Annotated in this window: 45 protein-coding genes and 1 pseudogene (1 of these 46 only partly in view); 38 read left to right on the plus strand and 8 right to left on the minus strand. The window is 65.5% G+C overall.

Features of this window, described 5'->3' with window-relative positions; all coding sequences use genetic code 11:
* The 4 genes from narJ to U5A65_RS17235 all read left to right on the plus strand — a co-directional run.
* A protein-coding gene (gene narJ / locus U5A65_RS17220; protein WP_321946853.1) for a nitrate reductase molybdenum cofactor assembly chaperone crosses the window boundary here: on the plus strand, positions 1 to 360 show its 3' end. The gene continues 366 nt to the left of window position 1, outside the view; 360 of the gene's 726 nt are visible here — the last part of the coding sequence; its start codon lies off the left edge, out of view; it ends in the stop codon at positions 358 to 360.
* Positions 357 to 1,040: a respiratory nitrate reductase subunit gamma gene (gene narI, locus U5A65_RS17225; protein ID WP_321907709.1), complete on the plus strand. Its 684-nt coding sequence runs from the start codon at positions 357 to 359 to the stop codon at positions 1,038 to 1,040. The genes narJ and narI overlap by 4 nt, the downstream gene beginning before the upstream one ends.
* Before the next feature lie 286 nt (positions 1,041 to 1,326).
* Entirely contained in the window at positions 1,327 to 3,336 is a 2,010-nt protein-coding gene (locus U5A65_RS17230) for a type IV pili methyl-accepting chemotaxis transducer N-terminal domain-containing protein (RefSeq protein ID WP_321946854.1), read from the plus strand.
* A 37-nt stretch (positions 3,337 to 3,373) separates the two neighbouring features.
* Complete coding sequence (locus U5A65_RS17235) at positions 3,374 to 4,078, plus strand: response regulator transcription factor (protein WP_321907713.1); 705 nt, start codon at positions 3,374 to 3,376, stop codon at positions 4,076 to 4,078.
* A gap of 28 nt (positions 4,079 to 4,106) precedes the next feature.
* Here the strand turns inward: U5A65_RS17235 and U5A65_RS17240 are convergent, their stop codons facing one another.
* The gene (locus U5A65_RS17240; RefSeq protein WP_158756884.1) at positions 4,107 to 5,192 is read right to left on the minus strand and encodes an AI-2E family transporter; all 1,086 of its coding nucleotides are present in this window, start codon (positions 5,190 to 5,192) and stop codon (positions 4,107 to 4,109) included.
* Between the two features lie 100 nt (positions 5,193 to 5,292).
* Entirely contained in the window at positions 5,293 to 8,184 is a 2,892-nt protein-coding gene (gene uvrA, locus U5A65_RS17245) for an excinuclease ABC subunit UvrA (RefSeq protein ID WP_321946855.1), read from the minus strand.
* A 187-nt stretch (positions 8,185 to 8,371) separates the two neighbouring features.
* On the opposite strand from uvrA, the gene U5A65_RS17250 reads away from it, so the two are divergent.
* From U5A65_RS17250 to U5A65_RS17275, 6 genes are all read left to right on the plus strand, one after another.
* Positions 8,372 to 9,580 carry an MFS transporter gene (locus tag U5A65_RS17250; RefSeq protein WP_415765044.1) on the plus strand — a complete coding sequence of 403 codons (1,209 nt, stop codon included), beginning with the start codon at positions 8,372 to 8,374 and terminating at the stop codon, positions 9,578 to 9,580.
* A 152-nt stretch (positions 9,581 to 9,732) separates the two neighbouring features.
* Positions 9,733 to 10,272: a single-stranded DNA-binding protein gene (locus U5A65_RS17255; protein ID WP_158756887.1), complete on the plus strand. Its 540-nt coding sequence runs from the start codon at positions 9,733 to 9,735 to the stop codon at positions 10,270 to 10,272.
* Between the two features lie 258 nt (positions 10,273 to 10,530).
* Positions 10,531 to 12,198 carry a hydroxylamine reductase gene (hcp, locus tag U5A65_RS17260; RefSeq protein ID WP_321946856.1) on the plus strand — a complete coding sequence of 556 codons (1,668 nt, stop codon included), beginning with the start codon at positions 10,531 to 10,533 and terminating at the stop codon, positions 12,196 to 12,198.
* Positions 12,199 to 12,215: 17 nt separating this feature from the next.
* Complete coding sequence (locus tag U5A65_RS17265) at positions 12,216 to 13,238, plus strand: 2Fe-2S iron-sulfur cluster binding domain-containing protein (RefSeq protein ID WP_321907722.1); 1,023 nt, start codon at positions 12,216 to 12,218, stop codon at positions 13,236 to 13,238.
* A 154-nt stretch (positions 13,239 to 13,392) separates the two neighbouring features.
* The gene (locus U5A65_RS17270; protein ID WP_321907724.1) at positions 13,393 to 14,061 is read left to right on the plus strand and encodes a transcriptional regulator; all 669 of its coding nucleotides are present in this window, start codon (positions 13,393 to 13,395) and stop codon (positions 14,059 to 14,061) included.
* Positions 14,058 to 15,029, plus strand: a complete 972-nt coding sequence (locus tag U5A65_RS17275; RefSeq protein WP_321907726.1) for a threo-3-hydroxy-L-aspartate ammonia-lyase — start codon at positions 14,058 to 14,060, stop codon at positions 15,027 to 15,029. The genes U5A65_RS17270 and U5A65_RS17275 overlap by 4 nt, the downstream gene beginning before the upstream one ends.
* Positions 15,030 to 15,063: 34 nt before the next feature.
* Here the strand turns inward: U5A65_RS17275 and U5A65_RS17280 are convergent, their stop codons facing one another.
* Complete coding sequence (locus tag U5A65_RS17280; protein ID WP_321946857.1) at positions 15,064 to 15,939, minus strand: LysR family transcriptional regulator; 876 nt, start codon at positions 15,937 to 15,939, stop codon at positions 15,064 to 15,066.
* 136 nt (positions 15,940 to 16,075) lie between these two features.
* On the opposite strand from U5A65_RS17280, the gene U5A65_RS17285 reads away from it, so the two are divergent.
* The 6 genes from U5A65_RS17285 to U5A65_RS17310 all read left to right on the plus strand — a co-directional run bounded on the left by U5A65_RS17285 (position 16,076) and on the right by U5A65_RS17310 (position 25,357).
* Positions 16,076 to 17,395, plus strand: coding sequence for an MFS transporter (locus tag U5A65_RS17285; protein WP_321907730.1), 1,320 nt, complete (start codon positions 16,076 to 16,078; stop codon positions 17,393 to 17,395).
* A gap of 245 nt (positions 17,396 to 17,640) precedes the next feature.
* Positions 17,641 to 18,282 (plus strand): response regulator transcription factor, encoded by a 642-nt coding sequence (locus U5A65_RS17290; protein WP_321907732.1) that lies wholly within the window; start codon positions 17,641 to 17,643, stop codon positions 18,280 to 18,282.
* Positions 18,279 to 19,064, plus strand: coding sequence for a response regulator transcription factor (locus U5A65_RS17295; protein ID WP_321946858.1), 786 nt, complete (start codon positions 18,279 to 18,281; stop codon positions 19,062 to 19,064). The genes U5A65_RS17290 and U5A65_RS17295 overlap by 4 nt, the downstream gene beginning before the upstream one ends.
* Positions 19,065 to 19,090: 26 nt before the next feature.
* The gene (locus U5A65_RS17300; RefSeq protein ID WP_321946859.1) at positions 19,091 to 19,774 is read left to right on the plus strand and encodes a response regulator transcription factor; all 684 of its coding nucleotides are present in this window, start codon (positions 19,091 to 19,093) and stop codon (positions 19,772 to 19,774) included.
* Between the two features lie 237 nt (positions 19,775 to 20,011).
* Positions 20,012 to 20,740: an aquaporin gene (locus U5A65_RS17305; RefSeq protein ID WP_321907736.1), complete on the plus strand. Its 729-nt coding sequence runs from the start codon at positions 20,012 to 20,014 to the stop codon at positions 20,738 to 20,740.
* 132 nt (positions 20,741 to 20,872) lie between these two features.
* A complete protein-coding gene (locus U5A65_RS17310) occupies positions 20,873 to 25,357 on the plus strand; it encodes an ATP-binding protein (protein ID WP_321946860.1) in 4,485 nt (1,494 codons plus the stop codon).
* Between the two features lie 190 nt (positions 25,358 to 25,547).
* On the opposite strand, the gene U5A65_RS17315 is transcribed toward U5A65_RS17310, so the two are convergent.
* A complete protein-coding gene (locus tag U5A65_RS17315; protein ID WP_321907739.1) occupies positions 25,548 to 26,492 on the minus strand; it encodes a LysR family transcriptional regulator in 945 nt (314 codons plus the stop codon).
* Between the two features lie 454 nt (positions 26,493 to 26,946).
* Between U5A65_RS17315 and U5A65_RS17320 the strand changes: the two genes are divergently transcribed.
* The 3 genes from U5A65_RS17320 (at position 26,947) to U5A65_RS17330 (ending at position 29,883) form a co-directional block, all read left to right on the plus strand.
* Positions 26,947 to 28,077, plus strand: a complete 1,131-nt coding sequence (locus tag U5A65_RS17320; protein WP_321934316.1) for a porin — start codon at positions 26,947 to 26,949, stop codon at positions 28,075 to 28,077.
* 247 nt (positions 28,078 to 28,324) lie between these two features.
* Positions 28,325 to 28,759, plus strand: coding sequence for a CHRD domain-containing protein (locus tag U5A65_RS17325; RefSeq protein WP_321907741.1), 435 nt, complete (start codon positions 28,325 to 28,327; stop codon positions 28,757 to 28,759).
* A gap of 155 nt (positions 28,760 to 28,914) precedes the next feature.
* The gene (locus tag U5A65_RS17330) at positions 28,915 to 29,883 is read left to right on the plus strand and encodes an alpha/beta hydrolase (protein WP_321934314.1); all 969 of its coding nucleotides are present in this window, start codon (positions 28,915 to 28,917) and stop codon (positions 29,881 to 29,883) included.
* Here the strand turns inward: U5A65_RS17330 and U5A65_RS17335 are convergent.
* Positions 29,853 to 30,740, minus strand: coding sequence for an EcsC family protein (locus tag U5A65_RS17335; protein ID WP_321946861.1), 888 nt, complete (start codon positions 30,738 to 30,740; stop codon positions 29,853 to 29,855). The two genes, U5A65_RS17330 and U5A65_RS17335, sit on opposite strands and share 31 nt — an antisense overlap.
* Positions 30,741 to 30,862: 122 nt before the next feature.
* Between U5A65_RS17335 and U5A65_RS17340 the strand changes: the two genes are divergently transcribed.
* A complete protein-coding gene (locus U5A65_RS17340; protein ID WP_321946862.1) occupies positions 30,863 to 32,458 on the plus strand; it encodes an MDR family MFS transporter in 1,596 nt (531 codons plus the stop codon).
* A gap of 85 nt (positions 32,459 to 32,543) precedes the next feature.
* Positions 32,544 to 33,020, plus strand: coding sequence for a MarR family transcriptional regulator (locus U5A65_RS17345; RefSeq protein WP_321907746.1), 477 nt, complete (start codon positions 32,544 to 32,546; stop codon positions 33,018 to 33,020).
* A 35-nt stretch (positions 33,021 to 33,055) separates the two neighbouring features.
* Here U5A65_RS17345 and U5A65_RS17350 read toward each other — a convergent pair whose 3' ends face one another.
* A complete protein-coding gene (locus tag U5A65_RS17350; protein ID WP_321946863.1) occupies positions 33,056 to 34,336 on the minus strand; it encodes an amino acid deaminase in 1,281 nt (426 codons plus the stop codon).
* Between the two features lie 127 nt (positions 34,337 to 34,463).
* Here U5A65_RS17350 and U5A65_RS17355 point away from each other — a divergent pair, with 127 nt between their 5' ends.
* From U5A65_RS17355 to U5A65_RS17365, 3 genes are all read left to right on the plus strand, one after another.
* Entirely contained in the window at positions 34,464 to 35,390 is a 927-nt protein-coding gene (locus tag U5A65_RS17355; protein WP_321946864.1) for a MurR/RpiR family transcriptional regulator, read from the plus strand.
* 34 nt (positions 35,391 to 35,424) lie between these two features.
* Positions 35,425 to 36,906 carry a D-aminoacylase gene (locus U5A65_RS17360; protein WP_321946865.1) on the plus strand — a complete coding sequence of 494 codons (1,482 nt, stop codon included), beginning with the start codon at positions 35,425 to 35,427 and terminating at the stop codon, positions 36,904 to 36,906.
* 84 nt (positions 36,907 to 36,990) lie between these two features.
* The gene (locus U5A65_RS17365) at positions 36,991 to 37,380 is read left to right on the plus strand and encodes a RidA family protein (protein ID WP_028201897.1); all 390 of its coding nucleotides are present in this window, start codon (positions 36,991 to 36,993) and stop codon (positions 37,378 to 37,380) included.
* Positions 37,381 to 37,426: 46 nt separating this feature from the next.
* On the opposite strand, the gene U5A65_RS17370 is transcribed toward U5A65_RS17365, so the two are convergent.
* Complete coding sequence (locus U5A65_RS17370; protein ID WP_321946866.1) at positions 37,427 to 37,771, minus strand: helix-turn-helix domain-containing protein; 345 nt, start codon at positions 37,769 to 37,771, stop codon at positions 37,427 to 37,429.
* A complete protein-coding gene (locus U5A65_RS17375) occupies positions 37,768 to 38,142 on the minus strand; it encodes a type II toxin-antitoxin system RelE/ParE family toxin (protein WP_321934308.1) in 375 nt (124 codons plus the stop codon). Before U5A65_RS17375 ends, U5A65_RS17370 begins: the two co-directional genes overlap by 4 nt.
* Before the next feature lie 472 nt (positions 38,143 to 38,614).
* Here U5A65_RS17375 and U5A65_RS17380 point away from each other — a divergent pair, with 472 nt between their 5' ends.
* The 14 genes and pseudogenes from U5A65_RS17380 to U5A65_RS17440 all read left to right on the plus strand — a co-directional run.
* Complete coding sequence (locus U5A65_RS17380; protein WP_415765053.1) at positions 38,615 to 39,574, plus strand: IclR family transcriptional regulator; 960 nt, start codon at positions 38,615 to 38,617, stop codon at positions 39,572 to 39,574.
* Positions 39,571 to 40,596, plus strand: a complete 1,026-nt coding sequence (locus U5A65_RS17385; RefSeq protein WP_321907760.1) for a 2-dehydro-3-deoxygalactonokinase — start codon at positions 39,571 to 39,573, stop codon at positions 40,594 to 40,596. Before U5A65_RS17380 ends, U5A65_RS17385 begins: the two co-directional genes overlap by 4 nt.
* Before the next feature lie 66 nt (positions 40,597 to 40,662).
* Positions 40,663 to 41,352: a 2-dehydro-3-deoxy-6-phosphogalactonate aldolase gene (locus tag U5A65_RS17390; RefSeq protein WP_321907762.1), complete on the plus strand. Its 690-nt coding sequence runs from the start codon at positions 40,663 to 40,665 to the stop codon at positions 41,350 to 41,352.
* A complete protein-coding gene (locus tag U5A65_RS17395) occupies positions 41,349 to 42,128 on the plus strand; it encodes an SDR family oxidoreductase (RefSeq protein ID WP_321946867.1) in 780 nt (259 codons plus the stop codon). The genes U5A65_RS17390 and U5A65_RS17395 overlap by 4 nt, the downstream gene beginning before the upstream one ends.
* A gap of 144 nt (positions 42,129 to 42,272) precedes the next feature.
* A complete protein-coding gene (locus U5A65_RS17400) occupies positions 42,273 to 43,280 on the plus strand; it encodes an arabinose ABC transporter substrate-binding protein (protein ID WP_321934304.1) in 1,008 nt (335 codons plus the stop codon).
* A gap of 77 nt (positions 43,281 to 43,357) precedes the next feature.
* Complete coding sequence (gene araG / locus U5A65_RS17405; protein ID WP_321907768.1) at positions 43,358 to 44,869, plus strand: L-arabinose ABC transporter ATP-binding protein AraG; 1,512 nt, start codon at positions 43,358 to 43,360, stop codon at positions 44,867 to 44,869.
* Between the two features lie 21 nt (positions 44,870 to 44,890).
* On the plus strand, positions 44,891 to 45,907 hold the full coding sequence (araH, locus tag U5A65_RS17410; RefSeq protein ID WP_321907770.1) for an L-arabinose ABC transporter permease AraH: 1,017 nt from the start codon (positions 44,891 to 44,893) through the stop codon (positions 45,905 to 45,907).
* A 49-nt stretch (positions 45,908 to 45,956) separates the two neighbouring features.
* On the plus strand, positions 45,957 to 46,757 hold the full coding sequence (locus U5A65_RS17415) for an SDR family oxidoreductase (RefSeq protein WP_321946868.1): 801 nt from the start codon (positions 45,957 to 45,959) through the stop codon (positions 46,755 to 46,757).
* On the plus strand, positions 46,754 to 47,668 hold the full coding sequence (locus tag U5A65_RS17420) for an SMP-30/gluconolactonase/LRE family protein (protein WP_321946869.1): 915 nt from the start codon (positions 46,754 to 46,756) through the stop codon (positions 47,666 to 47,668). The genes U5A65_RS17415 and U5A65_RS17420 overlap by 4 nt, the downstream gene beginning before the upstream one ends.
* Positions 47,669 to 47,987: 319 nt before the next feature.
* The gene (locus U5A65_RS17425) at positions 47,988 to 49,154 is read left to right on the plus strand and encodes an aldose 1-epimerase (protein ID WP_321907776.1); all 1,167 of its coding nucleotides are present in this window, start codon (positions 47,988 to 47,990) and stop codon (positions 49,152 to 49,154) included.
* A gap of 140 nt (positions 49,155 to 49,294) precedes the next feature.
* Positions 49,295 to 50,110 (plus strand): orotidine-5'-phosphate decarboxylase, encoded by an 816-nt coding sequence (gene pyrF, locus U5A65_RS17430; protein WP_321934300.1) that lies wholly within the window; start codon positions 49,295 to 49,297, stop codon positions 50,108 to 50,110.
* A gap of 183 nt (positions 50,111 to 50,293) precedes the next feature.
* Positions 50,294 to 50,722: a nuclear transport factor 2 family protein gene (locus U5A65_RS17435; RefSeq protein WP_321907780.1), complete on the plus strand. Its 429-nt coding sequence runs from the start codon at positions 50,294 to 50,296 to the stop codon at positions 50,720 to 50,722.
* Between the two features lie 815 nt (positions 50,723 to 51,537).
* Positions 51,538 to 51,978, plus strand: a pseudogene (locus tag U5A65_RS40960) (ESPR domain-containing protein); the annotation flags it as partial.
* Positions 51,979 to 52,017: 39 nt separating this feature from the next.
* Positions 52,018 to 54,066 (plus strand): beta strand repeat-containing protein (locus U5A65_RS17440; protein ID WP_415765076.1); only part of this gene is annotated, 2,049 nt, incomplete at its 3' end.

Below are 54,066 nucleotides of genomic sequence, written 5' to 3' on the forward strand. Positions count from 1 at the left end.
ATCGACGAGGACGAGGCGAGCGCGCTGCTTGGCGAGGCGATCCACGTGCTCGCGGCGCTCGGCAATCAGCTCGAAACGAGCGCAAGCCCCTATGCGGGCATTTTTGCGGTGCTGTGCGAGCTGAGCGATGTCGAGCCGCTGCCGCTCGTGGGCGCGCCCGTGCGCGACATGGACGAGGCGCTCGAACGCTTCGGCACCGGCGCGGACGGCGTCGAGCCGCTCATGCACGCGTTCGGCGCGAGCCATTCGCCGCAGGTCGTTCAATTCCACCCGCGAGCGGAGTATGCAGCGGCCACCGCGAGCATTTCGACTGACTGCGCGGCGGCTTGCGCGCCTGACTGCGCAAAGGAATCGCCATGAACACGTTCAATCAGTTTTTGTTCGGCATCTATCCGTATATTGCCGCCGCCATCTTCCTGTTCGGCAGCCTCGCGCGCTTCGAGCGCGAGCAGTACACGTGGAAGGCGGACAGCTCGCAAATGCTCTATCGCGGGCATCTGCGCCTGGGCAATATTCTCTTTCACGTCGGCGTGCTCGGGCTCTTCTTCGGGCATCTGTTCGGTCTCCTCACGCCCGTTGCGGTGTGGGACTGGCTCGGCGTGCCGCATGCAGTCAAGCAGCTCGTGGCGATGGTCGCGGGCGGCGTGATGGGCTCGATGTGTCTGGTGGGCCTCTCGATCCTGCTGCACAGGCGGCTTTCGAACGCGCGCGTTTCGGCCGTCACTCGCGTGGGCGACAAGGTGCTGCTGTTGTGGCTGCTCGTCACGCTGCTGCTCGGGCTCTCCACCATCGGCGAATCGGCGAGTCATATGGACGGCGCGATGATGGTGCGGCTCATGACCTGGGCGCAGCACATCGTCACGTTCCGCGGCGACGCCGCGAGCTACGTAGCCAGCGCGCCGCTCATCTTCCGCCTGCACCTGTTCATGGGCATGACGCTGTTCGTGATCTTTCCGTTCACGCGGCTCGTGCACGTGTGGAGCGGCTTCGCCTCCATCACCTATCTCTCTCGCGCGTGGCAACTCGTGCGCAGCCGCTAGCGCCGACGCTAGCGGCCGGCGTTTGCCTCTGGACGGCCGTGGGGATCGGTCGTTCTTCGCGGGGAGCGAGCCACACTCGCATTCCCCGCTTTTTTCCCGATACGGGCAGGCCCGGGGACGGCGCATCTCGCGAGGCCGGGACTCGCCCGGGAAGGCCGGCGATCTGACGCATAGTGTCGCAGTTGCCCGCCTGGACCGCGACTTAGCGCAAGATCGGCCTCGCTCCGTCAGATAATGCAGGGTATAGGCACCGCCGTTTCGGCGCGGCCGATCCCCGGTACCGGCCATGACTCCGTCTTCCGATTCCGCCACCGCTTGCGCCTCGTCTGCCGGCTTTTCCGGCCCGCAGGCCGCGCCGTTCCCGAAGCGGCTCTCGACGCGCATCGTCGTGCTTTCCACGGTTGCGCTCGCGCTCGTGCTCGCGATGATCAGCGGCACGCTCTGGCTGTCCTGGCAGCTCGAAGGCGGCGGCGCGGCCATCAACGATGCGGGCAGCCTGCGCATGCGCGCGAACGCGGTGGCGATCGCGCTGTGGGAAGCCCGCACGGGCAAGTCTGCGCAAGTCGACGCCCAGTTGCATCAGCTCGACGAGACGCTGCGTGAACTGCGCGACGGCGATCCGGCGCGGCCGCTCTTTCTTCCCGCGGATGCGGGCATCCACGCGCAGTTCGAACGCGTCGCGACAGCGTGGGACGAGGCGCTCAAACCCGCTGCGCTGCGCGAGCTCTCGGCCAGCGGAGGCGAGCCCTCGACGTACATCGGCCTGCTGCCCGGCTTCGTCGACGAGGCGAACCGGCTCGTCAGCCTGATCGAGCGCGAGAACGCGCGCAAGACCGCGTGGCTGCGCATTTCGCAGGTCGTGCTCGCGGCGCTTTCTTGCGTGGGCACGCTGGCGATCGTCTATCTGCTCTACCAGTGGTTCGTGGCGCCCGTGCAGCGCTTGCAGGACGGGCTCGCGCGCATCGAGGCGCGCGAGTTCGACACGCGGCTGCCGGTCGAAACGTACGACGAGTTCGGCCATCTCGCGCAAGGCTTCAACCGCATGGTTGCGGAGCTGCAAGCGCTGTACCGGGACCTTGCCGCGCGCGTGGACGCCAAGACCGCGCAACTGGCGGCGCAAAACCGCGAACTCGCCACGCTCTACGAGATGGCGGCGTTCCTCAACACGCCGGGCGCGGCGGAAAGCGTATGCCACGATTTCCTTACGCGCGTGATGCGCGAATTCGACGCCGACGGCGGCACGGTGCGCGTCGTTTCGCCTGACGACGGCAATCTGCATCTGCTTGTTTCGGAGGGCATGCCCGAATCGATTACACGTGCGGAGCAGTGCATGCCGGCGGCGGACTGCACGTGCGGCGGCGCGACGGCCGAGGTGCCGGTCGTATTCGGCCTGATGGGGCAGCCTGGCGCGCCGGCGGGCAGCAAAGAAAGCGGCGAGAGCGGCGCAAGCAGCGCCTTCACGCAGCGCTGCCTGAAGGCGGGCTTCGTGAGCGTCGCGGTGTCGGCCATCGTCGCGCAGAACGAGACGCTCGGCACGTTCTCGCTGCACTTCCGGCGCGAGCGGGAGATTCCGCCATCGGGGGTGCAGTTGCTTCAGACGCTCGGCCGTCACCTCGGCGTCGCGCTCATGAACCGGCGGCTCGTGGCGCTCGGGCGTCAGCTCGCCGTATCCGAGGAGCGCAATCTCGTCGCCCAGGGGCTGCACGACAGCATCGCGCAAGGCCTGAGCTTCCTGAAGATGCAGGTGCATCTGCTCGACGACGCGGCGCAGCGGGGCGACCTCGGCGAGATTCGCGAGATCGTGCCGCTGCTCGCAGGCGGCGTGGAAGAAAGCTACGACGACGTGCGCGAATTGCTGCTCAATTTCCGCACGAAACTCGCGCCAGGCAAGCTGCGCCTCGCGGTGGAGGACACCGTAGCGCGCTTTCGCCGCCAGTCGGACGCCGAACTGACGCTCGACTATCGCGACGAAGACGGCCCGCCGCTGCCGCCCGACCAGCAATTGCAGGTGCTGTTCGTGCTGCAGGAGGCGCTCTCGAATGCGCGCAAGCACTCAGAGGCGCTGCACGTGCGGGTGAGCGTCGTGAACGCTCGCGACTTCCGCCTCACGATCGTGGACGACGGCGTGGGCTATGATCCCGCCGAAATCGCCTCGCGCGGCGAATCGCACGTGGGCTTTCACATCATGCGTGAGCGCGCGAGGCGTCTTGCCGCCGTGCTCGCGCTGGAAAGCGCGCCGGGGCGCGGCACGCGCGTCGAACTGGTCCTGCCCGCCGCAAGCCGCATGGCCGCGTGAAGGTGGCCGAAGACATCGCGACACGACAACGAACCTCATGACCATACGTATCCTGCTCATCGACGATCACACGCTCTTTCGCTCGGGCGTGAGCGCGCTCCTGCAGCGCCAGCCGGACCTGGAAGTGGTGGGCGAGGCGTCGGACGGCGTGGAAGGCGTCAAGCGCGCGAAGCAGCACTTGCCCGACGTCGTCCTGCTCGACCTGAACATGCCGGGCCTCTCGGGGCTCGAAACGCTGCAACTGCTCGTGGAAGACCTGCCGGACACGGCGGTCGTCATGCTCACCGTCTCCGAGGAAGCCGACGAACTCACGGCGGCGATGCGCGCGGGCGCGCGCGGCTTCCTGCTCAAGAGCATCGACGCCGACGCGCTGGTGGCGGCGATCCGCAAGGCCGCGAGCGGCCAGCCGGTCATTACCGAGCACATGACGGCGAAGCTCGTGGAGCAGATGCGCAAGCCGGCACAATCGGCCGGTGCGACTGGCGCACAGGGTTCACCCGGCGGCGCGCGCGCAAGTGCGGAGACACTCACGGCGCGCGAGCGCGACATCGTGCGCGAGCTGGCGCGCGGGGCGAGCAACAAGGAGATTGCGCGCACGCTCGACCTGGCGGAGAGCACGGTGAAGATTCACGTGCGCAACATTCTGCGCAAGCTGGGTCTCGCGAGCCGCGTGCAGGTGGCGATCTACGCAATCGAGCACGACGGCATGACCGACGTGCCCGCCGAGCCGCGCGGGCGCTGAAGGCCGCGCGCGCTTGGGACAAGGCGGCTCAGACGAGCCGCAGATAGATGAGTTCGCGCTTGATATACGCGTAAAAAATAGGCGCGGCAATCACGCCCTGAATGCCGAACGCGGCTTCCATCACGAGCATCGCGACGAGCAGTTCCCACGTGCGCGCCTCGATCTGGCCGCCCACGATGCGCGCATTCAGGAAGTACTCGAGCTTGTGGATCAGGATGAGGAACACGAGCGCCGTGACCGCCGCGGGCAGGCTCACGGTGAGCGCGATGGCGACGATCAGCGTGTTCGAGATCAGGTTGCCGATTACGGGCAGGAGGCCGACCACGAAGGTCACCACGACCAGCATCTTCGCGAGCGGCAGCGGCGCGTGAAACACCGGCAGCGCGAGCAGGAGGAAAAGGCCGGTGAACACCGTGTTGATGGCCGAAATTTTCACCTGCGCGAACACGATGCGGCGGAAGGCGTCGGCGAAACGCGCCACGCGTGTAACGAACGCCGTGGAAAGCGGCAGCCGCGTGGCGTTCTTTTGCGCGCCAATGGCGATGATCGCGCCGATGATCATGCCGATCACGATATGCCCGAAGATACGCGCGGCATTCTTGCCGCCCTGGCCGAGCTGGGTGGCGTGCTCGTGCATGAGCGCAAGGGCCTTGAGCTTCATCTGCGCGACGTCCACGGGCAGATAGGCGGCAATGGATTCGGGAATGCGTCCGCGCGCCTGGTCGACGAACGTCATCATCTGCGCCATGACCTTCTGCACGCTCGGCACGTCGCTTTCGAACTGCTCGATCACGCCCACGGTGAGCCCCGTGAGGATGCCGACGATCACGATGGAAACCAGCACCACCGAGAGCCAGCGTGCGCGGCTGCTCGACATGCGCCGCTCGATGAGCGGCGAAATGGTATGGACGAGCTGGAAGACGAGCATGCCCGCTAGCAGCGCGCCGAGCAGGTTCAGGTGCAGCACCGCCAGCATGCCGGCGAGCGCGGCCACATAGCTGCCGATCTCCACTGCCGAAAGTTTCGGCAGGCTCATGTCGCTCGTGAGCCTGACCGGCCTTGGCCGCAGGTCGCGCACCTGTTTATCTTCTGTCGCTTCGTTGCGCTTGACCATGTTGGGTGTATTCCGTCTCCAAACTTCGGGGGCGCACGCGCCCCCGACCCGTTGTTGCTGCAGCTATTTCTACTGCTAAATTTCCGGTCCGCTTAGCGGGTCATTGCCCCGACGCCGTGTCCAGCGCGGCAATCTGGCGCTTGAGCAGCGGCGCGAGATAGCGGCCCGTGAAGCTTGCCTTCGATTTCGCCACCTGTTCGGGCGTCCCCTGGGCCACGATCTGCCCACCGCCCGCGCCGCCTTCCGGTCCCATGTCCACGATCCAGTCGGCGGTTTTGATTACATCGAGATTATGCTCGATGATGACCACCGTGTTGCCCTGATCGCGAAGCCGATGAATCACTTCGAGCAAAAGCGCGATGTCGTGGAAGTGCAGGCCGGTGGTCGGCTCGTCGAGTATATACAGCGTGCGGCCCGTGTCCCGCTTGGAAAGTTCGAGCGAGAGCTTCACGCGCTGCGCCTCGCCGCCCGAAAGCGTGGTGGCCGACTGGCCAAGGCGGATATAGCCAAGGCCCACGTCCAGCAGCGTCTTGAGCTTGCGCGCCACCACCGGGACCGCCTTGAAGAACTCGTAGGCGGCTTCGACCGTCATGTCGAGCACTTCGCTGATGTTCCGGCCCTTGTATTGAATCTCCAGCGTTTCGCGGTTGTAGCGCTTGCCGTGGCAGACGTCGCAGGGCACGTACACGTCGGGCAGGAAGTGCATTTCCACCTTCAGCACGCCGTCGCCCTGGCAGCTTTCGCAGCGTCCGCCCTTCACGTTGAACGAGAAGCGGCCCGACTCGTAGCCGCGTTCCTTGGCGGCCGGCACGCCCGCGAACAACTCGCGGATGGGCGTGAAGAGGCCCGTGTAGGTGGCCGGGTTCGAGCGCGGCGTGCGGCCGATCGGCGATTGGTCGACGTTGATGACCTTGTCGAAGTGCTCCATGCCCTCGATCGCCTCGAACGGCGCCGGCTCCGCCGACGATCCATACAGATGCTGCGAGACGGCGTGATAAAGCGTGTCGTTGATGAGCGTGGACTTGCCCGAGCCCGAAACGCCCGTCACGCAGGTGAGCAGGCCGACCGGCAGGTCGAGCGTGACGTGCTTGAGGTTGTTGCCGTAGGCCTCGACGATGCGCAACTGGCGCTCGCCGGGCTCGATGCGCTCGTCGGGATAGTCGATGCGGCGCGCGCCCGAGAGGTACTGGCCCGTCATCGAGGCCGGATCGTGCTCGACTTCGCCGGGCGTGCCTTGCGAAATCACCATGCCGCCGTGCTCGCCCGCGCCCGGGCCCATGTCGACCACGTAGTCGGCCATGCGGATCATGTCCTCGTCGTGCTCGACCACGATCACGGAATTGCCGAGATCGCGTAGATGCTTGAGCGTGGAGATCAGGCGGTCGTTGTCGCGCTGATGCAGGCCGATGGACGGCTCGTCGAGCACGTACATTACGCCCGTCAGGCCCGAGCCGATTTGCGAGGCGAGGCGGATGCGCTGCGCCTCGCCGCCCGAAAGCGTCTCGGCGCTGCGTTCGAGCGAGAGATAGTCGAGCCCGACGTTGTTCAGGAACATGAGGCGCGCGACGATTTCCTTGACCACCTTGTCGGCGATCTCGCGCTTGGCGCCTTCGAGGCGCAGCGTCTGGAAGTAGCCGAGCGTGTCGCGCAGCGGCCAGCCGCTCACTTCGTAAATGGCGCGTGCCTCATCACCCGAGCCGATGCGCACGAAGCGCGCTTCACGGCGCAGGCGTGTGCCTTCGCAGTGCGGGCAGGCCTGGTTGTTCTGGTACTTCGACAGCTCCTCGCGCACGGCGGCCGAGTCGGTCTCGCGGTAGCGGCGCTCGAGGTTCGGGATGATCCCTTCGAATACGTGCTCGCGCACCGACGTGCGGCCGCGCTCGTTGATGTACGAGAACGGAATCTCCTGCTTGCCCGAGCCGTAGAGCAGGATCTTGCGCACTTTCTCCGGCAGCTCCTCGAACGCGGTGTCGATGTCGAAGTCGTAGAACGCGGCGAGACTCTGCAGCATCTGGAAGTAGAACTGGTTGCGCCGGTCCCAGCCCTTCACCGCGCCCGCCGCGAGCGAAAGGGACGGGTGCGCCACCACGCGCTTCGGATCGAAGAACGTGATCTGGCCCAGGCCGTCGCACTCGGGGCACGCGCCCATCGGGTTGTTGAACGAGAAAAGGCGCGGCTCCAGCTCCGGCAGCGAATACGAGCAGATCGGGCAGGCGAACTTCGAGCTGAACAGGTGCTCCTTGTTCGTGTCCATTTCGAGCGCGATGGCGCGGCCGTCGGCCAGGCGCAGCGCGGTTTCGAACGACTCCGCGAGGCGCTGCTTCATGTCGGGGCGCACCTTCAGGCGGTCCACCACGACGTCGATGGTGTGGCGCTCGCTCTTCTTGAGCTTGGGCAGCGACTCCACCTCGTAGATCTTCGCTTCCCCTTCGTTGGCCGTGCCGCCGCCCGAGCGCACCCGAAAGCGCACGAAACCCTGCGCCTGCATGTCGTCGAAGAGCTCGGCATGCTCACCCTTGCGGTCCACGATCACGGGCGCGAGGATCATCAGCTTCGTTTCTTCGGGCAGGGCGAGCGCGGCGTCCACCATCTGCGAGACGCTTTGCGACTCCAGCGGAATCTCGTGGTCCGGGCAGTAGGGCGTGCCGATGCGGGCGTACAGCAGCCGCAGATAGTCGTGGATCTCGGTGACGGTGCCGACCGTGGAGCGCGGATTGTGCGACGTCGCCTTCTGCTCGATGGAAATCGCCGGTGACAGACCCTCGATCAGGTCGACGTCGGGCTTTTCCATGAGCTGCAGGAACTGGCGTGCGTAGGCCGAAAGGCTTTCCACGTAGCGGCGCTGGCCTTCCGCGTAGAGCGTGTCGAAGGCCAGTGAGGACTTGCCCGAGCCCGACAGCCCGGTGATCACCACGAGCTTGTGGCGCGGCAGGTCCAGATTGACGTTCTTCAGGTTGTGGGTTCGGGCCCCACGGATACGGATCTGTTCCATGAACCTGCGGGAGAAAGGGAAACCAAACCTGCTACTATAACGACTTTTCCAGACCGCCGTTACGGCTTGCTGACGGTCTTCGAAAGGGCCCGGAGCGGCAAGTGCAAGGGCCTCGAAAGAGGCGCGTCAGGGAGCGTCCCGGTCAACAAACGTGCGGGCACTTGCGGTCCAAACACATAACGCTCCGATGTCCTCCAATTCACCCGCTACATCCTCACGCATGAGCGCGCCCGAGTTGCGCGCGACCGTATCGCTCGCGGCGATTTTCGCGCTGCGCATGCTCGGTCTTTTCATGATCATGCCGGTGTTTTCCGTCTACGCGAAAACCGTTCCCGGCGGCGACAACCTTCTGCTGGTCGGCATCGCGCTCGGCGCGTACGGCGTCACGCAGTCGCTTCTCTATATTTTCTACGGCTGGGTGTCGGACATGGTGGGCAGAAAGCCCGTCATCGCCGCCGGCCTCGTCATTTTCGCGATCGGCAGCTTCGTCGCGGCGGGCGCGCACGACATGGTGTGGATCATCGTCGGCCGCGTGATTCAGGGCATGGGCGCCGTTTCTTCGGCCGTGCTCGCGTTCATCGCCGACCTGACCGCCGAGGAGCACCGCACCAAGGCCATGGCGATGGTGGGTGGCTCGATCGGCATGTCGTTCGCCGTGGCGATCGTGGGCGCGCCGATCGTGTTTCACTGGGTCGGCATGAGCGGCCTGTTCGCGCTGGTTGGCGTGTTCTCGATTCTGGCGGTGGGCGTGGTGATCTGGGTCGTGCCCGACGCGCCCAGCAAGCCCGTGCACGTGCGCGCGCCGTTTGCCGAGGTGCTGCACAACGTGGAACTGCTGCGCCTGAACTTCGGCGTGCTGGTGCTGCACGCCACGCAAACGGCGCTTTTTCTCGTCGTGCCGCGCCTGCTCGTCGACGCGGGCCTGCCGGTCGCGTCGCACTGGAAGATCTATCTGCCGGTCATGGGCCTCGCGTTCGTCTTGATGGTGCCGGCCATCATCGTCGCGGAGAAGCGGGGCAAGATGAAGGCCGTGCTCGTTTCTGCGATCGGTCTTATCCTGATCGGCCAGCTTCTGCTCGGCTCGCTTGCGCATACACTTGTCATCGTGTCGGCCGTGCTGTTCGTGTACTTCCTCGGTTTCAACATTCTGGAGGCTTCGCAGCCTTCGCTCGTCTCGAAGCTGGCGCCGGGCAACCGCAAGGGCGCGGCCACGGGCGTGTACAACACCACGCAGTCGATCGGGCTCGCGCTCGGCGGCGTGGCGGGCGGATGGCTCCTCAAGCACGACGGCGCGAGCGCCGTGTTCTACGCGTGCTCGGGGCTCGTCTTGTGCTGGCTTATAATCGCGGCCAATATGAAGGCGCCGCCCAGGCGGGCTGAAGCCAAACGCGCTTAAAGCCAGGCGGGCCTGAGTTAGAACCAACGGTTCACAGCAACGCAATTCGCGGAGGCGGTCCGCGACCGGGGTAGGCGCTCGAAACACATCGGGCGCTCGCCGGCGCGAACCGCGCGGCCGCTCCTCGCAACGGAATCAAACAGGAGAAATTCATGGCATCCGTGAACAAGGTGATCCTCGTCGGCAACCTCGGCGCCGAACCGGAAGTGCGCTATCTGCCTAGCGGCGACGCCGTGGCGAACATCCGCCTCGCGACCACCGACCGCTACAAGGACAAGGCGTCCGGCGAGTTCAAGGAAATGACCGAATGGCACCGCGTGTCGTTCTTCGGGCGTCTGGCCGAGATCGTCTCGGAGTACCTGAAGAAGGGCTCGTCGGTGTATATCGAAGGCCGCATCCGCACGCGCAAGTGGCAAGCGCAGGACGGCACCGACCGTTACTCGACTGAAATCGTCGCCGACCAGATGCAGATGCTGGGCGGCCGCAGCGGCGGCGCCTCGGCGGGCAGTGACATGGGCGACGACGGCGGCTACAGCCAGCAGTCGGCTCCGCGCGGCGGTGGCCGTGCGTCGGGCGGCGGCGGCGCGCCGCGTTCGAGCGGTGGTGGTGCGGGCGGCGGCGCAGGCGGTGGCCGTTCGAGCGCGCCGGCTGGCGGCGGCTTCGACGAAATGGACGACGATATTCCGTTTTAAAGCGTCCAGGCGTATCTGCTGGGCCTGAAGCCCCGGCTCGACCGCAAGGTCGGCCGGGGCTTTTCATTGGCGTGTACGAACCGGGCGCCGACCTGCGACGTTTTCGCACACGTAGCCACTTCCTCGAATGAAGCGACACGTTTTCTGATTTTTGTCACGGCAGAACTCCCGCCGGCGCGTCACCATTTAAAAGATGCATGAAATTTGCATCTTACAAGACTGCTCGCACCGTCACCCCACAAGGAAAAGGAGAAAGCCGTGTTTTGCTATCAATGTGAACAGACCGACCGCACCCAGGCCACCCCGGGGTGCGCCTCGGCCAAGGGCAACTGCGGCAAGGACGCTACGACTGCGGATCTGCAGGACCTGCTGATCTACGCAGCCAAGGGCATCGCCCAGTATGGCGCGCTCGCGCGCGGCCTCGGCAGCCCCGATCGCGAAGCCGACCGCTTTATGCTCTACGCGCTGTTCACGACGCTCACCAACGTCAACTTCAACGCCAGCCGTTTCGTGGCGATGCTGCGCGAAGCCGCGCAACACCGCGATCGTGTGAAGTCGACCTACGAGGCGCACGCGCTCGCACAAGGCGTTGACGTTGCGCAGCCGGGCGGCGCAGCGCTCTGGCAACCGGGCAACGATCTTGCCGAACTGCAGGCACAGGCTGCGCTCGTCGGCATCAAGGCCGGGCTCCCGAAGGCGGGCGAGGATGTCGTGGGCTTGCGCGCGCTCGTGCTCTACGGCCTCAAGGGCGTGTGTGCCTACGCTCACCATGCGCGCGTGCTCGGTTACGAAAGCGAGGAAGTCTACGCAGGCGTCGAAGCCGCGCTCGTGTTTCTCGCGAGCGAACCGACGCAGGCCGGCGACCTGCTCGAACACGCGCTCGCGCTCGGCAACCTGAACCTCAAGGTGATGGAACTGCTCGACGCGGCGAACACGGGCCGCTTCGGTATGCCAGAACCCACCGCCGTGCGCGTGACGCCGGCCGCGGGCAAAGCCATCCTGGTTTCGGGCCACGATCTCGGCGATCTCGAGGCGCTGCTCGAAGCGACGCAGGGCACCGGTGTGCAGATCTACACGCACGGCGAAATGCTGCCCGCGCACGCTTACCCGAAGCTCAAGGCGTATGCGCATCTCGCAGGCAATTACGGCGGCGCCTGGCAGGATCAGCAAGCCGACTTCGCGAACTTCCCCGGCCCGATCCTGATGACGTCCAACTGTCTGATCGAGCCGCTGCCGCAGTACCGTCAGCGCATCTTCACGACGGGCCCGGTGGGCTGGGCTGGAGTGCGCCATCTCGAGCACCACGCGTTCGCGCCGGTCGTGCAGGCCGCGCTCGCGCTGCCGGGCTTCCGCGAAACGGCGCCGCAGGAAACCATCACCATCGGCTTTGCGCGCAACACGGTGCTCGGCGTGGCCGACAAGGTGATCGACGCCGTGAAGGCCGGCCAGATCCGCCACTTCTTCCTGATCGGCGGCTGCGACGGCGCCGCGCCTGGCCGCAACTACTACACGGAGTTCGCGCAGGGTGCGCCGAGCGACACCGTCGTCATGACGCTCGGCTGCAACAAGTACCGCTTCAACCGTCACGAGTTCGGCGACATTGGCGGCATTCCGCGCCTGCTCGATCTGGGCCAGTGCAACGACAGCTACTCGGCGATCCAGATCGCCATCGCGCTCTCGAAGGCCTTCGACTGCGGCGTGAACGATCTGCCGCTCACGCTCGTGGTGTCGTGGTTCGAGCAGAAGGCGGCCGCGGTGCTGCTCACGCTGCTCGCGCTCGGCCTGCGCAACATCCATCTCGGACCGACGCTGCCCGCCTTCCTCACGCCGAACGTTCTCGACATTCTCGTCAAGCAGTTCGGCATCTCGCCGATCGGCGACGCGCAAGCCGACCTGAACGCGGCGCTCGCGCGCAAGGCCGCTTGAGCGCGGGTGAAAACGTCATGAGTTATCAAATCGAGCTCACCACGCGCGACGGCCAGGCGTTCGGCTTCGCGTGCGAGCCGGGGCAGGACGTGCTGAGCGCGGCGGCGGCGGCGGACATCACGCTGCCGTCGCAATGCCGGCGCGGCAGCTGCGGCGCGTGCCATGCGACCGTGACCGAAGGCGCGTACACGCTCGGCGATCACAGTGCGGACGCACTTGCTTCGGCCAACCCGAACGCGGTTTTGCTGTGCCGCACGAAGCCTTCGGCCGACTTGCGCGTCGCCGCGCCGTACGATCACACGAAGGTGTTGCTGCAGCCGGTCGCCACGCGTACGGCGCGCATCGCCGCGCTGGAAACGATTGCCGACGACACGCGCCGTCTCGAACTGGTTCTCGAACCCGACGACACCAGCGGCAGCGCCGCCGAGTTCGAGGCGGGCCAGTTCGCGGAGCTGGCGTTGCCCGGTGGAAGCGTGAAACGTCCGTTCTCGCTTGCCAACACGAGCAACTGGGAAGGGCGCCTCGAGTTTCTGATCCGGCTGCGGCCGCAAGGCGAGTTTTCGGCGTATCTGCGCGATCGGGCGCAGCCCGGCGATGTGCTCACCGTGCACGGCCCGCAAGGCGGTTTCGGTTTGATCGCCGATAGTTTGCGTCCGCGCTGGTTCGTGGCGGGCGGCACGGGCCTCGCTCCCGTGCTCTCGATGCTGCGCCGCATGGCCGAATACGGCGAGATGAACGACGCGCGCCTCTTTTTCGGCGTGAATCGCGAGAGCGAGCTTTTCATGCTCGACGAGTTCGACGCGCTTCGGGCGGCGCTGCCGCAACTGCACGTCGAGCTTTGCGTGCGCGAAGCGGCCGATGGCAGGCATGGCGCGCACAGCACGCCCGTCGACGCGCTCGCCGCCGCGCTCGCAGGCGCCAGCGCGGCGCCCGATCTCTATGTTTGCGGTCCGCCTGCAATGGTGAGCGCCGCACAGGCGGTCGCGGCGCGCTCGCGCGTGCCGTCTGCACAGTTCGTCAGCGAGCGCTTCACGGCCTGAGTGGCAATGCCGTGTGTGGTTTATCTCCGTGTCTGTTTTGACCTCGCCTTCGGGCGGGGTTTTTTTTCGCGCGTCGGAGGGCCACGCGCAGCCACGCCAGCGATCCATTCAAGCAATTGACATTCAGTCATTTACTGTCAAAATGTCCAACATCATGATGCCAACCCGCAAACCCTGTTCCGGCCCTTCCACTGACGAAAACGCGCTGCTCCTGCGCGAAGGCGGGAAGATTGTCGCCGCGCTCGGTCAGACGCTCGCGCCGCTCGTCGAAGTGGTGTTGCACGACCTCACGCGGCCCGAGCATTCCGTCGTGGCGATCGCGAACAATCTGTCAGGACGACAGGTCGGCGACGCCGCCACCGAAATGGGTCTCGCGCGCATCACCGACTCCGGCTTTCCCGAAGTTGTGGCCAACTATCCGAACCGCTTTCCCGACGGGCGTCCGGCCAAAAGCACGTCCATCGGCCTGAAGAACAGCGCGGGCGAATATGTCGCGGCGCTCTGCCTGAACATGGATGTGTCGCTGATCGGCGCGGTGACGGCGGGCCTCGGCCAGCTGATCCAGACCGGCACGGCCGCGCCCGTGGCCGAAACACTCGCGCCGCGCGCCGCGGGCAGCGTGCGCGAGGCGCTCGAACGCTTCGCCGCCACGCGCAACACCACGCCCATCGGCATGACGCTCGCGCAGCGCCGCGAGGCCGTGCGCGAACTCGCGGCGAACGGACTTCTGAACCTGCGTCATGCGCTCGCCGACGTGGCCACCACACTCGGCGTAGCGCGCTCGACCGTCTACACCTACCTGCCAGCCGAAGACCGACCATGAGCACTCTGCCTATTACCTTCGAAGACGTCGCCGCCGCCCACGAACGCCTGCGTGGCGTCGCGCATCGCACGCCGGTTCTGACTTCGCGCACCGCGAATGAACGCACGGGCGCGCAGCTTTTCTTCAAATGCGAGAACTTGCAGCGCATGGGTGCGTTCAAGTTTCGCGGCGCGTATAACGCGATCGCGCAGTTCACGCCGGAGCAGAAGGCGGGCGGCGTGATCACGTTCTCTTCGGGCAACCATGCGCAGGCGATCGCACTGTCGGCGCGTCTGCTCGGCGTGAAGGCCGTGATCGTGATGCCGCACGACGCGCCCGCCGTGAAGGTGGAGGCCACGCGCGGCTACGGCGGCGAGGTGGTGTTCTACGACCGCTATACCGAGGACCGCGAGGCGCTCGGCAAACGGCTCGCCGCCGAGCGCGGCCTCACGCTGATTCCGCCCTACGACCACGCGCACGTGATGGCCGGGCAGGGCACGGCCGCGAAGGAACTCTTCGAGGAAACGGGCGAGCTCGATCTGCTGATCACGCCGCTTGGCGGCGGCGGACTGCTATCGGGCTGTGCGACCGCGGCGCATGCGCTCTCGCCTGCGTGCACGGTGATCGGCGTCGAGCCTGAGGCGGGCAACGACGGTCAGCGCAGCTTGCAGACGGGGGAAATCGTTCACATCGACACGCCGAAGACGCTCGCCGACGGCGCGCAAACCCAGCACCTCGGCAACCTGACTTTCGCGGTGATTCGCGAGCGCGTGAGCGAGATCGTCACGGTGAGCGACGCGGAACTCGTCGATACGATGAAGTTCTTCGCTAGCCGCATGAAGCTCGTGGTCGAACCCACGGGTTGCCTCGCGGCGGCAGCGGTGCTGCACGGCAAGGTGGACGTGCGCGGCAAGCGCGTGGGTGTGCTGATCTCCGGCGGCAACGTCGATCTGCTGCGTTTTGCGGAGCTGGTACAGGCAGCCGGCTAAGCGCCCTGCCGCGGCGCCTTTAGCACGGGGCGCCTCAGCCGAGCAATTGCGCGAGCGCCGCGCGTGCGTTCGTCACGTGCGCGGACTCGCCGGGGCGGCCCGGCAACAGATGAAATTCGGCCGCAGGCAGTGCGGGCAAGCCGAATGAAGCCGGGCACGCCATCAGTCCTTCGCCGATCGCCGACTCGTTCAGACACGAGATTCCCAGCCCCGCCTTGAGCGCGAGCTGCAGCCCGGCCACGCCCGAAGCCGAATGCGAAATCAGGTAGGGCATGCGCGCTTCGTCGAGCAATCTCACGACGCGGCGCTGCAGCTGGCAGGTTGCCGGCAGCAGCACGAGCGGCCAGGGCGGCGTAAGCGCGGGCCGCTCGCGCAGCGCTTGCGCCGCGCCCACCCACACCAGTTTCTCGCGCCGTATCGAAGTGCTCTTGCGCGTGCCGCGGCCTTCCTCCACGAGCCGCAACGACAGCCCGATGTCGTAGGCGTTCTCGTCGGCGGTGCTGTCGATCACGGCGCTCGGCTGCACGGTCACATGCAGGCGCAGGCGCGGATGCTGGCTGGCGAAGCGCCGGAGGATCTCGGCGATGTCGTGCGGCCGGTAATAGTCCGTGATCGCAATGCGCACCTCGCCGTCGAGCGTGCGGCCGAGCATGTCGTCGAAGGCGGCGTCGCACAGCGCGACGATGCGGCGCGCGTGGTCGAGCAGCTTCGCGCCCGCGGGCGTGGCGGACATGCCCTGCTTGCTGCGCACGAAAAGCGGCTGGCCTACGCGCTCCTCGAGCTTCTTGAGCTGCTCGCTCACCGACGACTGCGACAGGAACACCCGCTCCGCCCCGGCGGAAACGCTGCCCGCCTCGGTCACCGCGATGAATGTGCGCAACTGCGCGAGGTCGAAACCGCGTGCGTTCATGGTTCAGCTTGATCCAGTGTGCTTTTTGCCAATTCACGATTCGGAAATTCCGAATTTATAGATTGGAAATTCCCGCTTTTCCGATGAATGTTGCGCCTCTACGATGCCCTCGGTCAACCGTTTTCTCGAGGTCATCATGGAACGAAGTACAACGCGGGGCGCGGCACACCGCTGGAAAGTGCTCGCGGTGGGCGTGGCGGCGAACGCCAGTTTTGCGGCAGCGCTCGGCGGCATTCCCGCAACGGGCGTATTGATCCGCTCGGGTTACCACATCGGCACGGGCGAACTGGGTGTCGTGCTTGGCATGCTGGGCCTTGGCATCGTGCTGAGCGAACTTCCCTGGGGACTCCTGACGGATCGCTGGGGCGATCGGCGCGTACTGCTCACGGGGCTGACCGCCACCGCGCTCGCACTCGTTGCGATGGCGCTCTGGGGCGCACCGGTGGGCGCACATGCGCCCAGCGCGACGGCGCTCGCGCTGGGCCTGCTCGCACTCGGTCTGCTCGGCGGCAGCGTGAACGGTTCGAGCGGGCGCGCGGTGATGGCGTGGTTCGCCACCCACGAGCGCGGCCTTGCGATGAGCATCCGGCAAACCGCTGTGCCAGCCGGCGGCGGGCTTGGCGCGCTCATGCTGCCAGCGCTCGCCGAGCATGTGGGATTCGCGGCGGTGTATGGCGCGCTCGCTTTCCTGTGTGCGGTATCCGCCGCACTCACGATCGCCTGGCTGCACGAGCCTGCGCATACGCAGGACCGCGCGAATGCGCCGCTCGCCTCACACGCGCCGGCTGCGCCCGTGCAACGGTCGGTCTCGCCGCTGCGCAGCGTAACCGTGTGGCGCATGGTGACCGGCATTGGGGTGCTGTGCATTCCGCAGGTGGCCGTGCTCTCGTTCGCGAGCATTTTTCTGCACGACGTCGGCCATGCCGGCACAGCGGCAGTCAGCGCGACGCTTGCGGCGGTGCAGGGCGGCGCGGCGTTCATGCGTGTGTACGGCGGGCGCTGGACCGATCGGCACGGAGAGCGGCGGACCTGGTTGCGTGGCAGCGCCGCACTCACCGTCGCGCTTTTCGTTGTGCTGGCCGCACTGACGGCCTTCGCGTCGCATACGCATCGCGCAAACGGCGCGTTCGTCGTGCTGCTTGCCGCAGTGATCGTGTTGGGCGGCATTGCCGCTTCCGCCTGGCACGGCGTTGCTTTCACCGAGCTCGCGACGCTCGCAGGCAGCGGCCGTGTGGGAACCGCGCTCGCCATGGGCAACACTGGCGCATTCCTCGCGTTCTTCGTCGCGCCTTCAGCCATCCCGTTGCTGTTGTCGTGGTTTGGGTGGCCCGCGGTCTGGGTGGCGGCTGCGCTTTGCGCCGCGCTGGCATGGCCTGCATTCGCCGCACCGCGCGAGCGCGGCGCCGGGCGCACTGGCGAAAGTCGACAACGCGCTCGAGAGCGTGCCACGGCTTGATGATGCCGTGTGTAGGATTTGTCTCGAGATATCGACCGATGCGACAAATAATTCTACAAAATCGCATCTGTTAGGCATAACGCATGACGAAGCTCGAATTAAGGATCATTTAACGTTTCGGAAATCTCCGATTTCGACGGCAGGATTTCAATGGTCAGATGAACGACCTTGCCGATGTTGTTGGCTGCCGGTACGCCCACGCGGCGCACCGCACCCACACAAATCCACCTCGAAGGAGATTCAGTGTGAAGCTACGTGTCGTCCTCGCCGACGATCATCCATTCGTTCTGCTTGGCGTTCGCTCCGCGCTCCTCGCCGGAGACGATATCGAGGTCGTGGGTGAAGCGTGCGGCGCGCCAGAGTTGTTGCAGACGCTCGAAACCGTCCCGTGCGACGTCGTCGTCACCGACCTCAACATGCCGCCTGCTTCCGGCGAAGCCGAAGACGGCCTGCGCCTCGTGCGGCGTTTGCGCCGCGACTGGCCGCATGTCCCCGTGGTCGTGCTGACCAGCGTCGCGAACGCCGGCATCCTGCGCGCCGTGGCGCACGCGGGCGTGATCGCCATGTTGCGTAAGACCGAACCCATGGACGAACTCGCCGCCATCGTGCGCGCAGCCGCACAGGGGCTTGCCTATCTCAGCCCGGCCGTCGAGCGCGAACTCGCGGCGGCCGCCTGCCTGCCCGACATGTGTGTGCCGCGTTTGACGCCGCGCGAATCGGAGGTGATCCGCAAATTCGCAAGCGGCAGTTCGATCACGGAAATTGCGCGCGCCCTCGGCCGCGACGTGCGCACGGTGAGCAGCCAGAAGCGGGACGCCATGGCGAAGCTCGGCGTGAGCACCGACGCGGGACTCTTCGCCTTTGTCAGGGCTCACGGACTCTTATGAACCTGCTTTCCTTGCCGCTGGCGGACGATGCCGACGTGGCTGCCGCTACCCGCCGCACCGTACGTGAGCGCAATCGGCACGCGGCCCTCGCGGCGCGCAACATGACCGATACCGCCGACCTCGCGGCACCGGTGCGCGTCATCATCGCCGACGATCATCCGCTCGTGGTGTATGCGCTGGAAAGCATGCTCGTCAACTATCCCAACGTGCAGATCGTCGCGCGTGCGCGCAGCGTGCCCGAACTGTTCGACGTGGCGGAGCAGCACGCCTTTGATCTCGTTCTGATGGACCTGTACATGGCGTTGCCCGGCGAGCTGGACGGACCCGAGGCTATCCGCGCCTTTCGCGCCGGTTTCCCGCAAAAGGCGGTGGTCGTGCTCACCATGGAAAGCGAGGCCTCGGTGCTGCGCAAGGCGATCGATCTCGAGGTGAACGCCGTACTGAGCAAGCGCGACCGCATCGACCTGATCCCGGTTGCGATCATGTCCGCGATGGCGCGCGAACACTATGTCGGGCCAGTGGTGCGTGACCTGCTGACGGAAGCAGCACGCGCCGAGCGGCGCGAAGAAGTGTCTCGTCTTCTCACGCGGCGCGAATTCGAGGTCATCACGCATTATGCAAAGGGGCTCGGCGTCACGGAAATCGCTGGTCTGCTCGGGCGCAGCGTCAAGACGATCAGCGCGCAAAAGTGCGCGGCGATGAAGAAGCTCGCGCTCGGCAACGATATCGAGCTCTATCGCTTCGCGGTCGAATGCGGCGTGTCGCAGGGCGACCCAACCTGATCGATCCTGTGCACGCAAGGCCCCCGATGCAGACTACCCGGGCCGCTGGAGAAGACGCGCTTCGCCTGGGCGAGCCGCTGCGCGCGATCGTGGCCGATGACCACGCGTGCATCCGGCTGGGCGTAGCGAACCTGCTGCATGCAACGGCGCGAGCGCTCGTCGTTGGCGAAGCCAGCAACACGCATGCGCTCGCCCTGCAGCTCGATATGACCGCTTGTGACGTCATCATTTCCGATCTCTGCATGCCGGGCCTTGACGGCGGATATGGCTCCCTTACGCTGCTACGGCGCCTCGCGCAAACGCGATGCGCGCCTGCGATCGTCGTTCTGAGCATGGTGTCGACGCCGCAGGTTCTGACGGGGCTGGTGCATCAGGGCCTGAACGTCATTGTCGACAAGCGCGACGTCGCGCACGATCTCCTCGTTGCCGTTGCCGCCGCTCGCGCCCGCATGCCGTTTCTCTCGCGCCGCGCACGCGAAACGCTTGCGCGGGCCGACGCCACGTGCGTCCCCTGCTCGGGCATGCCGAGCGCTCGCGAATGGGAGGTCTTTCAGCTTTACACGCAGGGTATGTCGGTCGGTCAGATTGCCCAGCGGTTTCAGCGCAGCCGCAAAACCATCAGCGCGCAAAAACGCAGCACCATGCGCAAGCTCGGGCTCGTCACGGAGCGCGATCTGAGCGACTTCGCGACGCACGCGGGGCTGACCTGATTCAGCCCGGCGCGACGCGTCCCCGATTCATTCCAGCGTCTGTAGGAATTTCTCTCGCCGTGTATCGCGCATTGCGCACAGCGTTTTAAGAGTTCTCCTATCTGAATGCGGGGCTCGTCTCCCCATAATCCCAAGCTCAATGCATGGCTCGTCAGATATTGCCGTTCCGGCAATGCGATCAAACGACGGCCTAGTCGGAACAGGGCCGGGAAGCAGTCCGGAAACGGAGACGAAACAATGAAGCTCGGTAGGCGTTTGGCGGTCGAGGGCGCGGGAACCGCGTGGCTCGTGTTCGCCGGTTGCGCAGCCACGGCGCTCAATGCGAGCCCGCCCTCCCAGGGCTTCAACGTTCTCGAGATCGCCGCGACCTTCGGGTTCGCGCTCACCGTGGCGAACTATGCCGCCGCCCGCGCGGCGAGCGCCCACTTCAATCCCGCAGTCACGATCGGCTACGCGGTCTCCGGGCGCTTTCCCGTGCGCGATACCGGGCCCTACCTCGCTGCGCAGACCATCGGAGCCATTTTCGGCGCGGCGTTGCTCGTACGCGTGGCAAGCGGGCGCCCGGGTTTTTCCGTCGCGGTGTCCGACCTCGGCAGCAACGGCTACGACGAGCATTCGCCGAGCGAATACGCCCTCTGCGCCGTGTTCCTGCTGGAACTGTCGGTCTCGTTCGTGTTCGTCTTCTTCCATCTCCTGATGTCGAGCACGCTCGCGCGTCGCAAGACTGCGGCGCTCGCCATTGGCGCATGCCTTGCCGCCATCTATCTCGTCGCGATCCCCGTGAGCAACGGCGGCGCGAATCCGGCGCGCTCGACCGGTCCCGCGCTGTTCGTCGGCGAGTGGGCGCTCGATCAGCTCTGGCTCTTCTGGGCGGCCCCGTTGCTGGGGGGAGCCGCTGCTGGCGTGACGTACCGCCTCATGCGCCGCCCGCGCAGTGTCCCCACGCCTTCTCGTGACGGCGTTTGAAATCCGGTATGGCGCGTGCCGATGAGGTCGATTCTCCGCATCTTCCGTCTTCGTGCGCTCCCGGCTGCATCGAGGCGGGGGGGCGGGCACGCGTGCGGATTTGCCTGCCTTAGCGCGCTCGCCGCCGCATGGATGCTCGTATTTTCCGTGGCGGCGGCGAGTGCCGCTACGCCGTGCGAGCCAACCGGCGAGGGCATCGCGCGCACGCGGCCGGTCGCCACGTCGTTGCCGCCGCAGCTCGTCGTCGGTGTGGTAGCGGGGGGCTGGGCGCCGCTCGAAGTGGTCGACGGCGCCACGCTCACCGGTTTCAGCGCCGACTACCTGCGCCTTCTTGCCGGCGCTGGCGTCAAGCTTCAGCCACGCGCCTTTGCGGACATGCCAGCGTTGCTCGCGGCGGCCTGCGCGGGCGATATCGACATCGTAATGAGCCTCGCGCGCACGCCGTCGCGCGAGCGCTGTCTTGCTTTCACGGTGCCGTACCTGACCGGCACCACGGCATTCGTCACGCGTGCCGGGAATACCGCGCTCGCGACCCAGCCAGCGCGCCTCGCGCGCGCGACCTTCGCCGTCGAGCGCGGCTACGCACTCGAATCCGCATTGCGCGAGCGCTTCGCGCAGGTGCGCATCGAAACGTTCGCGACTACACAGGCCGCGCTGCGCGCCGTCGCGCAGGGTAAGGCCGACGTGTATGCGGGCTTTTCGCCTGTGGCGCGCTATCAGCTTACGCTCGAAGAATTCGCCGATCTGCGTGTCGCCTTCGAGGAGCGCGACCGCATGCGCGAGTTGCGTTATGGCGTACCGGTCTCCAGGTCGGTACTGCGCGACCGGCTCGATCTTCTTCTGGGCGGTGTGCGGCCTGCCGCGGCAGCGGCCGTGCGCGCGCGCTGGTTCGACGGCGGCGCGCCGGGAGAGGTGCGACCGTCCGCGTTCAGCCTGAGCGCCGACGAGCGCGCGTGGCTGCGCGCCTTGCCGCCGCTGAAAGTGGGCTACGACAGCAGCTGGCTGCCGTTCAGCTTCACGAACAAGGCCGGCGAGCCGTCGGGCATGGCCAACGACTATCTCGACTATCTGGGGCGCACCCTCGGCATTACCTTCGAGCGCGTGCCTGTTTCCCCCTGGACGAGCGCGGGGGGCGCGTTGCAACGTGGCGAGATCGCGCTCGCCGCGACCGCTGTGAGGGACGGCGTGTTCGACTCCGGCGTGGCCTACACGGACGCGTTCGAGCACTATCCGCTCGTCATGGTGGGGCGTCGCGACGAGCCGATGGCGCGCTCGCTTGGCGACTTTGCGGGCCGGCGGATCGTGCTGGCGCCGCATGTACCGGAAATGCCGGTGCTGCCAGGTACGCAGGTCGAGCGCGTCGCAAGCCTCGCGGCCGGGCTCGCGATGGTCGATCGCCACGAGGCCGATGTGCTGGTCGGCAACACGGCCGCGCTCGACGGGCCGCTCAGCGGCACGTATCTCGAGACGCTGAAAGTGCTGGGCGCGGTAGGTGTCGATGATTCGACCGCGTTTGCCGTGCGCTGCGACCTCGCCCCGCTCGCGGGCCTCATCAATCGCGCGCTCGGTGCGATGTCGCCCGCCGAACAGCAGCGGATCCGCAATCGCTGGACCGCAGTCGTTTCCACCCGGGCCGGCGGCTGGAGCGTGAACGCGCTGCGGCTCCTGCCGCTCCTGATCGTGTTCGGCGTGCTGCTTCTCGTCACGCTGCGCGCCTACGTGCTGCTTCAGCGCGAGATGCACAGGCGGCGGCGCGCGGAGCAGGTGCTCGCGCGGCAGGTGGAACTGCAAGACACGATGATGGAGATGATCCCGTATCCCCTCGGGGCACGGGACCTCGAAAACCGCTATCTCGCGGTCAATCGCGCCTACGAGGAATCGACCGGCCTCACGCGCGCCCGCGTCCTCGGGCGCGCGGGTTCGGCCGTGATGGCATGGGGACCCGAGAACAGCCGCCGCATGGACGATCTCTACCGGCTCACGATCGTCGAAGGGGAGAGCCAGCGTGTCGAGCTGATCTTCGAGAACACGCTTGGGGAGGCACGTCATGGCATTTTCTGGACGCGCCTGTGCCGCGACCCGCAGGGCGCGCCGTTCTGCGTACTTGGCACGATGATCGATGTCACCGACATTCGGCGCGCCGAGCTGCGCGAACGCGAATCGGAGCGGCTCCTCGCGGAGGTGACGGGTTCGCTGCCCGCGATCGTGTTCCAGTTGCGCCGCGCGCCCGATGGCCGCTACTCGTTTCCGTACATTGGCGGCGACACGCAGCGGCTCCTCGGCAACACCGTCGACGCTCTGCGCCGCGCGGATTCGGTCGATCTTTCGCGGGTGGGGCGTCACGATCGCGCGCGCCTCGCCTCGCAGCTCGAACGCTCAGCGCGCCGGTTCATTCCCGTGCACGCCGAGTTCCGCTTTCAAGGCGCGGCCGGGTTCGTGTGGGTGCGTGCGGAGTTCGCGCCGCGCCGCGCAGAAGACGGCGCGATCGTCTGGAGCGGCTATGCGCTGGATGCGAACGACGAGCACGCTCGCGCAGACGAACTCGAGCAGGCGCGCGACACTGCAGAGGCGGCCTCTCGCGCGAAGGACGACTTTCTCGCCATGATGAGCCACGAGATCCGCACGCCGATGAACGGCGTGCTCGGTCTTGTCGAGGTGCTCGAGCGCACGCCGCTTAACCCGGATCAAGCGCAAATGGTCGGCATGGTGCACGAGTCGGCGGGGGCGCTGCTGCAGATACTCGACGATCTGCTCGACTACTCGAAGATCCAGGCCGGCCACCTCGTGATCGACTCGCAGCCGTTCGACATGCGCGAGCTTGTCGACAACGCCGTCGGACTGCTGGCCGCGCGTGCACACGAGAAGGGACTGAAGGTGCGCGTGGATGTGGAGCCGGAGGTCGCGGCGCTCTTGCGCGGCGACAGCGTGCGCCTACGGCAGATCCTCTTCAATCTGCTCAGTAATGCGATCAAGTTCACGCTGGCGGGCGAGGTGAGCGTGCATGTTCGCGCACGCGATGTCGGCGCGCTCTGCTCTCATCAGCGGCTATCGATCTCGGTGAGCGACACGGGAATCGGCATTGCGCCCGCAGCGCAGGCGCAGCTCTTCGAGCCGTTCGTGCAGGCCGAGACCTCGACTACGCGACGCTTCGGCGGCACGGGGCTCGGCCTCACGATCTGCCGCAAGCTCGCTGCGCTGATGGGCGGCGCGCTCGAGCTAGAGAGCGAAGTGGATCGCGGGACGTGCCTCACACTGCGCATCGAATTGCCCGTGGAGGCTCGAAGCGGCTCGGCGGCCGGGCTGCGCGGCAAGCGCGCGCTCGTGACCTGCGAGGACGTGAGCGTCGAGGCCGCATTGATGCATTTCGGCGCGGCGCTCGGCATGCAAATGCGCCGCGTCGCGCCGGCGGACCTCGCCCGCGCCGCGGGCGCGGACAATGCCGATCTCCTGTTCGTCTCGGAAGCGCTGGTCGACCGGTTGGGCAAGTTCGGTGCACCTGTGCTTTGCCTGACGGAGAACCCCAAGCCGAGCGGATACCGCGTGGCCGAGAGCGGCGTGCGCGTGAGCGTCAACCCGTTGTCGTGGCGTGGCTTGAGCGCCGCTTGCGCGATGGCGCTGGCGGGGCTGCCGGTCAAGGCGGCCAGCCCGCCACGTCCGGCCACCGATGTCGAGACGACGCTCCCAGCGCCCGATCGCGAGCAGGAACGCGCTGCCGGCCGCCTCATCCTCGTGGCGGAAGACCATCCCGTCAATCAGGAGTTGATCCGCCATCAACTGGCACTGATCGGGTTCGCATGCGATGTCGTCGACGACGGTGCGAAGGCGCTCGAAGCGCTGGCGGAATGTGAATACGGCTGCCTGATAACCGACTGTCATATGCCGAACGTATCGGGCTACGACCTCGCGCGGCGCGTGCGCCAAATGGAGCAGAAGGCGCACGGCAGGCGGCGCTTGCCGATACTCGGCATCACGGCCAATACGGCGCCCGAGAACATGAGCCGGTGTAGCGAAGCGGGCATGGACGATTGCCTCATCAAGCCGACCCGTGTGGCCACGTTGCGCGAGCATCTCGCGCGCTGGTTCGGCGTGGAGAGCATGCGGCGCACCGTGCAGGCCGAAGCCACGCGCGAGGCAGGCGGACAGAGGACAACAGCGGGGCAGGCAGCGTCGCGGGCTTCAAGGGCTCCGAATGCCCCGGGGATCTCGGAGTCGCCTGTCGCTTGGGGCGGCGGTGCTGATGGAACGCTCGCGGAAAAACCCGCTCACGCACGGACGTTCGAGCCGCTGGATCTCGCGCACATGATCCAGGTCTGGGGCGGGGAGGCGACCGTGAAGACGTTGCTCAGCTCGTTCGTTTCGGCAATGCGCGACGATCTTGACGCGTTGCCGCCGCTTCTTGAGCAAGCCGATGTCGCACGCTTGCGCGAATGGCATCACCGGCTCGCCGGTGCGGTGGGCGTGCTGCAATACCCTGCGCTGCTTGCCGAGCTTGAGACGTTTCGCCGTCACATGAACAGTCACACTGCCGGGCAATTGCGTGAGGAAGGCTATGCGCTCATCCGCACGTGCCAGGCGATGCTTGGCGGAATCGAGCAACAGGCCGCTCTGCTCGCGTGAATGATGCGAATGAGGAAATGGACCGGCGCGAGCGAATAGAGCAAAAAGCGGCAAAAGCGGTGTTTCGCGCAGGCGAAAAAAAACGCGGCCGAAGCCGCGTTCAAGCTTGGAGACCCTTCGATGAAGAGTCACTTCTCGCAGTTCCTAGCTTAGTCGGCAGGCGGAAAGAAATCGAGACAATTTCGATCAATTAACTATTACAGGGAATGCTGGTAATCGCGCTTGCCGCTGCGGTGTCGTGCCGGCGAAACCATTCGACTGTGAAGTCAACGAACGAACGTGTTTTTGCCGGAACGTGCCGGCGGCCGGGGTAGACGAGCGAGAGTTCCTTGTCTGCGTCGCGAATGTCCCATCCGGCAAGCACGCGCACGAGCTGGCCGGATGCGAGATCGGTGTCCACGTGGTTTGCCGGCAGGATCGTGATGCCCATACCCGCGATCGCGGCCTGACGCAGCATCACGGAATTGTTCACAGCGTACGCCGGCTCGATCAGCACGGGTTTGCGCACGCCGCCCGGGCCCTCGAAATGCCATTCGTTGCCGTGAATATCGGCGGAAGGCGCAAGCAGCGTGTGTCGGGCGAGATCGGCGGGGCATTGCGGCGCAGCATGGCTTGCGAGGTAGGCGGGCGATGCGACGGCAACCGGCGCGACGCTCAAAAGCGGACGGCGGATCAGCGTGCCGCCGCTCACCTGGCGCGGCGCTACGATGCCCGCGTCGAACCCCTCCTCGATCAGGTCGACCGGACGGTGCAGCAACGTGAGCGAGAGGCGGACTTTCGGGAACGCGTCGAGGTAACGCTTGAGCATCGGCGTGAGGTCGTGCAGCGAAAACGATGCGTGGGTAACGACGCGCAACGTGCCGGACGGCACCGATACGCCATGCGCGATATGCGTTTCTATGCGCGCCAGATCGTCAAGCACCTGGCGGCAGCCCTGCGCATAGGCGGCCCCTGCCTCGGTGAGCGATGCGCTGCGCGTGTTGCGGTTGATGAGCCGCGTTTCCAGATGGGCTTCGAGCAACGCTACATAGCGGGTGACCACCGCGTTCGACATGTTCAGACTCGTCGCCGCGCGGCCGAACGAGCCGTGCTCGGCAACGCTGACGAACACGCGCATGGCCTGAAGCTGATTCATGTTTTTGGGGGGCGTGGACACGAGGTGGATGGGGGCTGCGATGAAGAAATGAAGTCGGAGGGCGCGCGTGGGTGTTCGCCGAGAGCGATAGTACCGATGCGCGTTGGGCGAGCGGAATGGGATTCGTCCGAATCGACGCTTTATCCCGAATTGCCAGTGTTGTCGGACTGCAACGCTTTATCGGGATACCGAATGAAATGGCCGCGAGAGAGAAAAACAAGATAAGTCGTGAGCATTGAGTCACAAGCGTTTGAGGGTTTACCGCAGCAGGATTCAATTAATTCGAAAAGGCTTTTGCCGAGATATCGGGTGGTCCGTCGAAATGCGACGCCCATAAACTTCGCCATGCAAATCAACGCGGTGCTGCATGAACCGCAATACGGAATCGCTATGCCGGCGTGAGGTCGGCGACGGCATCCATTTTTGCCGAAAGGCCTTGCATCGAAGGAAGCATATGAAAAAGAAACTGGCTATCGCGGCGGCAGTCGCTGCGACTTTTGCATCGGCGTCGTACGCGCAAAGCAGCGTCACGCTCTACGGTATTGTCGATGCCGGCATTACCTACACGACCAATGTCGATGGCAACCGGAATTTCGCCCTGACGAGCGGTAACCTCTCGGCGAGCCGCTGGGGCCTGCGCGGCGTTGAGGATCTTGGTGGTGGCCTGAAGACGATCTTCACCCTCGAAAGCGGCTTCAACATTGCGAACGGCCAGCAGAACGGCGGCCTGTTCAATCGTCAGGCGTACGTCGGTCTGACGCAAGACCAGTACGGCACGGTCACGTTCGGTCGCCAGTTCGACTCGATGATCGACTACGTGAGCCCGCTCACCGCTGTGGGCACCTGGGGCGGCAACTACACGGCGCACCTCATCGACAACGATGACCTGAACGGCACGTTCTCGCTCAACAACTCGATCAAGTACGCCAGCCCGAACTTCTCGGGCTTCCAGTTCGGCGGCCTCTACGCGTTCTCGAACCAGGCTGGCGGCTTCGCGGTCAACCGCGCATACAGCGCCGGTATGAGCTATGCATACCAAGGCCTGCGTCTTGGCGCGGCCTACACGCAGATCAATGGCGTGAATGCCAACGGTGGCGGGGCGGTCCAGGGTTCGCCGATGGCGAACACGCTCGGCGCACTGAGCGCGCTCGGCGGGAATGAGCGCCAGCGCAACTGGGGTGCAGGCGCAAGCTACACCTACGGTCCGATGGTCGGCGGCGTCGTGTTCACGCAGTCGCGCGTCAACGACACGCTGGGCAATTCGCTGCGCTTCAACAACATCGAAGCCAACGCACGCTACAACCTGACGCCGGCTCTCGGCATCGGCGCGATGTACACGTACACGAACGCGAACGGCTCGGTGCTCGACGCGAACGGCAGCAACTCGGCGCACTGGCACCAGTTCGCTCTGCAAGCCGACTACTCGCTCTCGAAGCGCACCGACGTGTACCTCGAAGGCGTCGGCATGTGGGGTGCTGGCCAGAACGCAGTGGGTATCACGCAAGTGGGCTTCCAGGGCAACGACAACTTCTCGTCGTCGAAGAACCAGGGGATCATCACGACGGGTATCCGTCACCGCTTCTAAGCATTCGGAGGCGTCGCGTTCCCGGTTGGGGTTGTTGCAAGCATCGCAGAAGGGAGCGCGTAGCGCCGGATGGCAAGAAGGTAGTACTTGGGTTGAAAGGCGCCGCTTGCGGCGCCTTTTTTTATTGCACGCGGCTTACGTGGGGCCAACATCGGCGCAGCGGACGCGCACATCGGATTTGCTCTAGCATGTGGGAGCGCGGTTTGCGCCTTCTGGTGCAGCGCGCCACAAAAACAGGAGAAATTCCATGAATTTGCTTCGTCCGCTGCAGTTCGCTCTCGCTCTGTGTGTCCTCGCTTCCAGTGCCGCGTACGCCGACACCGTCGCGCTGAAAGCCGATCTCGAACCGTCCAGCGAAGTGCCGCCGCGTGTGAGCCAGGGCCACGGCATGCTCAACGCCACGTTCGACACGTCCACGAAATCGCTGAACTGGACGGTCACCTACGAAGGCCTCTCCGGCCCGGCGACGGCTGCGCACTTCCACGGTCCCGCGCCGGTTGGACAGAACGCCGGGGTGCAGGTCCCGATTCCGAAGGGCGAAACGGCAAGCCCGATCAAGGGCTCCGCCACGCTCAACGAGCAGCAGGTGACCCAGCTAATGGGTGGCCAGTGGTATTTCAACGTTCATACCGCGCAGAACCCGTCAGGCGAGATTCGCGGCCAGGTGCTGCCCGCCAATTGATCGGCGCGCGATCGTTCGCCTCACTCACCGCATTGCGCGCGCCGCTGGTTCCCGCAATCGAAGTCTGATTGCGGGACTATGTCAATTGCCCGTCGACATTAACCGCCACCGAGTGCAGGTTGAGCCCAGTTTGAATGCCGCGGAGGGCTGAACCGATGAGCTGGCAAAGCAGGCTGATCTGCAGGTTCTTGCGCCGCAGCTTTCTGCCGCAAACACGCAAGTCGATCAACGTCGCACGTGTGCGCATGCTGACGGCGAGACGCATCTGGACGCCAGGCGTGCCGAACGGCTGGCGCTTGCGCGAACAGTACGACGCCTCCGATGTTCCGTTGCGCGGCGAGTGGCTCATCCGCGAGCGCTCGCCCGCGCAGCGCACACTCCTTTATCTGCATGGCGGTGGGTACTACTTCTGCTCGCCGCGCTCGCAGCGCGCGATTTCGTTTGGTCTCGGCAAGCGCGCTGACGCCGACGTTTTCTCGCTCGACTATCGTCTCGCGCCCGAGCACCCGTTTCCGGCAGCGCTCGAGGACGCATTGGCCGCGTATCGCCATTTGCTGGCAAACGGAACGCGGCCGGGTTCGATTGTGATTAGCGGCGATTCGGCGGGCGGCGGGCTTGCGCTAGCCGCACTCGTTGCCTTGCGCGACGCGGGCGATCCGCTCCCCGCTGGCGCTGTGCTCTTTTCCCCCTGGACCGATCTCGCGGCCACGGGCGCTTCGATACGCGAGAACGACGGGCGCGATCCCATGTTCAGCGGTGAGGTATTCGCGCGCATTGCGCCGTTCTACCTCGGCTCGGCAAGTGCGACCGATCCCTACGCATCGCCGCTCTATGCGGACTTTCGCGGCTTGCCGCCGCTAAGCCTCTTCGTGGGAAGCTCCGAAACGCTGCTCGACGACACGCGCCGCGTCGTCGAACGCGCGCGCGCCGCCGGCGTGCCGGTGGAGTGCGAGATTGCCAGCGGCATGCCGCATATCTGGCCGATCTATGCGCCGTTCATGCCTGAGGCGCGCCGCACGCTCGACGTCGCCGCGAGCTTCGTGCGCCGCGTGACCGGTGCGCCGGCGCGAGGCGACGAGAAGCCGCAGCCGCCTCAATCGAGCGAGACGTCGATCGCGTCATAGGCCGCGTGCACGGTGGCTTCGCCGTAGCGGCGCTCGAGCCGGCGCACGGTGAAGTGACCATGCGCCACCTGCTGGAAATGGTCGATGAACACGGTATTGACCATGGCGCCGAGCACCGCGCCGATGGCCGGTATCGATTTCGCCGCAACCTGCTCGCTCACCTGCACGGAGAAACGCGCGGCCACGGTCTGCATGAGCTTGAGGAGCGCGGTCGAGCCGTGCGCGGCAAAGCCCTTCGTGGCCATTTCCGACGATGCCGCCGATACCGCCTTCGCAAGCGCGCCGCGCACGATGAAATAGCCGAAGTCGGCTTCGTCGTCGGCAGGCGAGCGGCCGCCCATGCCGAACACGGTCAGGCACTGCAGCTGCGTCTCGGTGCTGGCCAGATCTTCGCCTTCGCTGCGCGCGATGTCGCAAATCGACCGAAACATCAGCGTGGTCGTGACGGGCAACTCGACCGGCAGCGCGAAAAGGCCGAATGCGCCGCCCGCCGCGCCCGTGGTCGCTACGGCGAACTTGTGCAGCAGGTTGCTCCGCTTTGTGCTCGTGCGAGGTTCGGCGGTGGAGAGGGCGCTTTGTTTGCCGAGCGTTTTCAGTGCGAGTTGCAGACACTTGCGCAGCGCGGCTTGCGTCGCGTCGGCCACCTTGTCGTTCGCGACGCCGGGCAGCCGCGCCAGCAACTTTTCCACCGGCGCACCCACGATGGCCGCGAGCTTCATGCCGAGCGGCGGCGTTTCGAGCTGATGTTTGGCGCGCCGCAGCGCGTCGAGATCGAACGCGGTGAAGGCCGCGGCAGCACCCGCGCGGGCCGCTTCGGCAGCGGTGGGTTCGCTCGTGGGTTCGGTGATGGGTTCCATTGCGCTCCCGGATTTTCAGCGACGACGGCGGGGCATCGCCACCGTTCGACGCCCCAGTGTAGTGGATCGCGCCATGCTATGATGAACAATCTTTGACGCGTCAACCGTTGCTGGATCAAAAAATGGCCGTTCATACTGCTGCCCACCATTCGAGCGGGCAGGTTCTGCCGTTCCGGGAGTCGCTGCTCGCGATGCTCGGCGTCTCGTTCGTGACGATGCTCGTCGCGCTCGACCAGACCGTTGTGGGCACCGCGCTGCCGACCATCGTCTCCGAACTGCGCGGCTTCGAGCTTTACGCGTGGGTCGCCACGTCTTATCTGCTCACTTCGGTTATCACCGTCCCCATTTTTGGGCGCCTCGGCGACTATTACGGGCGCAAGCCGTTCGTGATCGCGTCGATTGTCGTCTTCACCGCCGCTTCGGTGCTGTGCGGCGCCGCCAACAGCATGCTGTTCCTCGTGATCGCGCGCGGGTTGCAAGGCATCGGCGGCGGCATGCTGGTCGGCACCGCGTTCGCCTGCATTCCCGATCTCTTTCCCGATTCCGTCGTACGCCTGCGCTGGCAGGTGCTCATGAGCTCTGCGTTCGGTATCGCCAACGCGGTCGGGCCGTCGCTCGGCGGCTTTCTCACGCAGTACTACGGCTGGCGTTCCGTGTTCTACGTGAATCTGCCCGTGGGCCTGCTTTCGCTGTTTTTCGTGTGGAAGTATCTGCCGCATCTGCGTCATGTCGCGCACGAGGCGCGAATGCGCCTCGACTGGCCGGGTGCGCTTCTCATCGCGATCGCACTCGGCAGCCTGCAGCTTTTCGTGGAGCGTCTGCCGGGGCACGGTCTCAGCGCTTCGGCCATCGGCCTGCTCGCCCTCGCGCTGGCGGCCGGCTGGGCGCTCTGGCAATGGGAGCGCCGTTGCCCGCAGGCCATTCTGCCCGTCGACATGTTCCGCAACGCGAGCCTGAATGCGCTCTTTACGCTGGCCGTGCTGGGCGGCTTCACGATGTTTTCGCTGCTGTTCTATGCCCCGCTCCTGTTCCAGGGCGGCTTTGGCATGACGCCGAAGGAAGCGGGCGTCGTCATCACGCCGCTCGTGGTGTTCATCACGATCGGCAGTATCGCGAACGGGCGCGTTGTCTCGCGTATCCGCAATCCGAACCTGATGCTCTACATCGGCTTCACGATGATTGCGGCGGCTTGCTTCGCGGTGGCGCTCGCCACGCGCGGCACGCCGCGCGTCCTGCTCATGGCATTCATGATCATGGCGGGCGTCGGCCTTGGCTTCGTCATGCCGAACCTCACCGTGTTCGCGCAGCAGACCGCCGGGCGCGAGCATCTGGGCATCGCCACGGCGCTGCTGCAGTCGCTGCGGATGATCGGCGGCATGATCGGCACGGCGCTCACCGGCACGATGGTCACCCAGCTCTATTCGCGCGGTGTGCAGCGCGCGCTGGATGCCGATCACGCCACGCACTGGCTGCCGCAGCTCGCCGACCCGCAGATCCTCATCAACCGCGACGCGCAGGCAACGCTGATCGCCGATCTCACGCACGCCGGGCATAATGGCGCGCCGCTGCTCGAAGCCGCGCGCGAAGCGCTCGTGGGCGCGATTCACCTGGGCATTGCCTTGGCGGCGGTGATCGCAGTGGTGTCGATCTGGCAAACCCGGCGCGTGCCGCCGGTCAAACTGCAGCGCAAGGTGGAGCCCGTCATTCACGCGGATTGAATTGCCTCGGCCCGCAGCCGGCCCGCACTGGGCCAGCAGCGGGTACCGGCAGAAGCCGGCAAGAAAGCCGGCAGGAAAACAAAGCATGGAAATTCAGGATCGCATCGCCATCGTGCAGCAGTTTGGACGGACCTACCGCGCGTTCATGTCGGCGTTCGAGGCGCAGGTCGGGCATCCCCTGCCGCGCTGGCGCATTTTGCTCGCGCTTTACGATCAGGACGGCGTGTCGTCGCAAAAGCGGCTCGTCGAGCGGCTGCGCGTGGACCCGGGCGCGCTCACGCGGCAGTTGAAGGCGCTGGAGTCGCTCGGCTGGATCGCGCGCCGCGCCGACGAGCGCGACAACCGCATCACCAACGTCACGCTGACCGACGCGGGCCGTGCCGTGATCGAAGAGGGCCTGCCGCGCCGCAACGCGTTCCTGAACGTAACGATGTCGCTGCCCGACGATGCGCTCGCGGCGCTGTCGGGCGCGCTGGGGATGATGGAGGCGCGCATCGGCGAGGCGGCCACGGCGGCGGCCGCGCTCGCGCAGGCTCGTGAGGCCGGCTCCGACGCGCGCTGAGCCGGCCTCCCAGTTTTCAACGAGGCATGGCGCACTCAGAAGAACGTTTCGATCACTTCCGTCACGCGATATTTCGCATCGACCATCAGCACCTGGCGCCACTTGTCGAACGTGAGGCAGGGGTGCGAGATGTCGAACGCAATCATGTCGCCGACCTTCAGGTCCGCGCCCGCCGGAATCTTCAGGTAGGCGTGCTGATCCATCATCTGGAACACTTCCCAGCCTTCGCTTGTCGCCACTTCGCGCGGTGCGCCGCCACTCGCCGGGCGATAGTGACGCGACGGTTCCGGAAAGCCGGCGTCGAACGCGGCGTCGCGCTTGCCGAAGCCGATGATGGCGCGGCCCGGCTCCGGAATCGACTGCACGTAGGCCCAAAGCTGCAACGCGGGCAGGAGCGCCACGCCCATCTCGCGCGCCACGGGGTTGCGCGTGAGGATTTGCGATTGAGCCTGCTTGTAGACGCCCACATCGTGCGTGACGTAGCAGCCCGGACGCAGCACCACGTCGATCGTGCCGGCTTGCGTGGCCGGCGCAAATTCTTCCGCGACGATGTCGTACCAGGCCGAGCCCGCGCCCGAGAGCAGCGCGGGCGCGCGCGCGAAGCGGCCGGCGGCGGCCAGTTCCTGGGTGACGTTTAGCGCGTCGCGCAGGAAGGTGCGCACTTCGCTTTCTTCCTTGAGGATGCCCTCGTAGATTTCCACGCCTGCCAGCTTGAGCGAGTCGGGATAGCGCGCGATGGCGGCGAGCACCGCGTTGCGCGTGTCGGTGTCGCGCACGCCCGTGCGGCCGCGCGGCACGCCCAGTTCGAGCAGCACCTGCAGTGTGCGGCCCGCTGCGCGGAAGAACTCGCCCAGGTGCTCCACGCCCTCGACCGAATCGACGAGGCAAAAGAATTCGAAGCTCGCGTCGCTCAGCAGCTCGGCGATGATCGCCATGTTGTGGCGGCCTACGAGCTGGTTCGCCATCAGGACGCGAGAGATACCGCCGCGGTAGGCGGCGCGCGTCTGGTGCGCCGTGGCAAGCGTGATGCCCCACGCACCCGTGTCGATCTGACGGCGAAAGAGCTGCGGCGCCATCGTCGTTTTGCCGTGCGGGGCGAGCTTCACGCCATAACGCGTGACAAAGTCCTGCATCCACTTGAGGTTGTGCTCGACGCGGTCGGCATAGAGCACAGCTGCCGGCAGGCTCACGTCCTCTTCGAGTAGATTCCATTCGAGGCGCCCCGCGTCCCCGAGCGGCACGCTTGCGCCCGGTACGTTGCCAAGGCCCTTGCTGTTCGGGTCGATTGCTGCACTCTGATAGTTTGTAACTTTCATTTGCCTTCGCTCCATATGCTCCATGCGTCTTATCTACACCGGCGTCTCATGGACCGGCGTTGACTCGGAGATAGTACACAAAGTAACATCGCTTCGTGAATTGTTATTTATTAACAGACTCCCTGCAATGAACACCGCTGCCGATCCGGCTCGCTTCGACATCGTCGCGCGTATTGCGCAATGCGTGCCCGAACTGCGTCCGGCCGAGCGCGACGTGGCCGCGCTGATCCTCGACGATCTTGCCAGCGCCGCGCGCGCGAGCATCGGCGAACTGGCGCAGCGCGCGGGCGTGAGCATTGCCTCGGTCACGCGCTTTGCGAAGGCGGTGGGCTGCCACGACGTGCGCGAACTCAAGCTGCGGCTCGCGCAGGCGGCCGCCGTGGGCGACCGCTTCCTGCGCGGCGGCCACGCTGGCGACTCCGCAGGCGCGGACAAGCCGCGCGCCGCCGATGTCGAAGCCGAACCGCTCGCCACCCGTGTTTACGACGAAATTCACACGGCGCTTGCGCGCAATCACGAACTGCTGCGCCAGGCGCCGTTTGCGCAGGCCGCCGCTGCGCTGGCGCGCGCCCGCATGATCTACGTGTTCGGCATGGGCGGCGGCTCGAGCGCGCTCGCCGACGAAATGCGCTTTCGCCTCGTGCGCCTGGGCCGTCCTGTGGCGTCGTACCAGGACAGCTTGCTGCAGCGCATGGTGGCGAGCACGCTTTCGTCCGAAGACGTGGTCGTCGCGCTTTCCGTAACAGGGCGCGTGCCCGAACTCGTCGATGCGTGCCGGATCGCGCGCGACTACGGCGCGAAGCTCGTCGCGCTCACCGCCCCGGCTTCGCCGCTCGCCGCGCTCGCTGACTGGCTCGTGCCGATCGTCGCGAGCGAGACCGATTTCATCTACAAGCCGTCGTCGTCACGTTACGCGATGATGATGGCACTCGACGTGCTCGTGACCGAACTGGCGCTTGCGCAACCGGAGGCCAGCCGCGAGCTGCTGCGCCGTATGAAACACACGCTGGACGCGCATCGCGGCGGCGGCGAACGCCAGCCGCTCGGTGACTGAGCGTCGAACTGAGAGCCATCCTGAGGAGACGCGTATGCATTCGCACCCCGAAGCCGCCGACACGTTGATCGTCGGCGCCATGCTTTACGACGGCACCGGCGCACCGCCCGTCGAGCGCGACGTGGCGCTGCGCGACGGACGCATCGTCGCGATCGGCAACCTGTCCAACTGGCTCGCGGAAGAGGTGATCGAGGCCAATGGGCGCGCGCTCGCGCCGGGTTTCATCGACGTCCATACGCACGACGACACGCATGTGATCCGCTCGCCGCAAATGCTGCCCAAGATCAGCCAGGGCGTGACGACGGTGGTGGTGGGCAACTGCGGCATCAGCGCGTCGCCGGTCACGCTCAAGGGTGATCCGCCCGATCCGATGAACCTGCTCGGCGAGCGCGATGCGTTCGCCTATCCGACGTTCTCCGCTTACGTCGATGCGGTGAACGCGGCGCGGCCCGCCGTGAACGTGGGCGCGCTGATCGGCCATACGGCGCTGCGCAACAATCACATGAACGATCTGCAGCGCGCCGCCACCGGCGACGAGATCGCGGCCATGCGCGCGCAGCTCGAAGACGCGCTCACGCACGGCGCGCTCGGCCTTTCCACGGGCCTCGCGTATGGTTCCGCGTTCGAGGCGTCGACCGAAGAGGTTGCCTCGCTGGCGGAGCCGCTCGCGTTCGCCGGCGCGGTCTACACGACGCACATGCGCACCGAGTTCGACGCGATTCTCGAGGCGATGAACGAGGCGTACCACATCGGCAAGCATGCGCGCGTACCGGTTGTGATCTCGCATCTGAAGTGCGCGGGCCCTTCCAACTGGGGGCGCAGCACGGAGGTGCTCGCGTCGCTCGAAAGCGCGCGCAAGTATCAGCCGGTGGGGTGCGACTGTTATCCGTATAGCCGCAGTTCTTCCACGCTGGACCTCAAGCAGGTGACAGGCGACATCGACATCACGATCACGTGGTCCACGCCGCACCCCGAGCAGGCCGGCAAGCTGATCAAGGACATTGCGGCCGAGTGGGGCGTGTCGCAGCAGGAAGCGGGCAAGCGCCTGCAGCCGGCGGGCGCGGTGTACCACAACATGTCCGAAGACGACGTGCGCCGCATTCTTTCTCATCCGGCCACGATGGTCGGCTCGGACGGCTTGCCGAACGACCCGTTGCCGCACCCGCGCCTGTGGGGTGCGTTTCCGCGCGTGCTCGGTCACTACGCGCGCGACGCGGCCTTGCTGCCGCTCGAAGAAGCGGTGCGCAAAATGACGGGTCTTTCTGCGCGGCGCTTCGGCCTTTCGCAACGCGGCGAGGTGCATGTGGGCTGGCACGCCGACCTCGTGCTGTTCGACCCCGCCCGCGTGCGCGACGCGGCGACCTTCGAGCAGCCGCAGCAGGTGGCGGAAGGCATCGACGCGGTGTGGGTCAACGGCGTGCTCTCGTACCGCGATGGCCAGCCCACGGGCGAGCGCGCGGGCCACTTCGTCGCGCGTGGCAAGCGCGATGAACAGGCAGAGGAGAACGCCTTTTAAGCAAGCTTGATCTATCGAATTTCGACCCTCGGCGCGCGTGGCCCAAAAAGCCGCGCGCGCCGCACGATCTCAAAGGAGCAAACGATGAAACGAATTGGAGCGGAAGGCGGCAAGGGCCAGGGCGGACAACATCTGCCGTTCGCGCGCGCCGTGGAAGCCGACGGCTGGCTGTATGTCTCGGGCCAGACGCCGATGGAAGGCGGCGAGGTGATCAACGGCGGTATCGTCGAGCAGTCGCACAAGGCCATCCAGAATCTTTTCGCCATCCTCAAGGAAGCGGGCTACGGCGCGGAGCACGTCGTGCGCTGCGGTGTGTGGCTCGACGACGCGCGCGACTTCACGTCGTTCAACAAGGTGTTCCGCGAGTACTTCGGCGAGCATCCGCCGGCACGCGCTTGCGTGCAGTCGAGCATGGTGGTGGACTGCAAGGTCGAAGTGGACTGCGTGGCTTACAAGGCACCGGCCGGGAAGTAAGGGCGCAGCGCATTGCGCGCAGCGTGACAGGAAGCGGCTGCCGGAGTTATCCGGCAGCCGTTTTTTCTTGCGTGTCGCCGTCGCGCGGGGAGGGCACGGTGATGCGCATTTCGACCTTCATGCCCGCGGCTACGGCCATGTTGATGAGCGAATCGAGCGAGAACAGATCGATCTTGCCGCGCATGAGGTCGGACACGCGCGGCTGCGTCACCCCGAAGAGCGCGGCGGCCTGCGTTTGGGTCAGCTTGTTGCGCTTGATGTGCTCTTCGAGGGTGATCATGAGGTCGCTGCGCAGCGTCATGTTCTGCGCGGCTTCGGGCGTGTTTTCGAGCGCGTCCCAGACGCTGTCGAAGCGTTGGCGTTCGTGGTTCCCGTGACTCTGGCGGCTCATGGTTTGGACTCCTTGTTTAAGGCGTCGCGATAGCGGCGCGCGGCAAGCGAAAGATCGACGAAGGCCGTTTTCTCGGACTTCTTCTGAAAACAATGCAGCACATGAATGGCATCGCGGATGTGCGCGACGTAAATCACGCGAAACGCGCCGTTCGAATCGCGAATGCGTATTTCACGCGCACCGCGGCCTACCGGATTCACGGGCTTCCAGTCGTTTGGGTCGAGGCCGCGTTGCACGCGCCGCAATTGCCGCCCGGCTTCCTGACGTACCTGTTCCGGAAACTTCCGCAGATCCGCGAGCGCGCTGCCGCAAAACTCCAATGGCTTGGCATGAGCAGGATTATACAAAATTTTATATAGATTCCAGTGCATTGAGCGGCCCGGTATGCACCGGGTATGACTTCGCTCAAGTCTCTGCAGGCTTGCACGGGCGCGCCCTCGCTTGCGTCAACGATCCCGCGGTTTCCGTCCCGCGTTAGCCGTTCGGCTGAGGGCCGTCGTTTTGTTAATTTCCCAATATATGAGCGACCCAATCACATATTGGATAACTCGAAAAAACCTGCCTACAATCCAGCCATCCGACATGCCGCGATGACCTCGTGCGCGGCAAACACCGTCGGCAGACCCAGATAAATCCGGCGCACGCGCAAGGCGCGCAGCGAACCGGACAGCAAAGGAGACGTCCGCCATGCTTCAGCCAGCGCTTTGCGCGGCCACGCGCCGCCCGCCGCTACATGCCCGATGTGCCCCGGCCGCCCATGCGCCGCGCCGTCTCCCGAAGCAGGGTTCGCGCGCCGCCTGACGGCGCGCGCCTTTTCGACCGTCAGCCTTCATCGCCCTCGCCATGAACAAAGCGATGTCTTCCACACTCGCCGCGAACCTCCCCGAAGAGGCCGCGCCCGTGCAAAACGCCGCGCCCAGCGCCGCCGCAGTGCAATCCGCAGCGCAGCCAAAAGCCCGCCCCGCCGCCGATGAAATCGGCGTCGCGAGCACGCTGCTCGACGGCTCGATGCAGCAGGCCGGCACCCAGACGCTCCTGCGCGGCCTCGCCATTCTCGAAGCCGCCGCGGCCGGCGTGCGCGACCTGCGCTCGTTCGGCGCAGTGCTCGGCACGACGCGCAGCACCACGCACCGCCTGGTTTCGAGCCTCGTGCAAGCGCGCTACCTGCGCCAGGTGCAGGGCGGCTATCTGCTCGGGCCGAAGCTCATCGAACTCGGCACCATCGCGCTCGAGCAGATGCCGCTCACGGCCGTTGCCCGCCCGCATCTGCAGGCGCTCGCCGACGAAACGCTCGACACGATCCACCTCGGCGTGCGAGACGGCGACGACGTGCTGTACATCGACAAGATTCCTGGCCAGCGTGGGCTCGAGATGCGCTCGCGCGTGGGGCACCGCATGCCGCTCGCGTCCACGGGCATCGGCAAGGCGATGATGCTCGACCTCACGCCGCAAACGTGGCGCGATCTGTTCGACGCGTCGCGCCGCACGCTCGCGGGCGTGAGCTTCCGCCCCGATCACAGTCTCGAACCGGAAACCTTCCTCAAGCGCATGGCCACTTACTCGGCGGGCGGGTACACGTTCGATCTGGAGGAGAACGAAATTTCGATCCGCTGTGTCGCGGCGCCGGTGCGCGACGCGTCTGGCGCGATCGTGGCGGCGCTTTCGGTGGCGAGCACGATTCCCTATATGCCGCTCGAGCGAATGGACGAACTGATTGCGGTCGTGCAGCGCGAAGCGCGCGCGATTTCGCAGGAACTGGGCTGGCGCGCGCCGCAGCCCACCACGCGCAGGATTCGCCGATGAAAGCGCGTGAGAAGCCTGCAAGCGGCGCGGCGACCGAAGCTAGCGACGACGCGCTCGCCCGCGAAGCCGCGCTCATCGCGCTCGACTGGGGCACGACCTCGCTGCGTGCGTATTTGTTCGATGCGGCAGGCAAGGTGATCGCCACGCGCGTTTCGACGGCGGGGATCATGAATCTGCCTGTGCCAGCCGAAGAAGGCGGCTTCGACGCCGCCTTCGACGAAGCGTGCGGCGTGTGGCTCGCGCAAGCGCCCGCGCTGCCGGTGCTGGCGGCGGGCATGGTCGGCAGCGCCCAGGGCTGGGTGCAGGCGCCTTATGTCGAGACGCCGGCGAGCGCCCAGGCGTTGGTGGCCGGCATTGTGCGCGTGCGCGCTGCGTGCGGCGCCGAAGTCGCCGTGGTGCCGGGCGTCCTGGAGCCGGGGGCGCTGCCCAACGTGATGCGCGGCGAGGAAACGCAGATTTTCGGCGCGTTGAGCGGATCAAGCGACGAGAATGCGGCGCAACCGTCGCTCGTCGGCCTGCCCGGCACGCACGCGAAATGGGTGGTCGTGGAGGGCGAGCGCATTGCGCGCTTCTACACCTTCATGACGGGCGAGGTCTACGCGGCGCTATGCGCGCATACGATCCTGGGTCGCACGATGAAGCATCCCGTCGAGCCCGATACGGCCGCGTTCCTGCGCGGCGTGAGCGTGGCGCGCGAGCAGGGCTGCGTGGGCCTGCTTGCCACGGCGTTCAGCACGCGCACGCTCGGCCTCACGGCCCAGCTCGCCGCCGACGAGCAGCCCGACTATCTCTCGGGGCTCGTGATCGGGCACGAACTGGCAGGCCTCGAAGCGGCGCTGGCGCGGCGCGATGTGGCGCTGGCCGGCTGCGCGCCGCAGCTCATCGGCGCCGAGTCGTTGTGCGAGCGCTACCGCATGGCGCTTGCCGCATTCGGATGCAGCGGCGCGCATCTCGTGCGTCATGCGACCGAACACGGACTCTGGCGCATTGCGGTGCAGGCCGGACTCGTCGCGCCGCGCTAAACGCGCACCGACGAATCGAGCCTGCGGAATCGAACCAGACACGAAGCCAAGCAACAGGAAGCCGACATGGAACCCGAACTGAATCTGCCCGCCCCGTACACGCCACACGCCGGCTTCGTCGCTGCGTTCGGCGCGTGCGGCATGGTCGCGATCGTGCGCGGCATCAAGCCCGCCGAAGCCGCCGAGCATGGCCGCGCGCTTTACGAAGCGGGCTTCCGGATCATCGAGGTGCCGCTCAATTCGCCGCAGCCGCTCGACAGCATCGCGGCATTGCGCGAGGCGCTGCCCGAGGACGCGATGATCGGCGCGGGCACCGTGCTCACGACCGAGCGCGTGCGCGACGTGCGCGAAGCGGGCGGCGAGCTGATCGTGATGCCGCACGCCGATACCGATGTGATTCTCGCCGCGAAGCTCCAGGGCCTCGCGTGCGTGCCCGGCGTCGCCACGCCGACCGAAGCGTTCGCGGCGCTCAAGCACGGCGCCGACGCGCTCAAGATGTTCCCCGCCGAGCAACTCGGGCCGGCCGTGACGAAGGCGTGGCGCGCCGTGATTCCGCCGGTGGTGCCGCTGCTGCCCGTGGGTGGCGTGAAGCCCGACAACATGGGTCCGCAGCTGGCGGCAGGCGCGAGCGGTTTCGGCCTGGGTTCGGCGCTCTACAAGCCGGGCCAGGACCCGGCGGCTACGCGCGCGAACGCGCTGGCTTTCATCGAAGGCTGGCGGGTGACGCAACTGAGCGCGCACGGAGCGCAAAAGTGAATCGCCTCGCGGGCAAGGTCGCACTCGTGACGGGCGCCGGACGCGGCATCGGTGCGGCGATCGCGCGGGCGTTCGCGGCCGAGGGCGCCGCCGTCGTGCTCGCGGAACTCGATGGCGCGACGGCCGCAGCCACAGCGCGCGAGATTGCAAACGCCTGCGAAGGCGCGCGAACGCTCGCGGTCCAAACCGACGTGACGCAGAGCGCTTCGGTGCGCGCCGCCGTGGAAGAAGCGCAACGCGCGTTCGGCCCGATCGACGTGCTCGTGAACAACGCCGGCATCAACGTGTTCGCCGACCCGCTCACGATGACCGACGACGACTGGCGCCGCTGCTTCGCCGTCGATCTGGACGGCGTGTGGAACGGCTGCCGCGCGGTGTTGCCGGGCATGGTCGAGCGGCGCGCGGGCAGCATCATCAATATCGCCTCGACGCACGCGTTCCAGATCATTCCGGGCTGCTTCCCGTACCCAGTGGCGAAGCACGGCGTGATCGGGCTCACGCGTGCGCTCGGTATCGAGTACGCGCCGAAGAACGTGCGCGTGAACGCGATCGCGCCGGGCTACATCGAAACGCAGCTCACGCACGACTGGTGGAACGCGCAGCCCGACCCGCAAGCCGCGCGCAAGGCCACGCTGGAGCTGCCGCCGATGAAGCGCATTGGCCGCCCGGAGGAAGTCGCGATGACGGCGGTGTTTCTCGCTTCGGACGAAGCGCCGTTCATCAACGCGAGCTGCATCACGATCGATGGCGGCCGCACGGCACTGCATCACGAATGAAAGATGTGAACAAGTAATTCGCAGCACGAAGGAATAACGAACACGCAGCAATCCGCCGAAACGCTGGCCGCGCGTTTTCGGTGGGTAAAAGAAGAGGCGGCCGATACCCTTCCCGTGACTGAAGAAGACAAGGAGACTGACAACATGCAACGACGCATCTTTCTGACGCTGATAGCCGCCGCGGTCACCGCAAGCGTGACGCTCGCGCAAGCGCCCATTGCACAGGCCGCCGACCAGGTGAAGATCGGCTTTCTCGTGAAGCAGCCCGAAGAGCCGTGGTTCCAGGACGAATGGAAGTTCGCGGAAATGGCCGCGAAGGAAAAGGGCTTCACGCTGGTGAAGATCGGCGCGCCCTCGGGCGAGAAGGTGATGAGCGCGATCGACAACCTGGCCGCGCAAAAGGCGCAGGGCTTCATCATCTGCACGCCTGACGTGAAGCTCGGACCGGGCATCGTTGCCAAGGCCAAGGCCGACAACCTCAAGATGATGACGGTGGACGACCGTCTCGTGGACGGCGCGGGCAAGCCGATCGAGTCGGTGCCGCACATGGGCATCTCGGCGTACAACATCGGCAAGCAAGTGGGTGATGGCATTGCCGCTGAAATCAAGAAGCGCGGCTGGGACATGAAGGACGTCGGCGCGATCGACGTGACTTACGAGCAGCTGCCGACGGCGCATGACCGCACGACGGGCGCGACCGATGCACTCGTGGCCGCAGGCTTCCCGAAGGCGAACATCGTGATGGCGCCGCAAGCGAAGACCGACACGGAAAACGCCTTCAACGCCGCCAACATCGCGCTCACGAAGAACCCGCAGTACAAGCACTGGGTCGCTTACGCGCTGAACGACGAAGGCGTGCTCGGCGCCGTGCGCGCAGCGGAAGGCCGCGGCTTCAAGGCCGACAACATGATCGGCATCGGCATCGGCGGTTCGGACTCGGCGTTGAACGAGTTCAAGAAGCCGCAGCCGACGGGCTTCTACGGCACCGTCATCATCAGCCCGAAGCGCCATGGCGAGGAAACCTCGGACCTGATGTACACGTGGATCACGCAAGGCAAGGAGCCGCCGCTGCTCACGCTGACGAGCGGCATGCTGGCCACGCGCGACAACGTGGAAAGCGTGCGTCAGCAGATGGGTCTCGCTTCGAAGTAAGTTTGAGAGACGTGGTTTGAGGTGTTTCCCGTTGCGGGGCGCATGCCCCGCAACGCATCGAATGAGAGGAAACCGAAGTGTCAGCGACACTGCGTTTTGACAATATCGGCAAGGTGTTCCCAGGCGTGCGCGCGCTCGACGGCGTGTCGTTCGAGGTGAACGCAGGCGAAGTGCATGGCCTCATGGGCGAGAACGGGGCGGGCAAGTCCACGCTCCTGAAGATCCTCGGCGGCGAGTATCAGCCCGATTCCGGCCGCATCCTGATGGATGGCAACGAGGTGCACTTTTCCGATGCGGCGGCTTCGATCGGCGCGGGCATCGCGGTGATTCACCAGGAGCTGCAGTACGTGCCCGACCTCACCGTGGCGGAAAACCTGCTGCTCGGCGCGTTGCCCAATGCGCTTGGCTGGGTGAAGCGCGGCGAGGCGCGCAAGTTCGTGCGTGAGCGCCTCGCCGCCATGGGCGTGGATCTCGATCCGGCTGCCAAGCTGCGCAAGCTTTCCATCGCGCAACGCCAGATGGTGGAAATCTGCAAGGCGCTCTTGCGCAATGCGCGCGTGATCGCGCTCGACGAGCCCACCAGCTCGCTCTCGCACCGCGAGACTGAGGTGCTGTTCAAGCTCGTGCGCGAACTGCGCGCCGACAATCGCGCGCTTATCTACATCTCGCACCGCATGGACGAGATCTACGAGCTGTGCAATGCGTGCACGATCTTCCGCGACGGCCGCAAAGTCGCCTCGCATGAAAAGCTCGAGGAGGTGAGGCGCGAAACGCTCGTCCACGAAATGGTGGGCCGCGAGATCAGCGACATCTACAACTACACGCCGCGCGAGCATGGCAATGTGCGCTTCGCCGTGCGCGGCATTGAAGGCCATCCGCTGAACGAAGCGGCCAGCTTCGAGGTGAAGGCGGGCGAGATCGTCGGGTTCTTCGGGCTCGTCGGTGCGGGGCGCAGCGAACTGATGCAGCTCATCTACGGCACGCACAAGCGGCGCGCGGGCGAAATCGAACTCGATGGCAAGACCATTCGCGTGAAAAGCGCGAGCGACGCGATTCGCCATGGCATCGTGCTGTGCCCGGAAGACCGCAAGGAGCAGGGCATCGTTGCGATGGCAACGGTATCGGAGAACATCAACATCAGCTGCCGCCGGCATTTCCTGCGCGCGGGCATGTTCCTCGACCGCAAGAAGGAAGCGGAAACGGCGGATCGCTTCATCAAGCTGCTGAAGATCAAGACGCCGAGCCGCCGCCAGAAAATCCGCTTTCTCTCGGGCGGCAACCAGCAGAAAGCGATTCTTTCGCGCTGGCTCGCCGAACCGGACCTGAAAGTCGTGATTCTGGACGAACCGACGCGCGGTATCGACGTCGGTGCGAAGCATGAAATCTACAACGTGATCTACCAGCTTGCCGCGCGCGGCTGCGCGATCGTGATGGTGTCGTCGGAATTGCCGGAAGTGCTCGGCGTGTCGGATCGCATCGTGGTGATGCGCGAAGGCCGTATTTCGGGCGAGTTGCCGCGCAGCGCGGCGAGCGAACACGCGGTGCTTGACCTCGCGCTGCCCAAGCGCGTGCAGGCCAAGGCTGCATGAGTGGACGGGGAGGAAACTGAAATGCAAGCAAGAGAAAATCTGGCGGCTGAAACCGCCAAGAGCGTCGCCGACGCGTTGATTCCGAGTCCCACCGACAAGCAGAAATGGTGGCAGCAGATCACCGAGTACAGCCTGATCGTGATTTTCGCGGTCATGTTCATCGTGATGTCGCTGACTGTCGATCACTTCTTCTCGATCGAGAACATGCTCGGCCTTGCGCTGTCGGTCTCGCAGATCGGCATGGTGGCCTGCACGATGATGTTCTGTCTCGCCTCGCGCGACTTCGACCTTTCCGTGGGTTCGACGGTCGCGTTCGCGGGCGTGCTTTGCGCGATGGTGCTCAACGCCACGAACAACACGTTCATCGCCATCGTTGCGGCGGTGGCGGCGGGCGCCGCGATTGGCTTCGTGAACGGCGCGGTGATCGCGTATCTGCGCATCAACGCGTTGATCACCACGCTCGCCACGATGGAAATCGTGCGCGGCCTCGGCTTCATCGCCTCGCACGGCCAGGCCGTGGGCGTGTCGTCGGATACGTTCATCGCCATGGGCACGGCCTCGCTCTTCGGCGTGCAACTGCCGATCTGGGTGACGCTCGTCTGCTTCATCGTGTTCGGCGTGATGCTCAATCAAACCGTGTACGGGCGCAATACGCTCGCCATCGGCGGCAATCCGGAGGCGTCGCGCCTCGCCGGCATCAAGGTCGAGCGCACGCGCGTGTGGATCTTCCTGATTCAGGGCGCAGTCACCGCGCTCGCGGGCGTGATTCTCGCCTCGCGTATCACGTCGGGCCAGCCGAACGCGGCCGAAGGCTTCGAGCTGAACGTGATCTCGGCGTGCGTGCTGGGCGGCGTCTCGCTGCTGGGCGGCCGCGCAACGATCTCGGGTGTGGTGATCGGCGTGCTGATTATGGGCACCGTCGAAAACGTCATGAATCTGCTCAACATCGACGCGTTCTACCAGTACCTCGTGCGCGGCGCGATCCTGCTCGCGGCAGTGCTGCTCGATCAGTTGAAGAACCGTGGTACACGAGACTAAATCCGGCGATTAAACCCCGGACTGAGCCATTCAACAGGAGCCCAACACGATGTCGTCTCCCGCTAACGCGCTCGCGCGCCACGCGCATGAACACTACGCGCGCTATCCGAGCCTGGCCGACCGCGTGGTGCTGATCACGGGCGGCGCGACCGGCATCGGTGCGTCGTTCGTCGAACACTTCGCGGCGCAGGGCGCGCGCGTCGCGTTCTTCGATATCGACGCGAGCGCAGGCCAGGCGCTTGCCGACGAACTTGATGACTCGCGCCACAAGCCGCTTTTCGCGGCCTGCGACCTCACCGATATCGGCGCGCTGCGCGCCGCCATTGCTGACGTGAAAGCGGCGCTCGGGCCGATTCAGGTGCTGGTGAACAATGCCGCCAACGACCGCCGCCATACGCTGGCCGAAGTCACGCCGGAATCCTTCGACGAGTGTGTCGCTGTGAACGTGCGGCACCAGCTGTTTGCCGCACAGGCCGTGGCGGAAGACATGAAAGCCGCACGTGCGGGCTCGATCATCAACCTGGGCTCGATCAGCTGGATGCTCAAGCAGTGGGGCATGCCCGTGTACACGCTGAGCAAGTCGGCGGTGCAGGGGCTCACACGCGGGCTCGCGAAGGATCTCGGACGCTATGGCATCCGCGTGAATTCGCTCGTGCCGGGCTGGGTGATGACGGAGAAGCAACGCCGCCTCTGGCTCACCGACGAGGGGCGTGAGGACATCAAGCGCGGCCAGTGCATAGACGCCGAACTGCTGCCCGAAGACCTCGCGCGCATGGCGCTCTTTCTCGCCGCCGACGACAGCCGCATGATCACGTCGCAGGACATCATCGTGGACGGAGGCTGGGCATGAGCGCAAGCGATGGCGCTTCGAGCGAAGCGGTGGCCGAACTGCTCGTGCACGCGAAGTGCGAGCTGGGCGAGGGCGCGACCTGGTGCGCACGCCGCGGCCGGCTCTACTGGGTCGACATCACCGGCAGGCATCTCGCGCGTTACGACCCGCGCGACGGCAAGCACCTGACCTGGGCGATGCCGGAACGCCTGGCGTGTTTCGCGCTTTGCGAGGACGAACGCACGCTGTTGCTGGGTCTTGAGTCCCGCCTCGCGTTCTTCGACCTGGAGACGGGCGCGATCGAGACCATTGTTGAAGTGGAGCCCGGCGTGCCCACGCGCCTGAACGACGGGCGCTGCGACCGCCAGGGCCGCTTCGTGTTCGGCACGAAGTACGAGGGCACGCCGAGGCAAGCCATTGGCGGCTTTTACCGGCTCAATCGCGACCTCACGCTCGAACGCCTGCCGCTGCCCGCTCCGGCGATCTCGAACAGCATCGCGTTCAGCCCGGACGGCGCGACGATGTACTACTGCGACACGCTCTCGCGCGAGATTCGCGCGTGCGACTACGGCGCCGATGGAACGATTGCAAACCCGCGCACGTTTGTCACGCTCACCGATGACACCGGTGTGCCGGACGGCTCGACCGTCGACGCCGAAGGCGGCCTCTGGAACGCGCAGTGGGGCGGCGAGCGCGTGGTGCGTTACGGCGCCGATGGCGTGGAAACCGAGCGAGTAAAGATTCCCACAGCGCAGCCAAGCTGCGTTACGCTCGGCGGTGCGCTTCTGGACACGCTTTATGTCACGAGCGCGCGCGAGGAAATGGACGAGGAGGCCCTCGCGCGCGAGCCGCATGCAGGCGGCGTGTTCGCGGTCCGGATTGGCCGCCAGGGCCTTGAAGAACCGCGGTTTCAAGGGCGTCGGTGCGTTTGAATTCGTTGTATCGCGTGTCACCCGCAATGCATGCGCGCGCTTATGTCAGACGATAGGTGCGCACTGACCGCGGGTGAGTGCGCGAACCGCCGCGCGTAGCGAGCAGCCCAAATAGACGGATAGCCGTTGCAGTTCAGCAACAGATGCAGTCGATCGATAGTGTGCAGTTGGCTTTGCCAGTACCACTAGAAGGGCGAACACAAGAAGCGGCCGCAGGCCTGTGCAAATGCGAGCAGACGAGCAAGCGCACGGCGCCGGAAGGCCACCAGTGAGCCGCCTTTTGCGGCGGCAATCAAACATGCCTCTCGAGGAGCATCTTATGAGCGTCGCGAATTCCGCTGTGCGTCGATCCCCCCGTTCCACCACTCATGCAGGCGCTGCCGCAAGCGCGCCGTCTTCCGCGCCCGTTGTCTCGCCTGCCGCCGCCGCGCGCCGCGCGCGGCTCGAAGCCGCCACCCATCCTGTCATGCCGGGGCCAAGCACTTCGGCGGTGGCCATCGGCGCGGCCGGCTCGAGCGACGTGGCCTGCGTGACGCTCGCGAACGCGTATCTGAGGCTCGACGTCGCGCCCCAACTGGGCGGCGGAATCACACGCTTCGACTGGCGCAGCGAAGGTGCGCTCGAACCCGTGTTTCGCCGCTGCGAGCGCGTGAGCGCGCGCATGGACCCGAACGAGCTTGCATGCTATCCGTTGCTGCCGTATTCGAATCGCATTGGCGAGGGGCGCTTTCACTTTGGCGGACGCGATATCGAAGTGCCGCGCAATCGCGCGAGCGAACCGCTGCCGATTCACGGTGACGGCTGGCTCGCACCGTGGAGCGTCGAAAGCGCTGATCGAGAAAATGTGCGGCTCGTGCTCGACCGCAGCGACGGCGAACCTTATTCGTACCGCTCGGCGCTCACCTACGCGCTCGACGGCGCCACGCTCACGATCGCCCTTGAAGTGGAGAACACGGGCCGCGACGCGCTGCCGTTCGGCCTCGGCGTGCATCCTTTCCTCGCGCGTGACGCCAGCACCGAACTCTCCGCACCCGCAAGCGGCCTGTGGCTCTCGGGCCAGGACTGGCTGCCGGTGCGCCACGTGCCCGCGCCGCCTGCCTGGCAATTCGGTATTGCCTATCCGCTGCCGGCGCAGCTCGTGAACCATGCGTTCAGCGGCTGGAGCGGACGTGCCGCCGTGGTGTGGGAGCGCCGCCGGCTCTCGCTTTCGATCTGCGCCAACACCGACTATTACGTGCTCTATACGCCGCCCGGCGCGGACTTCTTCTGCTTCGAGCCCGTCGATCATCCGATCAATGCGATGAATCTGCGCGGCGGTGGCGACGCGAACGGCATGACCGTGCTCGCGCATGGGGAGCGGCTCGTGCGGCGTTTTTCGTTCACTGTCGAACGCATGGACATGCGCGCGGCGGCGAGCCCGCATCGCGCCGGAGCGCGCGGCCGGGCGGGGACGCGCGGCGGCAAGGGCGCACGCTCGCGGGCCTGACGCATGGCGGCGCTACGCGCTCATTTCGTCCGATGATTCGTCTCGCGGCCGCGCCGGAGGTGGCGTGGCGCGGCCGGAGATCCTCAGCCGGGTAAAATACGCGCCGTTTTCCTTATTCGGCTCGCTGCGAGCTTCCTATCATGACCTCCTTCACCCAGACCCTCGGCGCCGCCTGGCAGCGCACTGGCTCTCTGCTGTGCGTGGGCCTCGACCCCGAGCCGACGAAATTCCCGGCCGCGCTGGCCGGCCGCAGCGACGCGATTTTCGAGTTCTGCCGCGATATCGTCGACGCCACGGCGCCTTATGCGAGCTCGTTCAAGCCGCAGATCGCGTACTTTGCCGCGCACCGCGCCGAAGATCAGCTTGAAGCGCTGATTGCGCACATCCACGAAAAGCATCCGGGCCTGCCCGTCATTCTCGACGCCAAGCGCGGCGACATCGGCAGCACCGCCGAGCAGTACGCGCGCGAAGCGTTCGAACGCTTCAAAGCGGACGCGGTGACGGTCAATCCGTATATGGGCTTCGACTCGATCGAGCCGTGGCTCGCGCATAAGGGCAAGGGCGTGATCGTGCTGTGCCGCACGTCGAACCCTGGCGGTTCCGATCTGCAGTTCCTGACGGTTGACGGCAAGCCGCTTTATCAGGTCGTGGCCTCGCTCGCGGCGCAAAAGTGGAACGCCAGCGGCGAGCTTGGCCTCGTGGTGGGCGCGACGTTCCCGAAGGAGATCGAGACCGTGCGTGCGATCGTAGGCGACATGCCGCTGCTGATTCCGGGCATCGGCGCACAAGGCGGCGATGTCGAGTCGACCGTGAAGGCGGGCCGCACTGCAAACGGCACGGGCATGCTCATCAACTCGTCGCGCGCGATCATTTACGCGAGCAAGGGCGAAGACTACGCGCAGGCAGCTGCAACGGCTGCCAGGGACACGCGGGACCGCATCAACGCGTTTCGCTGAATCGAAAGGCAGATCGAGAACCGATTTGCCTTTCGAATTCCTCCTATGTGATCGGACGAACCGCTTAACTAAGATCAATCTTGTTAGCCGATTCGAACACAGTTCGGGCTGCGTAACTGGTTGCGCTCGCTTGCGTTTGTTAGGCTCGCGATCCGAATGGTCATGTAGAGAGAGGAATCCAAGATGATGAAACGCCTACTCCTGGCTGCTGCAGCGGGGCTCGTGCTTGCCAGTGCGGGTGCCCAATCCAGGGAGCCGGTGACAGATGAAGCGGCGATTCAGCAGGTGGAGCAAACCTGGGTGCGCGCCACCGCGAAGGGCGACAAGGCGGTATTGGACCGTCTGCTCGACAATTCGTACGTCGAAACGACTGCCAATGGTCAACGCCGTTCGAAGTCGGATGTGTTGGTCGCCCCGCCGCCCGCACCTGGTTCGTCGCAAACTCTGGCCGACGTCGAGGTGCGATTCAATGGCGATACGGCCGTGGTGACGGGGGTCAATCAGTACCGCCACGTTGCGACCGATGAGCCGCAGAACTACACCTTCACCGACGTATTCGTCCGGCGCGATGGTACGTGGCGAGCTATCGCTTCGCAGTCGTCCCGCTACTAAACCAGACGGCAAGGCGAGTCCTTGCCAGCTCGGCCAATTCTTGCATTCGTGCGCCACTCGTCGCGGCGGCGCTCGCATCTATCTCTGTCAGGCACGTCTCTCGACGTGTCCTTCCACTAGCTTCACCAGTCAACTTCCCCCTTGCGGTGCTTGCGCCGGCCGGCCGCGCCGTTGCGATGGTTCGTTCTCCACTGCACGTCGCGGTTGGTGCGGCGAACGGTTTTCCGGCAGTCGTTCACCCTGGACTTGCTTCACGGACAGCATTGACCGGCGCAGCGCCGCGCATTGCGACATCGTGCATTTAAAACATTCTTAATATTTCGTTTTGCATTAGCTCTATTCCCCGGTGCGATGCAGAGAAATTAAGAGTTCTCTGATACGTCTCGCCTCTTCTCCTCCGTAACATCGCATGCTTCATAGCGGGAAGAGTGTGCGCACATCCGACATGGATCGCACGCCTGCTCGCCGCCCATTGGGGAGCACCCGATAGACGGGAATGTTCAGTTGCGACGGCGACGTGGCATTCGCCGTCTGGCAGCGCCGTCCGTGATTCGTCTTTATCCGCCCGCTGCATGTGGCGCTGCATTTCGCGTAATCGAATTCCTCCGATTGGTTCCGATGCTGTCGGAGCAGAAACTACGTACATGGAGTCGAGCGGCACGTCAGACTGAACTGCATAAACAAATCAATGATTCGCGCTTCGCCGGGATTCGTCGCGAAGCGAAGCAATTCGAGCCGGTCTGAACGAGGCTTCAGCTGGGAACGGACACACAAATCTTTTTTGAATATCTTTATAGATTAATTGGGATTGCTAAATGAACAGGACATATCGTTCAGTTTGGAATGAAGCGACGGGGACGTGGGTCGCCGCTTCGGAATTGGCCACCGGCCGCAAGAAGAAGGCGTCGTCTGCGTTGGTGTTGAGATGCTCTGCGGCTGTCGGGCTTGCCGCTGTGTCGCTGAGCGCGGCCGCGTCTGCCCTCGATGGCGGCAACATTGGCGGTAACGGCACTAGTGCTGCACTTTCCATCGGTACTGGAAGCAGTGCGACTTCTAGCGGCGATATCTCAATAGGTGCCGGCAGCAATACCTACCACACGGTTGCCTCGGGCGGCAATTCCATTGCAATGGGTATTAACGCAACCGCGTCGGCCGCCTCTACGATTGCAATCGGCACGGCCTCTCTGGCCACGGGGTCTACGGCGCTCGCATTGGGCTATGCGGCGACTGCTTCGGCAGGGAACGCCTTGGCGTTGGGCGTAAACGCGGTTGCCTCGGGCGTTAGCGCGATTTCGATGGGCAGCAGTGCAGTGGCTGGAGGTGCTACCTCGCTGGCAATGGGCAGCGGAGCGAATGCCGGGAACACGAACTCGGTGGCGATCGGCAACGGTGCAAACGCCTCGGTTGCGAACTCTGTGGCGTTGGGTAACGGTGCGACCACCGGCACGGTGGTCGGTACCCCGAGCGGCGTGATCGGCGGCACGACCTACAACTACGCGGGCACGAACCCGACCGGTACAGTCAGCGTGGGGGCGGCGAATACCGAGCGTACGATCACGAACGTGGCGGCGGGCCAGGTGACGGCGGCGAGCACCAATGCCGTGAACGGCTCGCAGCTCTACGCGACCAACACGCAGGTTACGGTCAACTCGACCAACATCTCGAATCTTCAGGGCTCGGTCACGACGCTTCAAGGCCAGGTCACGACGCTGCAGGGCAACGTCACGACGCTGCAAGGCAACGTCACGACCATCAATGGCCAGATCACGAACATGCAAGGCCAACTGGCCAATGCGGTGCTGTACGACTCGTCGGCGCACAACTCGGTGACGCTGGGCGGCACGGGCGCGACCTCGGCGGTGGCGCTGCACAACGTGGCGAACGGCACGCTGAGCGCTTCGAGCCTTGATGCGGTGAACGGCTCGCAGCTGTACGCGACGAACACGAACGTCACGAACCTCTCGAACACCGTCAACAACATCAACAACGGCGGCGGGATCAAGTACTTCCATACGAACTCGACGCTGGCAGACTCGTCGGCAACGGGCACGAACAGCACGGCAATCGGTCCGCAGGCGGCGGCCTCGGCGGCCAACGCGATCGCGATTGGCAATGCTGCGAACGCTTCGGTTGCGAACTCCGTTGCACTGGGCAACGGAGCGACCACGAGCGCGGCTGTGGGTACGGCAAGTGGCGTGATCGGCGGCACGACTTACACCTACGCGGGTACGAGCCCGACGGGCACGGTGAGCGTTGGCGCTTCGGGCTACGAGCGCACGGTCACGAACGTGGCGGCAGGCCAGGTGACGGCGGCCAGCACGGACGCGGTGAATGGCTCGCAACTTTTTGCGACGAACACGCAGGTTACGAAGAACACGTCGGATATCTCGAATCTCTACAGCGAGATCACGAACATCAGCGGAGGCTCCGTCGATGCCGTTCTGTACGACTCGTCGGCGCACAACTCCGTGACGCTGGGCGGCACGGGTGCGAGCGCGGCAGTAGCACTGCACAACGTGGCCAACGGTGCGCTAAGTGCATCTAGCCTTGACGCGGTGAACGGTTCGCAGCTGTACGCGACCAACACCAATGTGTCGAATCTGGCAGGCAACGTGACGACCCTTCAGGGCAATGTCACTACGCTGCAAGGTAACGTGTCGAACATCAACAGCCAGATCACGAACATCAACGGCAAGCTCAACGATGCCGTTCTGTATGACTCGTCGGCACATAACTCGGTGACGCTGGGCGGCACGGGCGCGTCTGCGGCAGTGAAGCTGACCAACGTGGCCAACGGCACGCTGAGCGCATCGAGCCTCGACGCGGTGAACGGTTCGCAGCTGTATGCGACGAACACGAACGTGTCGAACCTTGCGGGCAACGTGACGACCATCAACGGCCAGATCACGAACATGCAGGGCCAGTTGGCCGATGCGGTGCTGTACGACTCGTCGGCACATAACTCGGTGACGCTGGGCGGCACGGGCGCGAGCGCGGCAGTGGCGCTCCACAACGTGGCCAACGGCACGCTGAGCGCTTCGAGCCTGGACGCGGTGAACGGTTCGCAGCTGTACGCGACCAACACGAACGTGTCGAACCTCGCGGGCAACGTCACGAACCTCGCCGGTGACGTGACGACCATCCAGGGCAACATCTCGACGCTCTCGGGTGATGTGACGACACTCAACGGCCAGATCACGAACATCAACGGCAAGCTCAACGATGCGGTTCTGTACGACTCGTCGGCACATAACTCGGTGACGCTGGGCGGCACGGGTGCCACTTCGGCAGTCGCGCTGCACAACGTGGCCAACGGCGCGCTGAGCGCTTCGAGCCTTGACGCG

This window comes from Paraburkholderia sp. J10-1, from assembly GCF_905220165.1.
Lineage (GTDB): Bacteria > Pseudomonadota > Gammaproteobacteria > Burkholderiales > Burkholderiaceae > Paraburkholderia.

Coding starts and splice junctions, on each gene's coding strand:
- U5A65_RS17305 (WP_321907736.1), top strand. CDS start 20,012: ATGAAGCTCGGTAGGCGTTTGGCGGTCGAGGGCGCGGGAACCGCGTGG.
- U5A65_RS17370 (WP_321946866.1), bottom strand. CDS start 37,771: ATGAGCCGCCAGAGTCACGGGAACCACGAACGCCAACGCTTCGACAGC.
- U5A65_RS17270 (WP_321907724.1), top strand. CDS start 13,393: ATGATGCCAACCCGCAAACCCTGTTCCGGCCCTTCCACTGACGAAAAC.
- U5A65_RS17255 (WP_158756887.1), top strand. CDS start 9,733: ATGGCATCCGTGAACAAGGTGATCCTCGTCGGCAACCTCGGCGCCGAA.
- U5A65_RS17230 (WP_321946854.1), top strand. CDS start 1,327: ATGACTCCGTCTTCCGATTCCGCCACCGCTTGCGCCTCGTCTGCCGGC.
- U5A65_RS17350 (WP_321946863.1), bottom strand. CDS start 34,336: ATGAAAGTTACAAACTATCAGAGTGCAGCAATCGACCCGAACAGCAAG.
- U5A65_RS17360 (WP_321946865.1), top strand. CDS start 35,425: ATGCATTCGCACCCCGAAGCCGCCGACACGTTGATCGTCGGCGCCATG.
- U5A65_RS17345 (WP_321907746.1), top strand. CDS start 32,544: ATGGAAATTCAGGATCGCATCGCCATCGTGCAGCAGTTTGGACGGACC.
- U5A65_RS17335 (WP_321946861.1), bottom strand. CDS start 30,740: ATGGAACCCATCACCGAACCCACGAGCGAACCCACCGCTGCCGAAGCG.
- U5A65_RS17265 (WP_321907722.1), top strand. CDS start 12,216: ATGAGTTATCAAATCGAGCTCACCACGCGCGACGGCCAGGCGTTCGGC.
- U5A65_RS17240 (WP_158756884.1), bottom strand. CDS start 5,192: ATGGTCAAGCGCAACGAAGCGACAGAAGATAAACAGGTGCGCGACCTG.
- U5A65_RS17400 (WP_321934304.1), top strand. CDS start 42,273: ATGCAACGACGCATCTTTCTGACGCTGATAGCCGCCGCGGTCACCGCA.
- narI (WP_321907709.1), top strand. CDS start 357: ATGAACACGTTCAATCAGTTTTTGTTCGGCATCTATCCGTATATTGCC.
- U5A65_RS17340 (WP_321946862.1), top strand. CDS start 30,863: ATGGCCGTTCATACTGCTGCCCACCATTCGAGCGGGCAGGTTCTGCCG.
- uvrA (WP_321946855.1), bottom strand. CDS start 8,184: ATGGAACAGATCCGTATCCGTGGGGCCCGAACCCACAACCTGAAGAAC.
- U5A65_RS17250 (WP_415765044.1), top strand. CDS start 8,372: ATGTCCTCCAATTCACCCGCTACATCCTCACGCATGAGCGCGCCCGAG.
- U5A65_RS17415 (WP_321946868.1), top strand. CDS start 45,957: ATGTCGTCTCCCGCTAACGCGCTCGCGCGCCACGCGCATGAACACTAC.
- U5A65_RS17320 (WP_321934316.1), top strand. CDS start 26,947: ATGAAAAAGAAACTGGCTATCGCGGCGGCAGTCGCTGCGACTTTTGCA.
- U5A65_RS17310 (WP_321946860.1), top strand. CDS start 20,873: ATGCTCGTATTTTCCGTGGCGGCGGCGAGTGCCGCTACGCCGTGCGAG.
- U5A65_RS17425 (WP_321907776.1), top strand. CDS start 47,988: ATGAGCGTCGCGAATTCCGCTGTGCGTCGATCCCCCCGTTCCACCACT.
- U5A65_RS17300 (WP_321946859.1), top strand. CDS start 19,091: ATGCAGACTACCCGGGCCGCTGGAGAAGACGCGCTTCGCCTGGGCGAG.
- U5A65_RS17390 (WP_321907762.1), top strand. CDS start 40,663: ATGGAACCCGAACTGAATCTGCCCGCCCCGTACACGCCACACGCCGGC.
- U5A65_RS17435 (WP_321907780.1), top strand. CDS start 50,294: ATGATGAAACGCCTACTCCTGGCTGCTGCAGCGGGGCTCGTGCTTGCC.
- U5A65_RS17315 (WP_321907739.1), bottom strand. CDS start 26,492: ATGAATCAGCTTCAGGCCATGCGCGTGTTCGTCAGCGTTGCCGAGCAC.
- U5A65_RS17365 (WP_028201897.1), top strand. CDS start 36,991: ATGAAACGAATTGGAGCGGAAGGCGGCAAGGGCCAGGGCGGACAACAT.
- U5A65_RS17325 (WP_321907741.1), top strand. CDS start 28,325: ATGAATTTGCTTCGTCCGCTGCAGTTCGCTCTCGCTCTGTGTGTCCTC.
- araH (WP_321907770.1), top strand. CDS start 44,891: ATGCAAGCAAGAGAAAATCTGGCGGCTGAAACCGCCAAGAGCGTCGCC.
- U5A65_RS17280 (WP_321946857.1), bottom strand. CDS start 15,939: ATGAACGCACGCGGTTTCGACCTCGCGCAGTTGCGCACATTCATCGCG.
- U5A65_RS17375 (WP_321934308.1), bottom strand. CDS start 38,142: ATGCACTGGAATCTATATAAAATTTTGTATAATCCTGCTCATGCCAAG.
- U5A65_RS17420 (WP_321946869.1), top strand. CDS start 46,754: ATGAGCGCAAGCGATGGCGCTTCGAGCGAAGCGGTGGCCGAACTGCTC.
- U5A65_RS17285 (WP_321907730.1), top strand. CDS start 16,076: ATGGAACGAAGTACAACGCGGGGCGCGGCACACCGCTGGAAAGTGCTC.
- U5A65_RS17235 (WP_321907713.1), top strand. CDS start 3,374: ATGACCATACGTATCCTGCTCATCGACGATCACACGCTCTTTCGCTCG.
- U5A65_RS17330 (WP_321934314.1), top strand. CDS start 28,915: ATGAGCTGGCAAAGCAGGCTGATCTGCAGGTTCTTGCGCCGCAGCTTT.
- U5A65_RS17380 (WP_415765053.1), top strand. CDS start 38,615: ATGAACAAAGCGATGTCTTCCACACTCGCCGCGAACCTCCCCGAAGAG.
- U5A65_RS17355 (WP_321946864.1), top strand. CDS start 34,464: ATGAACACCGCTGCCGATCCGGCTCGCTTCGACATCGTCGCGCGTATT.
- U5A65_RS17295 (WP_321946858.1), top strand. CDS start 18,279: ATGAACCTGCTTTCCTTGCCGCTGGCGGACGATGCCGACGTGGCTGCC.
- U5A65_RS17275 (WP_321907726.1), top strand. CDS start 14,058: ATGAGCACTCTGCCTATTACCTTCGAAGACGTCGCCGCCGCCCACGAA.
- U5A65_RS17385 (WP_321907760.1), top strand. CDS start 39,571: ATGAAAGCGCGTGAGAAGCCTGCAAGCGGCGCGGCGACCGAAGCTAGC.
- pyrF (WP_321934300.1), top strand. CDS start 49,295: ATGACCTCCTTCACCCAGACCCTCGGCGCCGCCTGGCAGCGCACTGGC.